The organism is Pseudarthrobacter sp. TE3704, assembly GCF_056279405.1.
The window spans coordinates 1-55,152 of the sequence record NZ_JBWCCJ010000001.1 but is presented as its reverse complement, the minus strand read 5'-3'; the positions used below and the strand labels follow the sequence as shown (position 1 = coordinate 55,152).

At 65.7% G+C, this 55,152-nt stretch carries 54 protein-coding genes, 1 rRNA gene and 1 pseudogene (1 of these 56 only partly in view); 33 read left to right on the top strand and 23 right to left on the bottom strand.

Translation table 11 applies throughout. From position 1 onward, the window contains the following. From ACZ9BC_RS00280 to ACZ9BC_RS00255, 6 genes are all read left to right on the top strand, one after another. Positions 1–542, top strand: partial view of a TetR/AcrR family transcriptional regulator gene (locus tag ACZ9BC_RS00280; protein WP_476244223.1) — the 3' portion only. 67 nt of this gene lie to the left of the window's left edge; 542 of the gene's 609 nt are visible here — the last part of the coding sequence; its start codon lies off the left edge, out of view; it ends in the stop codon at positions 540–542. A 288-nt stretch (positions 543–830) separates the two neighbouring features. After that, positions 831–2,030 (top strand): NAD(P)-dependent malic enzyme, encoded by a 1,200-nt coding sequence (locus ACZ9BC_RS00275; protein ID WP_476244222.1) that lies wholly within the window; start codon positions 831–833, stop codon positions 2,028–2,030. A gap of 97 nt (positions 2,031–2,127) precedes the next feature. Continuing rightward, positions 2,128–2,631 carry a DUF456 domain-containing protein gene (locus ACZ9BC_RS00270; RefSeq protein WP_079597996.1) on the top strand — a complete coding sequence of 168 codons (504 nt, stop codon included), beginning with the start codon at positions 2,128–2,130 and terminating at the stop codon, positions 2,629–2,631. A 39-nt stretch (positions 2,632–2,670) separates the two neighbouring features. Continuing rightward, positions 2,671–3,045, top strand: a complete 375-nt coding sequence (locus tag ACZ9BC_RS00265; protein WP_476244221.1) for a nuclear transport factor 2 family protein — start codon at positions 2,671–2,673, stop codon at positions 3,043–3,045. A 49-nt stretch (positions 3,046–3,094) separates the two neighbouring features. Continuing rightward, positions 3,095–4,177, top strand: a complete 1,083-nt coding sequence (locus ACZ9BC_RS00260) for a permease (RefSeq protein ID WP_476244220.1) — start codon at positions 3,095–3,097, stop codon at positions 4,175–4,177. Between the two features lie 25 nt (positions 4,178–4,202). Continuing rightward, the gene (locus tag ACZ9BC_RS00255; RefSeq protein WP_476244219.1) at positions 4,203–4,970 is read left to right on the top strand and encodes a TIGR03943 family putative permease subunit; all 768 of its coding nucleotides are present in this window, start codon (positions 4,203–4,205) and stop codon (positions 4,968–4,970) included. Positions 4,971–4,978: 8 nt separating this feature from the next. On the opposite strand, the gene ACZ9BC_RS00250 is transcribed toward ACZ9BC_RS00255, so the two are convergent. Further along, positions 4,979–5,185: a hypothetical protein gene (locus ACZ9BC_RS00250; protein ID WP_476244218.1), complete on the bottom strand. Its 207-nt coding sequence runs from the start codon at positions 5,183–5,185 to the stop codon at positions 4,979–4,981. Between the two features lie 155 nt (positions 5,186–5,340). Between ACZ9BC_RS00250 and ACZ9BC_RS00245 the strand changes: the two genes are divergently transcribed. Beyond that, on the top strand, positions 5,341–6,318 hold the full coding sequence (locus ACZ9BC_RS00245) for a hypothetical protein (protein WP_476244217.1): 978 nt from the start codon (positions 5,341–5,343) through the stop codon (positions 6,316–6,318). On the opposite strand, the gene ACZ9BC_RS00240 is transcribed toward ACZ9BC_RS00245, so the two are convergent. Further along, positions 6,305–6,961 (bottom strand): LysE family translocator, encoded by a 657-nt coding sequence (locus ACZ9BC_RS00240; protein ID WP_476244216.1) that lies wholly within the window; start codon positions 6,959–6,961, stop codon positions 6,305–6,307. The genes ACZ9BC_RS00245 and ACZ9BC_RS00240 overlap by 14 nt on opposite strands. Positions 6,962–7,068: 107 nt before the next feature. Here ACZ9BC_RS00240 and ACZ9BC_RS00235 point away from each other — a divergent pair, with 107 nt between their 5' ends. Continuing rightward, positions 7,069–7,524 (top strand): Lrp/AsnC family transcriptional regulator, encoded by a 456-nt coding sequence (locus ACZ9BC_RS00235; protein ID WP_079597989.1) that lies wholly within the window; start codon positions 7,069–7,071, stop codon positions 7,522–7,524. Positions 7,525–7,573: 49 nt separating this feature from the next. Here the strand turns inward: ACZ9BC_RS00235 and ACZ9BC_RS00230 are convergent, their stop codons facing one another. Further along, positions 7,574–8,044, bottom strand: coding sequence for an Lrp/AsnC family transcriptional regulator (locus ACZ9BC_RS00230; RefSeq protein ID WP_476244215.1), 471 nt, complete (start codon positions 8,042–8,044; stop codon positions 7,574–7,576). A 317-nt stretch (positions 8,045–8,361) separates the two neighbouring features. Between ACZ9BC_RS00230 and gluQRS the strand changes: the two genes are divergently transcribed. The 3 genes from gluQRS to ACZ9BC_RS00215 all read left to right on the top strand — a co-directional run bounded on the left by gluQRS (position 8,362) and on the right by ACZ9BC_RS00215 (position 10,249). Next, entirely contained in the window at positions 8,362–9,240 is an 879-nt protein-coding gene (gene gluQRS / locus ACZ9BC_RS00225; protein WP_476244214.1) for a tRNA glutamyl-Q(34) synthetase GluQRS, read from the top strand. A 77-nt stretch (positions 9,241–9,317) separates the two neighbouring features. Further along, positions 9,318–9,533 carry a transcriptional regulator gene (locus tag ACZ9BC_RS00220; RefSeq protein WP_079597986.1) on the top strand — a complete coding sequence of 72 codons (216 nt, stop codon included), beginning with the start codon at positions 9,318–9,320 and terminating at the stop codon, positions 9,531–9,533. 62 nt (positions 9,534–9,595) lie between these two features. After that, on the top strand, positions 9,596–10,249 hold the full coding sequence (locus ACZ9BC_RS00215) for an HD domain-containing protein (protein ID WP_476244213.1): 654 nt from the start codon (positions 9,596–9,598) through the stop codon (positions 10,247–10,249). On the opposite strand, the gene ACZ9BC_RS00210 is transcribed toward ACZ9BC_RS00215, so the two are convergent. Continuing rightward, positions 10,227–11,480, bottom strand: a complete 1,254-nt coding sequence (locus ACZ9BC_RS00210) for a low temperature requirement protein A (RefSeq protein WP_476244212.1) — start codon at positions 11,478–11,480, stop codon at positions 10,227–10,229. The genes ACZ9BC_RS00215 and ACZ9BC_RS00210 overlap by 23 nt on opposite strands. A gap of 18 nt (positions 11,481–11,498) precedes the next feature. Next, entirely contained in the window at positions 11,499–12,815 is a 1,317-nt protein-coding gene (locus ACZ9BC_RS00205) for an ATP-binding protein (protein ID WP_079597983.1), read from the bottom strand. Between the two features lie 215 nt (positions 12,816–13,030). Here ACZ9BC_RS00205 and ggt point away from each other — a divergent pair, with 215 nt between their 5' ends. Beyond that, complete coding sequence (gene ggt / locus ACZ9BC_RS00200) at positions 13,031–14,860, top strand: gamma-glutamyltransferase (RefSeq protein WP_476244211.1); 1,830 nt, start codon at positions 13,031–13,033, stop codon at positions 14,858–14,860. A gap of 107 nt (positions 14,861–14,967) precedes the next feature. Here ggt and ACZ9BC_RS00195 read toward each other — a convergent pair whose 3' ends face one another. Genes ACZ9BC_RS00195 through ACZ9BC_RS00180 form a run of 4 tightly spaced genes read right to left on the bottom strand, consistent with a single transcriptional unit; the run spans position 14,968 to position 19,743 of the window. Then, on the bottom strand, positions 14,968–16,479 hold the full coding sequence (locus tag ACZ9BC_RS00195) for an amino acid permease (protein ID WP_476244210.1): 1,512 nt from the start codon (positions 16,477–16,479) through the stop codon (positions 14,968–14,970). Positions 16,480–16,489: 10 nt separating this feature from the next. Further along, positions 16,490–17,905, bottom strand: coding sequence for an aspartate ammonia-lyase (locus ACZ9BC_RS00190; RefSeq protein WP_476244209.1), 1,416 nt, complete (start codon positions 17,903–17,905; stop codon positions 16,490–16,492). Between the two features lie 6 nt (positions 17,906–17,911). Next, entirely contained in the window at positions 17,912–18,970 is a 1,059-nt protein-coding gene (locus ACZ9BC_RS00185; protein ID WP_476244208.1) for an asparaginase, read from the bottom strand. A gap of 23 nt (positions 18,971–18,993) precedes the next feature. After that, on the bottom strand, positions 18,994–19,743 hold the full coding sequence (locus tag ACZ9BC_RS00180) for a FadR/GntR family transcriptional regulator (protein ID WP_476244207.1): 750 nt from the start codon (positions 19,741–19,743) through the stop codon (positions 18,994–18,996). 172 nt (positions 19,744–19,915) lie between these two features. Here ACZ9BC_RS00180 and ACZ9BC_RS00175 point away from each other — a divergent pair, with 172 nt between their 5' ends. Further along, the gene (locus ACZ9BC_RS00175) at positions 19,916–20,182 is read left to right on the top strand and encodes a helix-turn-helix transcriptional regulator (protein ID WP_476244206.1); all 267 of its coding nucleotides are present in this window, start codon (positions 19,916–19,918) and stop codon (positions 20,180–20,182) included. Beyond that, a complete protein-coding gene (locus ACZ9BC_RS00170; RefSeq protein ID WP_476244205.1) occupies positions 20,179–21,423 on the top strand; it encodes a type II toxin-antitoxin system HipA family toxin in 1,245 nt (414 codons plus the stop codon). The genes ACZ9BC_RS00175 and ACZ9BC_RS00170 overlap by 4 nt, the downstream gene beginning before the upstream one ends. A gap of 8 nt (positions 21,424–21,431) precedes the next feature. Here the strand turns inward: ACZ9BC_RS00170 and ACZ9BC_RS00165 are convergent, their stop codons facing one another. The 3 genes from ACZ9BC_RS00165 to ACZ9BC_RS00155 form a co-directional block, all read right to left on the bottom strand. Continuing rightward, positions 21,432–22,382 carry a hypothetical protein gene (locus ACZ9BC_RS00165; protein ID WP_476244204.1) on the bottom strand — a complete coding sequence of 317 codons (951 nt, stop codon included), beginning with the start codon at positions 22,380–22,382 and terminating at the stop codon, positions 21,432–21,434. A gap of 10 nt (positions 22,383–22,392) precedes the next feature. After that, the gene (locus tag ACZ9BC_RS00160; RefSeq protein WP_476244203.1) at positions 22,393–23,010 is read right to left on the bottom strand and encodes a uracil-DNA glycosylase family protein; all 618 of its coding nucleotides are present in this window, start codon (positions 23,008–23,010) and stop codon (positions 22,393–22,395) included. A 146-nt stretch (positions 23,011–23,156) separates the two neighbouring features. Then, complete coding sequence (locus ACZ9BC_RS00155) at positions 23,157–24,698, bottom strand: HNH endonuclease (RefSeq protein ID WP_476244202.1); 1,542 nt, start codon at positions 24,696–24,698, stop codon at positions 23,157–23,159. Between the two features lie 275 nt (positions 24,699–24,973). Here ACZ9BC_RS00155 and ACZ9BC_RS00150 point away from each other — a divergent pair, with 275 nt between their 5' ends. Beyond that, positions 24,974–25,486, top strand: a complete 513-nt coding sequence (locus tag ACZ9BC_RS00150) for a hypothetical protein (protein WP_476244201.1) — start codon at positions 24,974–24,976, stop codon at positions 25,484–25,486. Between the two features lie 41 nt (positions 25,487–25,527). On the opposite strand, the gene ACZ9BC_RS00145 is transcribed toward ACZ9BC_RS00150, so the two are convergent. From ACZ9BC_RS00145 to ACZ9BC_RS00120, 6 genes are all read right to left on the bottom strand, one after another. Beyond that, positions 25,528–27,012 carry an amidohydrolase gene (locus ACZ9BC_RS00145; RefSeq protein ID WP_476244200.1) on the bottom strand — a complete coding sequence of 495 codons (1,485 nt, stop codon included), beginning with the start codon at positions 27,010–27,012 and terminating at the stop codon, positions 25,528–25,530. After that, positions 27,009–27,392 carry an RNA-binding S4 domain-containing protein gene (locus ACZ9BC_RS00140; protein WP_079599096.1) on the bottom strand — a complete coding sequence of 128 codons (384 nt, stop codon included), beginning with the start codon at positions 27,390–27,392 and terminating at the stop codon, positions 27,009–27,011. Before ACZ9BC_RS00140 ends, ACZ9BC_RS00145 begins: the two co-directional genes overlap by 4 nt. Positions 27,393–27,440: 48 nt before the next feature. Then, the gene (locus tag ACZ9BC_RS00135) at positions 27,441–28,565 is read right to left on the bottom strand and encodes a sulfite oxidase (protein WP_476244199.1); all 1,125 of its coding nucleotides are present in this window, start codon (positions 28,563–28,565) and stop codon (positions 27,441–27,443) included. A gap of 121 nt (positions 28,566–28,686) precedes the next feature. Next, complete coding sequence (locus tag ACZ9BC_RS00130; RefSeq protein ID WP_476244198.1) at positions 28,687–29,547, bottom strand: SDR family oxidoreductase; 861 nt, start codon at positions 29,545–29,547, stop codon at positions 28,687–28,689. A 4-nt stretch (positions 29,548–29,551) separates the two neighbouring features. Continuing rightward, the gene (locus ACZ9BC_RS00125) at positions 29,552–30,556 is read right to left on the bottom strand and encodes an aldo/keto reductase family protein (RefSeq protein WP_476244197.1); all 1,005 of its coding nucleotides are present in this window, start codon (positions 30,554–30,556) and stop codon (positions 29,552–29,554) included. 27 nt (positions 30,557–30,583) lie between these two features. After that, positions 30,584–31,384 carry a hypothetical protein gene (locus ACZ9BC_RS00120; RefSeq protein ID WP_476244196.1) on the bottom strand — a complete coding sequence of 267 codons (801 nt, stop codon included), beginning with the start codon at positions 31,382–31,384 and terminating at the stop codon, positions 30,584–30,586. 160 nt (positions 31,385–31,544) lie between these two features. Between ACZ9BC_RS00120 and ACZ9BC_RS00115 the strand changes: the two genes are divergently transcribed. Further along, positions 31,545–31,913, top strand: a complete 369-nt coding sequence (locus ACZ9BC_RS00115; protein ID WP_476244195.1) for a YchJ family protein — start codon at positions 31,545–31,547, stop codon at positions 31,911–31,913. A 42-nt stretch (positions 31,914–31,955) separates the two neighbouring features. On the opposite strand, the gene ACZ9BC_RS00110 is transcribed toward ACZ9BC_RS00115, so the two are convergent. The 3 genes from ACZ9BC_RS00110 to ACZ9BC_RS00100 form a co-directional block, all read right to left on the bottom strand. Then, positions 31,956–32,780, bottom strand: a complete 825-nt coding sequence (locus ACZ9BC_RS00110; RefSeq protein ID WP_476244194.1) for a hypothetical protein — start codon at positions 32,778–32,780, stop codon at positions 31,956–31,958. A gap of 64 nt (positions 32,781–32,844) precedes the next feature. Beyond that, positions 32,845–34,845 carry an acyl-CoA dehydrogenase family protein gene (locus ACZ9BC_RS00105; RefSeq protein WP_476244193.1) on the bottom strand — a complete coding sequence of 667 codons (2,001 nt, stop codon included), beginning with the start codon at positions 34,843–34,845 and terminating at the stop codon, positions 32,845–32,847. Positions 34,846–34,907: 62 nt separating this feature from the next. Beyond that, positions 34,908–35,210 carry a hypothetical protein gene (locus ACZ9BC_RS00100; RefSeq protein WP_476244192.1) on the bottom strand — a complete coding sequence of 101 codons (303 nt, stop codon included), beginning with the start codon at positions 35,208–35,210 and terminating at the stop codon, positions 34,908–34,910. Between the two features lie 230 nt (positions 35,211–35,440). Here ACZ9BC_RS00100 and ACZ9BC_RS00095 point away from each other — a divergent pair, with 230 nt between their 5' ends. The 5 genes and pseudogenes from ACZ9BC_RS00095 to ACZ9BC_RS00075 all read left to right on the top strand — a co-directional run bounded on the left by ACZ9BC_RS00095 (position 35,441) and on the right by ACZ9BC_RS00075 (position 42,967). After that, positions 35,441–36,898, top strand: coding sequence for a DUF3375 family protein (locus tag ACZ9BC_RS00095; protein ID WP_476244191.1), 1,458 nt, complete (start codon positions 35,441–35,443; stop codon positions 36,896–36,898). Next, positions 36,891–37,670 (top strand): annotated as a pseudogene (locus ACZ9BC_RS00090) (DUF4194 domain-containing protein); the annotation flags it as partial. The gene ACZ9BC_RS00095 and the pseudogene ACZ9BC_RS00090, both read left to right, overlap by 8 nt. Before the next feature lie 179 nt (positions 37,671–37,849). After that, the gene (locus ACZ9BC_RS00085; protein ID WP_476244190.1) at positions 37,850–41,311 is read left to right on the top strand and encodes an ATP-binding protein; all 3,462 of its coding nucleotides are present in this window, start codon (positions 37,850–37,852) and stop codon (positions 41,309–41,311) included. 208 nt (positions 41,312–41,519) lie between these two features. Further along, positions 41,520–42,206, top strand: coding sequence for a hypothetical protein (locus ACZ9BC_RS00080; RefSeq protein WP_476244189.1), 687 nt, complete (start codon positions 41,520–41,522; stop codon positions 42,204–42,206). Positions 42,207–42,268: 62 nt separating this feature from the next. Continuing rightward, the gene (locus tag ACZ9BC_RS00075; protein ID WP_476244188.1) at positions 42,269–42,967 is read left to right on the top strand and encodes a hypothetical protein; all 699 of its coding nucleotides are present in this window, start codon (positions 42,269–42,271) and stop codon (positions 42,965–42,967) included. 75 nt (positions 42,968–43,042) lie between these two features. Here the strand turns inward: ACZ9BC_RS00075 and ACZ9BC_RS00070 are convergent, their stop codons facing one another. Next, entirely contained in the window at positions 43,043–43,537 is a 495-nt protein-coding gene (locus ACZ9BC_RS00070; RefSeq protein ID WP_476244187.1) for an FBP domain-containing protein, read from the bottom strand. 166 nt (positions 43,538–43,703) lie between these two features. On the opposite strand from ACZ9BC_RS00070, the gene ACZ9BC_RS00065 reads away from it, so the two are divergent. The 6 genes from ACZ9BC_RS00065 (at position 43,704) to ACZ9BC_RS00040 (ending at position 50,076) form a co-directional block, all read left to right on the top strand. After that, positions 43,704–44,795, top strand: coding sequence for an iron-siderophore ABC transporter substrate-binding protein (locus ACZ9BC_RS00065; protein WP_476244186.1), 1,092 nt, complete (start codon positions 43,704–43,706; stop codon positions 44,793–44,795). Positions 44,796–44,805: 10 nt separating this feature from the next. Further along, positions 44,806–45,885: a FecCD family ABC transporter permease gene (locus ACZ9BC_RS00060; protein ID WP_476244185.1), complete on the top strand. Its 1,080-nt coding sequence runs from the start codon at positions 44,806–44,808 to the stop codon at positions 45,883–45,885. A gap of 23 nt (positions 45,886–45,908) precedes the next feature. Further along, positions 45,909–46,982 (top strand): FecCD family ABC transporter permease, encoded by a 1,074-nt coding sequence (locus tag ACZ9BC_RS00055; RefSeq protein WP_476244819.1) that lies wholly within the window; start codon positions 45,909–45,911, stop codon positions 46,980–46,982. Between the two features lies 1 nt (position 46,983). Further along, on the top strand, positions 46,984–47,799 hold the full coding sequence (locus tag ACZ9BC_RS00050) for an ABC transporter ATP-binding protein (protein ID WP_079599112.1): 816 nt from the start codon (positions 46,984–46,986) through the stop codon (positions 47,797–47,799). After that, positions 47,796–48,836 (top strand): siderophore-interacting protein, encoded by a 1,041-nt coding sequence (locus tag ACZ9BC_RS00045; protein ID WP_476244184.1) that lies wholly within the window; start codon positions 47,796–47,798, stop codon positions 48,834–48,836. Before ACZ9BC_RS00050 ends, ACZ9BC_RS00045 begins: the two co-directional genes overlap by 4 nt. A gap of 391 nt (positions 48,837–49,227) precedes the next feature. After that, entirely contained in the window at positions 49,228–50,076 is an 849-nt protein-coding gene (locus tag ACZ9BC_RS00040) for an SGNH/GDSL hydrolase family protein (RefSeq protein ID WP_476244183.1), read from the top strand. On the opposite strand, the gene ACZ9BC_RS00035 is transcribed toward ACZ9BC_RS00040, so the two are convergent. Then, positions 50,073–50,360 carry a YciI family protein gene (locus ACZ9BC_RS00035; RefSeq protein WP_079599115.1) on the bottom strand — a complete coding sequence of 96 codons (288 nt, stop codon included), beginning with the start codon at positions 50,358–50,360 and terminating at the stop codon, positions 50,073–50,075. The two genes, ACZ9BC_RS00040 and ACZ9BC_RS00035, sit on opposite strands and share 4 nt — an antisense overlap. Before the next feature lie 59 nt (positions 50,361–50,419). Here ACZ9BC_RS00035 and ACZ9BC_RS00030 point away from each other — a divergent pair, with 59 nt between their 5' ends. The 6 genes from ACZ9BC_RS00030 to ACZ9BC_RS00005 all read left to right on the top strand — a co-directional run bounded on the left by ACZ9BC_RS00030 (position 50,420) and on the right by ACZ9BC_RS00005 (position 54,913). Next, positions 50,420–50,899 carry a MarR family winged helix-turn-helix transcriptional regulator gene (locus ACZ9BC_RS00030; protein WP_476244182.1) on the top strand — a complete coding sequence of 160 codons (480 nt, stop codon included), beginning with the start codon at positions 50,420–50,422 and terminating at the stop codon, positions 50,897–50,899. A 47-nt stretch (positions 50,900–50,946) separates the two neighbouring features. Further along, on the top strand, positions 50,947–51,735 hold the full coding sequence (locus tag ACZ9BC_RS00025; protein ID WP_476244181.1) for an SGNH/GDSL hydrolase family protein: 789 nt from the start codon (positions 50,947–50,949) through the stop codon (positions 51,733–51,735). Positions 51,736–52,000: 265 nt separating this feature from the next. After that, complete coding sequence (gene rpmB, locus ACZ9BC_RS00020) at positions 52,001–52,237, top strand: 50S ribosomal protein L28 (protein WP_015938871.1); 237 nt, start codon at positions 52,001–52,003, stop codon at positions 52,235–52,237. Beyond that, a complete protein-coding gene (gene rpmG, locus ACZ9BC_RS00015) occupies positions 52,237–52,404 on the top strand; it encodes a 50S ribosomal protein L33 (RefSeq protein WP_013602737.1) in 168 nt (55 codons plus the stop codon). Before rpmB ends, rpmG begins: the two co-directional genes overlap by 1 nt. A gap of 2 nt (positions 52,405–52,406) precedes the next feature. Beyond that, positions 52,407–52,712, top strand: a complete 306-nt coding sequence (gene rpsN / locus ACZ9BC_RS00010; RefSeq protein WP_009358853.1) for a 30S ribosomal protein S14 — start codon at positions 52,407–52,409, stop codon at positions 52,710–52,712. 675 nt (positions 52,713–53,387) lie between these two features. After that, positions 53,388–54,913 (top strand): 16S ribosomal RNA (locus ACZ9BC_RS00005). Positions 54,914–55,152 lie beyond the last annotated feature (239 nt).

Genomic DNA, 55,152 nt, shown 5'->3' with positions numbered 1-55,152 from the left:
GCTATACCCGCATCCTGGAATCCGCATCAGGGTTCGCCCGCAAGGGACTGGACTCGGTGGAGCTCTCGGAAGTGGCAGCCAAAGCTGATGTGCCGCTGGGTACCCTCTACCGGTATTTTCCTTCCCCCACCCACCTCATGCTTGCCCTCTACCGGCAGCAGCTCGACGAACTGCAGGCCGGTTCGCGGGGCGCCTCGGCCCGTTTCCGCGGCCGTGCCCTGGCGGGGTTGGTGATGGAGATTTTCCACATGCGCGTCATGCAGCCGGCAGTGGAACAGTGCCTGAGCCGCGGCGTCTACCTTCAGGACCGCGACACTACGTCGCTGCTGCGTGAGATCGACGCCCTTAGCGAGAAAGTAGTGGCAACCGCATGCGGGGACGCGGTTGCAGCGCGTGTTCTGTTGCTGACCGTCACTGGTCTGGTCCAGTCCGTCCGGAACCGCCGGCTTTCCCTCTTCGAAGCCGAAGAAGACCTCAAAAAGGCTTGTGCACGGCTTTCCCCCGGCACCCAAGCGGGGTTCACACTGCATCAGAGTGCGTAACCGGTCTAGTCCAATACGGCAATAAGTACGCCATAATCCCGTGGCGTAGGTCACAGTATGGCTTGGATAAACGTTTAGGCGCAGCTGCTAGCCGTCAAATCGGCCGATGACCTACCGCGCGCCTGCCTACCATGGGTCCACCGGAGCAACAGGGAGTGAACATCCCCGACGTTCCCACGGACCCGCCACCCCTGGGTTTCCTGTCGCACCATTTCCATTGCCTTGAGTCCGCCCGGGCTTGGGTCCCCATGTGCCGTGCGCGCACGGCGAGCACCAGGAGACAACGACGTGTCCATTGACGCAGCCACAGTTACTGACAATTCCGCAGCCACCGCCCTGACGGAAGCCGAAATTTTCGACGCCCACAAGGGCGGCAAGCTGTCCATCACCAGCACGGTCCCGCTGTCCAACAAGCGTGACCTGTCCATCGCCTACACCCCGGGTGTGGCCGAAGTCAGCCGCGCCATCCACAAGCAGCCCGAACTTGCCCGCACCCTGACCTGGGCCGAGCGCCTGGTGGTAGTGGTCAGCGACGGCACCGCCGTCCTGGGCCTGGGCAACATCGGCGCCAGCGCCTCCCTGCCCGTCATGGAGGGCAAGTCCGCCCTGTTCAAGACCTTCGGTGACCTCGACTCCATCCCCCTGGTCCTGAACACCAGCGACGTGGACGAGATCGTGGAAACCCTGGTCCGGCTGCGCCCCAGCTTCGGCGCCGTCAACCTCGAGGACATCGCCGCCCCGCGCTGCTTCGAGCTCGAGGAAAAGCTCATCGAAGCCCTGGACTGCCCCGTCATGCACGATGACCAGCACGGCACCGCCGTGGTGGCCCTGGCCGCCTTGACCAACGCCGCCAAGGTCACCGGACGCCCCCTCGAAGGCCTCCGCGTGGTGGTCTCCGGTGCGGGTGCCGCCGGCATCGCCGTCGCCGAAATCCTGCTGGCCGCCGGCATCACCGACGTTGTCCTGCTGGACTCCCGCGGCGTCATCAACAGCAGCCGCGCGGACCTTGCCGCGGACACCACCAGCAAAAAGGCCGACATCGCCCTGCGCAGCAACCCCCGCGGCATCACCGGCGGGCCGGCCGAGGCGCTCACGGGCGCCGACGTCTTCATCGGCGTTTCCTCGTCAAAGCTGGACGAGGCGCACCTGGCCCTGATGAACCAGGACTCGATCGTGTTCGCCCTCTCCAACCCGGACCCCGAAGTGCTGCCCGAGGTGGCCGTGAAGTACGCCGCCGTCGTGGCCACCGGCCGCAGCGACTTCCCCAACCAGATCAACAACGTCCTGGCGTTCCCCGGCATCTTCCGGGGTGCGCTGGATGCCGGTGCCCGCCGCATCACCCCGGCCATGAAGCTCGCGGCAGCGCGGGCAATCGCCGACCTTGCGGCGGAGGACCTGTCGGCGGACTATATTGTCCCCAGCCCGCTGGATCCGCGCGTCGCGCCCGCCGTCACCGCCGCTGTTGCAGCCGCGGTGACGGCGGAGTAAGCGCCCCTTCCAGCCTGGAAAATAACGACGGCGGCGCCTCCTCGCACAGGAGGCGCCGCCGTCGGGCGTTAAGAGGCTTCCCCCTAAACTGGGGACCATGAATTCCGAGACGGCGGTGACCATCCTGTGCGGCCTGGCCATCCTGGTGGGGGTGGCGGGGACAGTTATCCCGGTCCTGCCGGGCAGCATCCTGATCGGCGCCAGCTTGCTGGCCTGGGCCATCTGGGGCGGGGCAGGGACGGCCGGATGGGTTGTCTTCGCGGTCGCCATGCTGTTCGTGGCAGCAGGCATGGCCGCCAGCGCCGTGCTCACGGGCAGGAAGCTGAAGCAGCACGCCATTCCCAGCCGCAGCATCGTTGTTGCCCTGGTGGCCGGCGTGGCGGGCATGTTCATCATCCCCGTGGTGGGACTCTTCGTCGGCTTTGCCGCCGGCCTGCTGCTCAGCGAAGTCCTCCGCACCCGGAACATCGGCACCGCCGCCACATCCAGCTGGGCGGCCCTCAAGGCCACCGGGCTGGGGATGCTCGCCGAATTCGGTCTGGCCTGTCTGGCAGCCAGCACCTGGGTCATCGGGGTGTGGATCGCGGCCGTCAGCGGCTGAGCGCTTGCAGCCCGCCCGGCATCGGCGTAGAACGGGGAGATGACCGAGCCGGCTTCAGCCCTGGACCACGTTCCGGAGTGGATGAAAAGGTACCAGGCCGCCTGGACGAGCAACGAGCCTGACGATATCCGCGCCTTGTTCACGCCGGACGCGCGCTATGAGACCAGGCCCGGCGACCCGCACCCCTGGCTGGGGCACGACGGGATTGTTGAGGGCTGGCTGGCCGCCGGGGACCAGCCCGCGGACTGGACGTTCAGCTGGGAACTGCTGGGGGCCGACGGCCATACGGCCTTCATCCAGGGCGTCACCACTTATTCGGGGGACAGTCCCTCGTACGACAACCTCTGGGTGGTGCGGTTCGACCGCTCGGGCCGTGCCAGCTCCTTCACCGAATGGTTCATGGAACGGGCCTGACCCCGCCCTCGTCCTTGCACCATGTGGGCAGTGCCCCTAGCATTCCTGCATGAGCCAGCCCCGACGGGAGCCCCGCGCGGCAAAGCCGTCGCCGCCCGCCGTGGAAACGCGCCCGGCCCCGCCTTTGCCGCCTGCCGGGGCCAGGGAACTGGGCTGGCGCCGGCTCAACATCCTGCTGGCCCTGGCCATCGTGGCCTTACTGGGGTTCGCCGTCCGTGCCCTGGCCCCGGGGGCATTTGCCGGCCTCGAGGGCGCGGCGAGGGACTTCTTCACCCTCTCCATCAGCGTGGTGATCGAGTCCCTGCCGTTCGTCTTCCTGGGCATCCTGGTCTCGGTGCTGGTGCAGGTGTGGCTGCCGCCCAACGTCCTGTACCGCAGGCTTCCCGCGAATCCGGTGCTGCGCCGCCTGGTCCTGTCATTCCTGGGCATGCTGATGCCGGTGTGCGAATGCGGGAACGTTCCGATGGCCCGCGGGCTCATGCTGAAGGGCCTGAGCGTCGGCGAGTCGATGACGTTCCTGTTCGCGGCGCCCATCCTGAACCCCGTCACCATCATCACCACCCACCAGGCCTTCGGCTGGGATAACGGGATCCTCGCCGGGCGGCTTGCCGGCGGTTTGCTGATCGCCAACCTGGTGGGCTGGCTTTACAGCCGCCGCGGGACGGCCGGGGTCCTGAAGCCCAGCTTCGAGGAAGCGTGCGCCGTAGAGGTTAGCCGGCACGAGTCCGGGGGCAAGGTGCGGCGCAGCCTGCAGCTGTTCTCGCGGGAAAGCAACGCCATGATGCCGGCCCTGTTCGCCGGATCCGCGCTGGCGGGGCTGATCCAGGTGGCGGTGCCCAGGGAGGTCCTGGTCAAGCTCGGGAGTGATCCCCTTTGGTCCGTGCTGGCACTGATGGCACTGGCGTTCATCATCTCCATCTGCTCCACGGTGGACGCTTTCTTCATCCTGTCCTTTGGGGCCACGTTCCTGCCCGGGTCCATCGTGGCGTTCCTGGTCCTCGGACCCATGCTGGACGTCAAGATGCTGGCACTGCTGCGCACCACGTTCACGGCCGGAACCCTGCTGCGCCTGGTGCTGGTGATCTCTACCTGTTCGGCCGTCTTGGGGGTGGTGATGAATCTTGCTGGCTAAGGGCTTTGCGGGCCGGCAGGGCGTCATGCTGAGCCTGACCGGGATCGCCGCCACACTGGGGCTTGCGCTCACCGGAAAACTCGAGCTGTACATTCATCCCCGCTACGTTCCCTTCACCGTGGGCATGGCAGTGCTGGCTGCCGCGGCGTCGGTTGCCGCCTTCATCCTTGTCCCGCCGGAGGGCGCGGGCGGTGCCGCCGACGGCCACAGCCACGCCGAGGGCGGCAGCCACGGCCACCGCGATGGTCACCCTGGTGCGGGGACGGGAAGTCCCGGCCGCCTCCGTGCCGCGGGCAGCCTCCTGGCCGTCCTCGCCGCCGTGGTGGGGCTGCTGGTCCTGCCCCCGGCCACCCTGTCCTCCGAGGCCGCCCGGCAACGGGACCTCAACCTCTCCGGCACGTTGGGGCCGGCCATGACCAGCAGGCTCGTGGAGGAGGACCCGTCGTCGTTCGGTGTCAGGGAATGGGCATCCCTGCTCCGGCGCAGCCCCGGGGACGACTACTTCACCGGCAAGACCGCAACCGTCACCGGGTTCGTCACCGCGGCAAAGGACGATCCGCAGAACGTCTTCTACGTCACCCGGTTCGTGGTCACCTGCTGCACCGTGGATGCCCAGCCCGTGGGCGTCCCCGTGTACCGTCCCGGCTGGCAGGAACAGTACGCAGTGGACAGCTGGGTCACGGCAACCGGGGAGTTCACCTCCAACCCGGACGGTGACAGCAAGGTTGAGCTGCTGCTGTCACCGTCTTCCGTCACGGCCACGACCGAACCCGACCGGCCGTACGTCCACTGAGGCTCTTCCTAGAGTCCCAGGCCGCCGAGCTTGTCGCCCAACCCGCCGGGTAGCTTGCCGAGCAGGTCCGCAGGATTGATGCCCAACTTGGACAGCAGCCCCGCGTGCTGGTCGGTGTCCACCTGGTCCGGCAGTTCTGTCTCGGCCTGTGCGGCCTTATCGGTGTCGCCCTGGGACCTGAGGAGCTCGAGGATCTGGGCCTTATCGATCTGCATGGCATTCTCCTTGGATAGTCTGAAACTGCTAAGGGTGCTTACTACCTTCGCCGATACCGGGCTGTTGAACAAGGCCCAACGGAAGTTTCCGGCCGTTCTTCTACAGACAGCTGCAGCCGCCAACGCCCGGGCATTGTCCCGGTTAGCATGGAAAGATGACCGCCGGGGATACTGCACCGATCTACTGGGACAGGCGCGACCTCACCCCCTTTGGCCATGCCCAGCTGCGCACGCCGGTCCATGACCTTGCCGGGGGAGTGGGAGGCCTGCTCACGGGCGTGCTGGGAGGACGGAACCCCGCGCTGCTGTCCGTGGACGGGGACGTCCCGCGCCTGAAGATGCTCCTGCCCAAGCCGGCCAAAGCCGTCCACGAGGCCGTCTTCACCAGCCGGGAACCCGAGCGGCTCATTACGCTGGCCCGCGCCTATCCCGGATGGGCGGGCCTGTGCTACCTGATGGCCGGGCTGCTGGTCTACAAGCACGGCGGGTACCTGCGCGCCTCCGAGCTCCTGCAGCGCGGACTGACCACCAGGAACGAGGACGAGGCGAACCGCTATTCGTCCACGTACCTCACCAGGATCGTCACGCAGATCGAACTGGCCGAACGGGTGGAGATACCCGTCCTCTTCAGTGAGGAGTCGGTGTTCCTGGCACTGTCCCACTCGTTCCGGGAAACCGGCCGCACGGAGGCGGCGCTGGACGCCCTCACCGGCCTGCCGCCGTCGCTCCCCATGGCACTTGCCCGCTGCTCCATTGCCTTGACGCTGGGCCGCAGCCGCACGGTGATCGACTGGACCGAAGGTCTGCTGAACGCCGATGACCTTTCCGCCGCGCTGCTGCTGGTCCGGGCGCGCGCCCTCCGCAGGGAAGGCCGCTTTGAGGCAGCCCACCAGGCCATCGCCGAGGTCCTGCGGCGGCGCAAGACACACCTCGCGCTGCGTAACGACGCCTTGACTGACAGGGCGCTGCTGCTCCTGGACTCCAGCCGGCGCTCGCTGAACCCCCGTGACTGGGGCCGCCGCCGCCCGGACCCCGAGCCGCAGCGGGAGATCGCGGCCCCCGTTCCCATCCGCAAGGACGAAGAGATGCGCCGCATCTGGGAACAGGACTGGAAGAAGCTCAGCGAGGATTAATCGCTGAGGCGAGCAGTGGCAGGAGCTGCTCGCCGACCAGGACCACGCCCAGGACCACCATGATGATGCCGCTGGCCAGGGTCACAGCCCTGGCTGCTCCCGGCCGGCTCTGCAGCAGGGTGCGCGAAAGCAGTGCCACGGCCGTGTAGACGGCGCCTGCCAGGGCCACGAAGGTCATGCCTAAGAGGCCGGACTGGACAGGGACCGGCAGGGAGGCGTCCGCGCTGACGAACTGCGGGATCAGCGCCACGTAGAATAGCAGGCCCTTGGGGTTGATCCCGCTGGTGCCCATGCCCTGCAGGAACGTTCGAAGCTGGGTGGCGGCAGGGCGGCCGACGGCGTCTGCCGGGCTGAAGGAGGCGCCCCGCCAGGAGCGGAGTGTGCTGATCCCAAGCCACATCAGGTATCCGGCGCCGGCCAGGGTGATCCAGCCCAGGACGCCCGGCATGCCGGTCAGGACGGCGGCCAGCCCGGCCACGAGCAGGACGGTGTGCAGGACATAGCCGCCGCAGAGCCCTGCCACGGCGGGGACGAAACTGCGTTGCCGGAGGCCTGCGGTGATGGAGTACGCCCAGTCCACACCGGGCGTGCAGGCCAGGGCGGCGGCCACCAGCACAAAGGCCAGGAACAGCTCCGGATTCATGGGTTTCTCCTGTCAGCGGATGTCTCAGGAGAAACCTTAGGGACTTTCGGCGCAGAAGTGCTGTCCCTTTTTCGCCCGCCCCACTATTCAGGCAGTAGAATTCTTGCGTGCTGGACCATATCGACAGAAATATTTTGCGCCACCTCAAGGAGGATGGCCGGATGACGGCCACGGCGCTCGCCGCCAAGGTGGGCCTGACCGTGGCACCGTGCCACCGGCGGCTGCGGGATCTGGAGCAATCGGGCGTGATCCGCGGATACAAGGCGGACATCGACCCCGCAGCCGTCGGCCTGGGCTTCGAGGCGATCGTGTTCGTCACGCTGCGGCAGGTGGACCGTCCCACCATGGAGATCTTCGAGACCAGGGTGGCGGACAATCCCAACATCGTGGAGGCGCAGCGGCTGTTCGGGTCGCCGGACTACCTGCTGAAGGTCATCGCGGAGGACCTGCCGTCCTACCAGCGTTTCTACGACGCCGAGTTGACGTCCCTGCCGGGTGTGGAGCGCCTGACGTCCACGCTGGTGATGAAGAACCTGAAGTCCAACGCTGGGCCACCCGTGTAGGCGCCGCGGACCCGGGATCAGCAGCGGGTTCCGGGGCGTGTCCGTTCCGTCAGTCTGCCGCGAGCAGCCCCGTGGTGCGGTAGGGGATGACCTCCCGGAGGAACATGCTGGTGGACGTGCGCACGATGCCCGGGCACAGCCGGATCTCCTCGGATACCCGGTAAAGGTCGTCCGGGCTGGTGGCCACCACGCGGATCAGCAGGTCCGTGTCTCCGGCAGGTGCGTGGCACTCGAGGACTTCCGGGATTTCCCGAAGGGCTGCGATGGCCTCGTTGAGGTGGCTCTGGTCCAGTTCCGCACTGACCGCGGCCGCCACCCCGCGCCCCAGCGCCGAGGGGATCACCCTGCTGCTGTTGGGCCGCAGCGCACCCGATGCCGCCATCCGCTCCAGCCGCGTCTGCACGGTTCCGCGGGCCAGGCCCAGCCGCTGGGCCAGGACCATGATGGGAACGCGGGGATCCTCGTCGAGTGCCCGCAGGATCCGTTTATCGCTCGCGTCCAGTTGCTGCAATCTGATCATTTCCCGTCTGATTAGCGCCGAGGGGTTAGTCAAAGTGATCAACGAAATCCCGGGCAGTTGCACCAACTGTAGGTCTGCTGCTCAAATGATGGCAACAGGGCAAAGGCTACCGCCGGACCCCGCAGGCTACAGGCTTTCCGGCACACCAACCGGGCGCTGCACCCCGCTTCCCGCAAGGAAGCCGCCGCTGATTGACTCTTGTTCACGCATCGTCATTCCGCACCCCACGGCAAGAGCCCCTGAGCCACCGATCGTCGGATTTTCCGAAGGCATCGGTAGCTGAGGGGCTCTTGTGCTGTTCCCCTTAGGCTGGATCCATGACCTCCGCCGGCCGATTCGCCCCCAGTCCGTCCGGCGAGCTGCATGTGGGCAACCTGCGGACGGCCATCCTGGCATGGCTCTTCGCCCGTTCCACAGGCCGCACCTTCCTGCTGCGGGTTGAGGACCTGGACCGGGCCCGGGCGGGGGCGGAAGCGGAACAGCTGCGGGACCTGGAAGCCATCGGCGTCACATGGGACGGCGGAGTGGTCCGGCAAACAGGCCGCGGCCAGCTCTACGCCGACGCCATCACACGCCTGCACGACGCCGGCCTCACATACGAGTGTTTTTGCACCCGCCGGGAGATCCAGGAGGCGCCGTCCGCTCCGCATGCACCCCAGGGGGCGTATCCGGGGACCTGCCGGAACCTCGATCCTGCGGAGCTGGAGATCAAGCGTGCCACCCGGCCGGCCGCCGTCCGGCTGCGGTCGGACGTGCAGGAGTACACGGTGCAGGACCGCCTTCATGGCCTGTTCACCGGGCTTGTGGATGACTTCGTGCTGCGGCGCAATGACGGTGTCACCGCCTACAACCTGGCGGTGGTGGTGGACGATGCCGAGCAGGGCGTCGACCAGGTGGTCCGCGGCGACGACCTTCTCCCGTCCTCGCCGCGGCAGGCATACCTCGCATCGCTGCTGAATATTCCAGTTCCGGAATATGCGCATGTTCCCCTTGTGGTGAATGCCGACGGCGTCCGACTGGCCAAGCGCGATGGCGCGGTGACGCTGGGCGACCTTTCCCGTGCAGGCACCCCTGTTACCGCCGTCCGGGATCGCCTGCTCACATCGCTCGGACTCCCGGCCGGAACGCTCGAACATGCCCTGGATTCCTTCGATCCTTATGCGCTCCCCCGGCAGCCGTGGATCTGGTCCGCATAAAGCAGGCCGCACATAATCCCGGACCAGGCGTCAACGTTTGTTGACGCCCGCCGGGCTCGTCAACTAATGTTGACGGCATGGAGGTGGACCGGATGAAGACACTGGTCGGATCGATGGATGGAATGGGGCCCGCGGAAGCGCTGCAGGCAATCGCCGAGTTGCAGAAGGAAGTCCACCGGACGGAATCCTCGCTGGTACGGAGCGCCCGGCAGGCCGGCCTCTCCTGGGAGGCCATCGCACTGTGCCTGGGAGTCAGCAAGCAGGCCGTCCACCGGAAGTACGGCAAGAAGTAGCAACGCCCGGAGCCGTTGGTGCTGTGTGAGCCTACGCTGCCGGTTCGGCCTAGGCTTAGGACATGTCAGACCAGCATGCCGCGGAGCAGAGCCCGGAGCCCAGATTCACCGTTGAGACCGCGAAGGTCCTTGCCGAGGTGGCCCACAACCGGCAAAAGGACAAGCTCAAGCGCCCGTACAAGGACCACGTCCTCGCCGTCGGTGACGCCCTTGCCGATTTCGACGACGACATCCGGATTGCCGGGTACCTGCACGACATCGCCGAGGACACACCGATCACACGGCAGGCCCTCCTGGACATGGGCGTGTCCGAGCGGGCCGTGGAGATTATCGAACGCGTCACCAACCGGCTTCACGAGAACCCGGACGACTACCAGGCCGGGATCCGCGAGATCGCGGAGCACCACGACGCAGCCCTGGTCAAGATCGCGGACAACGCCCACAACTCGCTGCCCGAACGGGTCCAGGCCCTGGCCGAGAAATGGCCCGATAAGCCGCCGGTCACGAAGTACCGGGATGCCCGTCCCGTGCTGTACGCAGCCGTGGAAGTGGAAGAGGTCCGGAAGATCCTGGCGCGCGTGAACCCGTGGCTGCTCGAGGAACTGGACGACCAGTTGGATGAGGAAGACACTACGGACTACGAGAACCTGTCCTACGGGGAGTCGGACGCCGCCGGTGGGGCGGCGCTGGATGCTAGGACGGGCGGGGAGCAGTAGTCTCCAGCTTTTCCAGCGCGTGATGCAGCCGGTCTGAACCGCGGCGCTCATCGATGACGATCGACATGCCGAGCGCCACCACAATCACCAGCAGGCAGACCGGGACCGAAACTCCTGCCGCCGCCATGCCAACTGAGGCGGCCAGCGCCGCCAGCACACCTGCCGCCACGGTGATGACGGTGCGGTCCGGGCCCACCATCACGCTGTACAGCCAGGTCAGTGAGCCCTTGAACAACGCCACGGGAACCGCGATGCTGGCCACCGCCACGGCGCCGCTGATGTGCGCCTCGTGGTCGATGAAGTACGCCGCCACGTGCAGCCCGGCGCCGGTGGCGGCAATCGCAGCGAAGATCGGCATGTGGCCATAGCCGAACAGGAATGACCGGTGGCGCCGCAGGTGCAGCGCGCGTCCGGCGGGAAGCATGAAGTAGATCCACCACATGCCGAAAGCCAGGGCGGTGCCGCCAAAGCCAACCAGCGCGGCGTCCACGCTCCAGCCGTGGTTGGCCACGATTGCGCGGAGCGTCTCGATCGCACCAATGAGGCATTCACCCAAAGCGATGATGGCCAGCAGCCCGTACCGCTCGGCAATGTGGTGGGCGTGCCATGGGGTCCGGGCTTTTCGCTCCGCGGCATACGGGGTGGACATCTCCAGGATGATCAAGGGCACAATCATGAAGAACGTGGTGGGAACGTCCGCCTCGATGATCAGCACCGCGATCCAGCCGAGCTGCACCAGCGCAAGGTACTTCGCGTAGCGCAGGCATGTCTCGCGTCGCGCCGGGTCCTGCCTGGCTGCCCGCAGCCACTGGGCAACCAGTGCCAGCCGCATGATCACGTAGCCGCCCACGATCACCGCGTTGTCCACATGCCTGCCTTCCACCAGGGAATGGAACATGGGCTCGATTCCCATGGCAAGGATCAGGACGCCAACGATCTGGATCATGGTGACCACGCGGAAGATCCAGTCATCGGTGTCATAGGCGCTGGCGAACCACGTGAAGTTGATCCACGCCCAGATGACGGCGAACATCGCGAAGGAGAACCCCATCAGGCCGGTAACGAAATGCGCCTCGGCGATTTCATGGGCGAACTGGCTGCCGGCAACACCGAAGGCGATGACGAAGGTCAGGTCGAAAAAGAGCTCAAGTGGTGTGGCCGCGCGGTGCTTTTCATGCGGATCGCGGCCGCCCATGCGCGCCATGGCATGCCGGAGGGGGTTGGAGGACATGCTTCAAACGTTACTGCCTTACACGCGGCCCAGTGCATCGATGTCTTCGAGGAAGTCCTGGTGGACTTCCTCGCTGACGGTGGTGCGGGTTTCGGCGATGGCGTCGAGGTAATCCTGGGTGGCGGGGCCTTTCCGGACGGCCTCCCGGACGGAAAGCTGCCCTCCGGAGGCCAGCCCGCCGTCGTCGTACACTGCTTTTTCCAGCGCACGCTGGGAGGCGCTGCGGGCGGCGTACTCGATGTCGGCGGGGGAGAAGCCCTGGGTCCGCTCCACCAGAAGGTCAACATCAACGGCGTCCACCACGGGGGCGGGGATGAAGCGCTGCCACATCGCTTCACGCGCCTGCCGGTCCGGCAGGCCGATGGGGATGACGTAGTCAAACCGGCCGTGGCGCAGGAAGGCTGTGTCCAGGGCGCGGATGAAGTTGGTGGCGCAGACCAGCAGGCGGCCCGGCTGTTCGCGGAAGGCCGGGATGATCTTGAGCAGTTCGTTGGTGACGCCCTGCAGCGGTGACGGCGGCTCACCCGAGCGCTGTGAGGCGATTTCCTCCACCTCGTCGATGAACACCACGGCGTGTTCCAGCTCCGCGATCTCCAGGAAGGTCTCGCGGAGGGCACCGGCCAGGCCTTGCGGATCGGCCGCGAGCCGGGAGGGGAAGACTTCCACGAAGGGCCACTCAAGGCGGGAGGCGATGGCCTTGGCGAAGGTGGTCTTGCCGGTGCCGGGCGGGCCGAAAAGTACGACGGCGCGGGGCGGAACCACCCCGAATTCGTCGGCGAGGTCGGCCTCGGCCAGGGGGAGCACCAGGCGGCGTTCGAGTAGTTCCTTCTCCTTGCGCATGCCGGCCACGTTTTCCCAGAGGTCGCGGGCCAGGACGCGGCCGCCCAGCTGGCCCAGGGCGCCAAGTTCCTGGCGCTGGACGGGAATGGTCCGTTCGAAGTAGCGCAGGTTCTTCTTCAGCGCGAAGCCGCGGCCCAGGAATGCCTCCACCCGGGTTTCCGATTCCGGCATCAGCGCGGAGAGCTTGTTGAGGCCGTGTGGGGCCATGCGGTTTTCGACGGCGGCCAACAGCGAGGTGCCGATCCCCCGGCCGCGGTATTCAGGCAGGGTGGCGAGGAAAACGATCCAGCCCTGGTCGTGCGCGGCGCGTCCGACGGCGGCCCCCACCACCTGGTCGCCCTGCACTGCCACCACGGCGTGGTCCTTTTCGCAGGATGCCAGGACCTCGGAGAGGGCGTAGACGGGTTCCACGTTGCTCGCCTTCAAGGTCTCCCAGAGGTGCAGGATCCCGTCCAGGTCCGAGGAGTGGAAATCCCTGATCCGCCAGTTGGTCATGCTGTTTCTCCCGAGTGGTTCGACGTTGAACTGCGTGGTGGAGTCCCTGTGATGACCCGCACAGGAAGCATAAGCGATCTACGCCCGATCGCAGGTTGCCGGCCCGTTGCATGACGCTTGCCCGGGCGGGTTTTGGGGTAGGCAAAGCCGTTGAGAGGCCCATGCCCGAGGAGTAGTGTGATGCGCACCTCACACGAACCCAATCAGGAGCAACCATGCCACATCTGGGACGCCGGCTCGGTGCCGTTACGGCGGCGCTGGCGATGAGCGTGACCACTGGAGCACTGGCGAGCCCGGCCTCAGCCCATCCGCGGCAGGCCGACAACGTCGAAAAAACGCCCACAGCAACCGGCTACGGAGGCGCCGTCAGCACCGTTGACCCGGACGCCTCCGCCGCGGCCATCGAAATCCTCCGCAAGGGTGGCAACGCCGTCGACGCCGCCGTCGCCGCAGCCGCCACCTTGGGCGTCACCGAACCGTACAGTGCCGGCATCGGCGGTGGCGGCTACTTTGTGTTCTACGACGCGAGGAGGGGCAAGGTCCGCACCATCGACGGCCGCGAGACCGCGCCTGCCGCCATGCCTCCAGATGCTTTCCTGAAACCTGGCACGACCGAGCCGTACCCATTCACCAAGCAGGCAACCAGCGGAATTTCCGTGGGGGTACCCGGTACCCCGGCAACATGGGAGCGGGCCTTGGACCGCTGGGGAAGCCTCAGCCTCGCCGAAACCCTGCGTCCGGCCATTGAAGTAGCAACGGACGGCTTTGTGGTGGATGAGACATTCCGCCAGCAAACTGATGAAAACGATGAGCGTTTCAGGCCGTTCGCCGCGACTGTGGAGCTGTTCCTCCCCGAAGGCAAGCTTCCCGTAGTCGGTTCCATCCTGAAGAACCCTGACCTGGCGGAGACATATCGTGTTCTGGGTCAGGAGGGGACGGACGCCTTTTATGAAGGCCCGATTGCGGAGGAGATTGTTTCCACCGTCCGGAACGCGCCGACAAACCCGGATCCGAATACCCTGCCCGGACCTGCAGGCGTCATGACAACTGAAGACCTGGATGACTACGAGGCCCTGGACCAGGACCCCACCCATGTTGAGTACCGCGGATACGACGTCTACGGCATGGCCCCTTCCAGCAGTGGCGGCACCACCGTGGGCGAGGCCCTGAACATCCTGGAGGTGTTCGACCTTCCCGCTCTTGCCAACGACAAGCCAAAGGTCCTGCACCACTACCTTGAAGCCAGCGCCCTCGCCTTCGCCGACCGCGGCAAGTATGTTGGCGATCCGGCCTTCGTGGACGTTCCTACGGAAGAACTCCTCGACCCGGTGTTCGGCAAGGAACGGGCCTGCGACGTTGATCCGTTGAAGGCGGCGCCGAAGCCGGTGCCAGCCGGAGACGTATCTTCCTACGATGGTGTGTGCGATCTGCCCGCCGCTGCGCAGACCAACCAAACGGATACCGAGAGGCTATCAACCACCAACCTCACCGTTTCCGACAAGTGGGGCAACGTGGTGGAGTACACCCTCACCATCGAGCAGACCGGCGGGTCCGGCATCGTAGTCCCCGGTCGCGGCTTCATCCTGAACAATGAACTGACGGACTTCAATGTCCCCGCCAACCCCACAGATGCCAACCGCATCGAACCGGGTAAACGTCCCCGCTCCTCCATGTCGCCAACCATCGTGCTGAAGGACGGCAAGCCGTTCGTCGCGCTCGGGTCGCCGGGCGGTGCAACGATCATCACCACGGTGCTGCAGACACTCATCAACCGGATCGACCTCGGAATGAGTATCTCTGACGCACTTGCAGCGCCCCGCGCCTCACAGCGCAACTCGGCAACCCCCCAGGCGGAGCCGGCATTCATTGCCGCCTATGGTGATCAGCTCAAACAGTACGGGCACCCGCCGTTCAGCTCCGTTGCGGAGCTCGGCGCTGCCACGGCCATTGAGTTCCTGCCGGACGGACGTACTGTCGCTGCAGCCGAACCAACAAGGCGCGGCGGCGGTTCTGCGATGGTGGTAGAGCCCTCATGGCATAAGTAGCGATAACCGCGATTCCCGTTAAAACCCCGACGGCGGCACCTGAGGTTCTGTAGCTCCAGAACCAAAGGTGCCGCCGTCGGGCGTTGCGGCGTGTTAGCCGGCGAGCACTACTTCTTGAACGTCTCCGCCGGCGGGTTGGCGACCACCGGGGAGATGCCGGTGAAGCCTTCGCGGGTTTCGGCGATGTCGCGGATGCGTTTGCGGCAGGCGTACCAGCCGAAGACCATCAGGATCGAGGCGATGGCGGTGACGAGCATGGTCAGGGGCGATTCGATGAAGACCATGACCAGCACGCCTACCAGGAAGAGCAGGGAGAGGTAGCCGGTGTAGGGGGCGCCGAACATGCGGAAGGAGGGGCGTTTGAGCCAGCCCTTGTTTGACCAGCGGTGGAGTTGGATCTGGCACAGGACGATGGTGGCCCAGGTCATGATGATGCCCACGGAGGCGACGTTGAGGACGATTTCGAAGGCATCGGCGGGAACGAGGTAGTTCAGCGGGACGCCCAGGAGGGAGACGCCTGCGGTGATGGCGATGCCGCCGTAGGGGACGCCTGCTTTGTTCATCCGGGACGCGAACTTGGGGGCGGAGCCGTTGACGGACATGGAGCGCAGGATCCGGCCGGTGGAGTAGAGCCCGGCGTTCAGGGAGGACAGGGCGGCGGTGAGAACCACGAGGTTCATGATGACGTCCACGCCCTGGATGCCGATGGAGCCGAAGAAGGTCACGAAGGGGCTGACGCCTTTTTCGTAGGAGGTGTACGGGAGCAGCAGGGCCAGGAGGATGACGGAGCCGACGTAGAACACGGCGATGCGGAAGACCACGGAGTTGATGGCCTTGGGCATGATTTTTTCGGGGTTTTCGGTTTCGCCGGCGGCGGTGCCGACCAGTTCGATGGAGGCGTAGGCGAACAGGACGCCCTGCATGAGGATGATCATGGGCAGCAGGCCGTTGGGGAAGATCCCGCCGTTATCGGAGATGAGGCTGAAGCCGACCTGTTGGCCGTCCACGGGGGTACCGAAGATGACGAAGTAGGTGCCCACGATGAGGAAGATGACCAGGGCGGCGACCTTGATCAGGGCGAACCAGAATTCCATTTCGCCAAAGACCTTGACCGAGACCAGGTTCAGGGCCAGGACCACGACCAGGGCGATCAGGGCCCAGGCCCATTGCGGGACCGCTGCCATCCAGGGGATGTAGTTGCCGAAGAAGTTCATGTACAGGGCCGCGGCGGTGATGTCCACGATGGTGGTGGTGGCCCAGTTGATCCAGTAGAACCAGCCGGAGACGAACGCGGCTTTTTCGCCGAAGAACTCCCGGGCGTAGGAGACGAACGAGCCCGAGGAGGGCCGGTGCAGGACCAGTTCGCCCAGGGCCCGGAGGATCAGGAACGCGAAGAACCCGCAGACCGCGTACGCGATGACCAGCGACGGGCCCGCGGCGTTCAGCCGCCCGCCGGCGCCCAGGAACAGGCCGGTACCGATCGCACCGCCGATCGCGATCATCTGGATCTGCCGGGGTTTGAGGTTCTTGTGGTAACCCTTGTCCTCGGCATGCAACGCCGACTCAGAAGCATGGGCCTGCGGCGGGACTGTGTGGTCCGTGATGGGGGGATTTGTCATGGGGGATGTCCTATTTGCTGAGGTTGGCAAGGCGTTCGGGGCTAAGGAGTTCCTGGAGCTGGGTGTTGGTGAGGAGCCCGTGTTCGAGGACGAGCTCGGCCACGCCCTTGCCGGTGGCAAGTGCTTCCTGGGCGATGGCGGTTGCGGTGGCGTAGCCCAGGTGGGGATTCAGGGCGGTGACCAGGCCGATGGACTGTTCCACTGTGAGGCGGAGGTGTTCGGTGTTTGCGGTGATGCCCCGGATGCAGCGGGCCGTGAGGGTGCGGCAGGCTGCTTCCAGGTGGGAGATGCTCTTGTGGAGGCTGTGGACAATCACCGGTTCAAAGGCGTTGAGCTGGAGCTGCCCGGCTTCGGCCGCCATGGTGATGGTGACGTCGTTGCCGATGACTTCGTAGGCCACCTGGGAGACCACTTCCGGGATCACCGGATTGATCTTGCCGGGCATGATGGAGGAGCCGGACTGCACTGCCGGCAGGTTGATTTCGCCGAAGCCGGCGCGGGGGCCGGAGGAAAGCAGGCGGAGGTCGTTGCAGATCTTGGAGAGCTTGACGGCAACACGCTTAAGCACGCCGGACAGGTGCACAAACGCCCCTACGTCCTGGGTTGCCTCGATCAGGTCCGGCGCGGTGACCAGGGGCAGGCCGGTGATCTCAGCAAGGTGCCTGCAGGCTGCCGCGGCGTAGCCGGCGGGGGCGTTCAGTCCGGTTCCGATGGCGGTGGCCCCGAGGTTGATCTCGTGGATCAGCAGTTCGGCTTCGGCCAGGCGGAGCCGGTCTTCGCCGATGGTGATGGCGTAGGTGCCAAATTCCTGTCCCAGGGTCATGGGCACGGCGTCCTGCAACTGGGTGCGTCCCATCTTCACCACGGTGCGGAACTCGAGGGCCTTGGAGGCGCAGGCTTCCTCGAGTTCGGCCAGGGCGTCCAGCAGTTCCCGTGCGGCGAAGATCGTTCCGAGCTTCACGGCGGTGGGGTAGACGTCGTTGGTTGACTGGCTGAGGTTGACGTGGTCGTTGGGGTGCAGCTTGGCGTAGTCGCCCTTGGGGTGGCCAAGGATTTCCAGCGCACGGTTGGCAATGACCTCGTTGGCGTTCATGTTCGACGACGTCCCGGCACCGCCCTGGATGACGTCGACGACGAACTGGTCGGCGAGGCGGCCGTCCAGGATGTCCTGGCATGCCTGTTCGATGGCCGCGGAACGTTCGGCGTCCAGCAGTCCAAGCTCCCGGTTGGTGCGGGCGGCGGCGAGTTTCACCGCCGCGAGGCCGCGGACCAGGTGCATGTTGGAGGAGAGCTTCTGGCCGGTGATGGGGAAGTTCTCCACAGCGCGGAGGGTGTGCACGCCCCAGTAGGCGGCGGCGGGGACGTCGCGGTCGCCGAGCAGGTCATGCTCGGAGCGGATGTCCGCGGCGGTTTCGATGATAGTCATGGGTCCTTACGGGGCTTCGTTGACGGGTTTGGACAGGAAATCAGTGGCTTGAAGCTGGCCGACCTGGTGGCCGCCGCCCAGCACGGGCGCCGTTGCAATGGCGGCGAGCGGCGCGGTGTCCACACCGACGGCTTCCAGCAGTTTGACGGTGGCGGGCATCCGGGCGCGGTCGCCGCCGTCGGAAATCTTGACGGCCACTGCGCTGCCGTCGGGCAGGCCCACCAGCTGGACGCCTTCGAAGCCGTCCTTTGCGACAGCGCCCGGGAGCAGCCGCATGAGCCCGGTGACGTCGCGCCCTTCGCCGGCCACCATCTGCGGGTGCTGCTGCATGGCGAGTCCGACGGCGGCTTCCGCGCTAGGTGCATCAGGCGAGGCGCCGTCGTCGGACGCGTTCCCAAGGGGACCGGCCGCCCGGGCGAGGCGGCCGAAGGCGCGGGCCATGCCGCGGAGGGTCAGTGCGAACAGTGGGGTGCCGCAGCCGTCCGTGCTGATGGCAAGGGGCTGCTCGCCGGCCAGGTCGGTGACGGTACGGGCAACGAGTTGCTGCAGCGGGTGGGCGGGGTCAAGGTAACCGCGGACCGGCCAGCCGTTGATCACGCAGGTGGCGGCCATGGCGGCGTGCTTGCCGGAGCAATTCTGGGTGAGCTGGGTGGCGTGGCCGCCGGTGCGGAGCCATTCCTCGCGCTCGGCCACGCCGTAGGGCAGGTCCGTGCTGTTCTCGAGGTCGGTGATGGCCAGGCCGTGCAGTTCGAGGATGCGCAGCGCGCCGTCCCGGTGTTCGGCTGCGCCGGAGTGGCTTGCCGCGGCGAGCGCCAGGAGGTCCGCGGGGAGTTCGAGTCCCGCCCGGATCATGGCGACGGCCTGGAGCGGCTTCAGGGAGGACCGGGGGTAGAACGCAGCCAACGGATCGCCTGCTGTTGCCTGGATAGAGCCGTCGGCGGCGAGGGCGATGGCCGAGCCGTAGTGCACGCTTTCCACGAGGCCGTCACGTATGGCGGCGACCAGGGGCTGGTGCTGCGGCAGGGCGGCAGCAGTGTGGGCAGCAGAAAGCGCAGGGGAGAGCATGAATTCCTTGAAGGTTGCTGGAGTTACTTGTTCAGGATGGAGTCGAGGGCAACGCCTACGGCGTGCAGGTGGTGGGCCATGGCGGCGCGGGCGTCTTCCGCGGAGCCGGCCTCGATGGCGGCAAGGATCTGCTGGTGTTCGACGTCGGAGGCGTGCTGCCGGTCTGCCACCATGTTCAGGGTTTCCGACTGGTGTGCCAGGGCGTCACGGATATCGGCCACTACGCTGGCGAACACCTTGTTGCCGCTGGCGCGTGCAATGGCAGCGTGGAAGCTGGAGTCCAGGGCAACCCAGGATTCCGGATCTGTTTCGGTGGCCATGGCGGCCACGATGTGGCGGAGGGTTTCCAGTTCCTCGTCGGTACGGCGCTCGGCCGCCAGTCCCGCTGCCGGAACTTCGATGTGCGGTCTGGCCTCCGTGAGGTCCCGGGCTGAGTACTGGCCGAGGGTGAGGTCATTGGCCACCTTGTTGGCCACAACGAAGGTGCCTTTGCCCGTCTTGGTGACCGTGAGGCCCAACGCGGTGCAGGACCTCAGGGCTTCCCGGATCACCGAGCGGCTGACCCCGTACTGCTGCGAAAGCGTGGCCTCTGAGCTGAGCTTGCTGCCCACGGCTACCAGCCCGGACTCAATATCCTCGCGGAGGGCGTTGAATACTGCCTCGGCAGCACTCAACCGCGCCAAGGGGCGCGCCGCGGCGTGGCTGGCGGCCATTCCGCGGGCGGCTGCTCCGGCTGCAGGCTGTCCTGCTGTCCGGCTGTCTGACAGGTTCACGCTTTAAATATGGCACCGGTCACACGAGGTGTCAATGCGGGGCTCCGCGTGAGGGTATTCTGCCGCAGCGGAAAGGTACGTTCGTGCCGTTTTCCCCTTTTCTTCCAGGATGCCCGGGCGTATCCTCTCAGTTAAGTAGAAAGATCGGCACGATCGTACCTATCGGAGGGTCATGATTCAGGAGCTTCCCCGGATCCTGGCCGCGGAAGTAAGGTCGCGGCGAAGCTCGCTCGGCCTCACACAGCGGGACCTGGCCGACATGGCCGGCGTTTCCGAGCGGTTTGTCCGGTTTGTGGAGCAGGGTAAGCCGAGCGTCCAGCTGGATTCGCTTCTTGCGGTCCTCACCACGCTCGGGCTTGAGCTTCAGGTCGCAACGAAAACCAGCCAGGCCCGCGGTGCCGATCCCGCTCTCGGAGCCCGGGAAGCGGCCGTGCCATGAGGCACCGCATCGCTGACATCTACAAGGCCGGTGTGCTGGCGGCCCGGCTGGAAAGGCACGACGGCGGAACCCGCTTCAGCTACCTCCCTGCGTATCTCGCATCGGGGGGACCCGCCGTCGCAACATCCCTGCCGCCCACCAGCGAGCCGGTCCTGTCTGCTGCGGGCGCCGCTCCACCTTATTTCACCGGCCTCCTCCCGGAGGGCCGCCGGCTCAATGCCCTGCGGCGGTCCATCAAAACCAGTGCCGACGACGACCTGTCCCTCCTCATCGCGGCGGGTGGAAACCCTGTGGGCGACGTCCAGATCGTGGGTCACGGGGAGCCGCTGGACCCCGATGAGCATGCGGTCCAGCTGGATCCGAAGCTTCCCGTGGACTTCGACCAACTGCTCGGTGACCCGGATCTGATTGACCCCGTTGCGCTGGCCGGCGTCCAGGACAAGCTGTCTGCCGGGATGATTTCCCTGCCCGTGGCAAGCGCCGGGAAGCGGTTCATCCTGAAGCTCAACGCTCCCGAGTTCCCGCACGTGGTGGAGAACGAACTGGTGATGTTCCGCTACGCCGCCAAGCTCCGGATCCCGCTGAGCCGGGTCCAGCTGATCAGGGATGTTGCCGGCAGGCCTGGGCTGCTGGTGGAACGATTCGACCGGGTGCCCGTGCCCAATGGACGACCGGACGACGTGTTGCGCCTCGCTGTGGAGGACGGCGCGCAGGTGCTGAAGCTGTATCCGGCGGACAAGTACAACGTTGGCTACGGGCAGGTCTGCCACGCGCTGGCGGACCATTGCTCCGCGCCCCTCCCGGCGCTTCGGAACCTTGCCATCCAGGCAGCGTTTGCCTGGCTGACCGGCAACGGGGATCTCCACGCCAAGAACGTGTCCATGGTCCAGCATCCTTCCGGGGAATGGGCCATCGCACCGGTGTACGACATCCCCTCCACCGTTGTTTACGGCGACAAAACCCTGGCTCTGACCATCAACGGCAAACGGACGGGCATCTCGCGCCGCCATTTCCTGGGATGGGCCGCGGAGCTTGGACTTCCCGAGCGCGCTGCCGTCCAGGTGCTTGAGCTAGCACTGAAAGCGTCGGGACCGCTGGTGGCCGACCTGGAAGCAGGGACCGCCTTCGCCGCCGTCAACACCCAGAAGGACAACGACGACGGCGCCTCACCCTTCCCCGATATGGTCACCAGGGCGTGGGTCAAGGAGCTCAAGCACCGCCGTCGCCTGCTGGAAGGGTAGGGGTCGCTTCACTCGTCCTCTTGTCGGGACCCCTCATACCAGCGCAGGACCCGGAGTGCGCGCAGCGTGTTCCAGCGGCTGGGCAGTCCGTCTCCCTCTTCCAGAGTGAAGTGGACCTTGCCGGGGTGGGTGTTCGCCAGAAGCCATGTGCCGTCAGGCTGCTGCTTGGAGCGGACTGCTTCCACCGCTTCGGCGAGGCGTTGGTCCGGCCTGGCTCCAGCTGCCCGGAAGTAGTCCAGGCCGCGGAGGACGTCGTAGAACCAGCGCGTGGGATAGGAAAAGAGCAGCCAGTCCCTGCTGATGAGTTCACCGCTGGATTTCCGCCTCAGCAGCCGGCGCTCCAGCAGGTACTCCTCGGCGGTTCTCCGGGCGGCGCTGGACTCCGGCGTCCCACCGGTGGCGAGCTCGAACTCCAACAGCCCTTCCAGCACGCAGATCGTGCTGTGGAACGAGGAACGCGTGGAGCCGCGTTCGGCCTCGCAGTTCCAGCCGCCGTCGGCCAGCTGATCGCTTGTGAGGCGGGCAACGACGGCCTCCACGTTCTCCCCGAAGTATGCCCCCAGCGCCACCGTCATGCCGTTGATGCAGGGTTCTACCTCGCCCTCGAAAAAGGGCTGGTTGCCTTCCTCCCAACGGCTGTTCGCCCGCACCAGCGCGATGGCATGGCGGGCCTCCGGGCTGTCAGGAAGCAGGCCAAAGTCGCGCAGGAGCAGGAGGCTGTAGGTCGTGGCGGTCCAGGGCTGGCCGTCTGGGTTGTCGTCCTGGACCGGCCAGTAGGTGCCGCCCGCCCATTGGCCGTCCGCTCCCTGCAGGGTGAGCAGCTGGGCGCCCCAGCCCTGGGTCGCGACGCGTTTCCGCTCGGCCAGGACTTCATGTTCCGAAGCATCGGTAAGGTCGCGAAGAACCTGCCATCGGATGGCAGGGTCGGAGTCGAGCAGCCAGTCCAGCACCATCTGCATGACGGGCGCTTTAGAGGTGTTGGATGCCTGCCCGCTGCATGGCGTCCTTGTACGTTTCCACGTTTTTGGCCAGGAGTTCCTCCTGCTTGGCCTCGGAGACGGCAAATGCCCGCCCGCCGAGCGCGGTGGCCTTGTAGATCTTGATGCCGCTGTTCTTCAGTGACGAGTGGTACGTCTTTTCGAAGAGGGTGAGGAAGGTGGAGGCGTCGGTGCCGTGGGCGATGATCGCCGAAACGCGTGAGTTGATTTTGAGGAACTGCCGGAAGGGGCGGAGGCCGTCGGTCTTTTCCTGCACACTAAGCGCTGATGGGCTGCCGGGGTCGCGGACCCACGGGTAGGCGTTCCATGGCATCACGTAGCGGGGATCGAGCTCGGCGAGTTCGTAGATTTGGGTTGCACGGCGGGCGGCTTCATCGTCGTTGTAGTGGGAGACAAATCCGGACTCGGTGCCCTTTCCCGGGCTGACCTGCAGGCTGACTATCCGGCATTCGTCCTCGTCGTGCACCGGGTCAATATAGGGGACGGTGGAACCCGGCTTCTTTTCCATCAGTTCGTCGCAAAGCTGGGTTACCTTCGCGATGTTCGGTTCCTGTAGCAGGGCCTTTTTTTCGTCCCAATCAATCGTCACGATTTCTCCCTCAGCAGCAAGGCGTCCAGAATCAGGCGTCTTAGGCCACTCTACGCTTCCCCGGATGAGGGTGGGCAGGGGAAATTCAGCGGCGACCTCTGTCGCGGCACAAGTGGGAGCCGAGTGGCGGTTGCTGGTTGCCCAAGCTACTGCCCCTTCGAACCTGCTGGCCCTGCCCTGCCCAGCACGTGGACAGCGTGCTTCATCGCTTCCTGGCGCCGAACCGGTTCCCGGAGTGGGTCGTGGCCGGTACGACGGCGGATGGCCGGTTCAGTTCCAGTCCTCCCTTGGGTGCCGGGCACCGCTTTTCTGTCTCGCGGCGCTGGGGGCAGCGGCGGCTGATGTTGAGGAGCCTCGGGCAGAGGGGCCACATCCCGTGAAGTCCCTGGCAGTGGGGGCGCGGTGGAGTGGTAAGTGTGGCCTGTAGGGGTTCGGGTTTCGACTGTGTGGCGACCCCCGGCGATGGGTGTGGCGGTCCAGCCGGGGTTTTCCTTGGTGTGGTTGCAGGCTTCGCAAAGCCCCTGACCGTTGGTGCCGCTGGTTGGGCCATCGTTGTGCCAGGGGATGATGTGGTCATCATGCCGGATGGGCGCGTCGCAGTACGGGGTCCGGCAGGTGTCGTCCCGGATCTGGAGGAAGCGGCGGAGCCCGGGCGGGAAGAACCTGGCTTTTGAGTCCATCGCGACCAGCTCGCCGGTGCCGGGCGCTGTGTAGAGCCTGCGGAGCCAAACGGACAATTCATGCTGGTCAGGAGAACCCGAACCAGAACCGGCGGCAGCCTCAGCACCAACAGCAGTGTCAGCGCCAGAGTCCCCGCCGGCGACAGAACCAGCAACGGCATCGGAGCCAGAAGCAAGGCCAGAGCCGGCATCAGCATCAAAGCCGGGGCTGGTTGTCCTGTTCAGGATGGTTTCGCGTGCCCATTGTGCGGGGACGGTGCCGTAGCCGGTGAGCCGGGCGGGTTCGCTGTCACCTTGGAAAAGGGTTCGGTCGGTCATCACGAGCTGGAGGTCGATCCCGGTGATCCCGCCCGGGGTACCGGTGACGCGTTCGACCAGGGAATCGGCCATGATCTGGCCCCTGGACCGCTCATCCCCTGCAGATCGGGCGGCATCAGCGTCCCGGGTCAGGGACGCGTACGCGGCCACACCCTCAGCAACGGGCAGCAGGGCGGTCAGGTAAGTCATGGTGTCCGGCGCCGGACGCAACGACACGGTCCGCTCGGTCACCGCGTGCGATGCCCGGCGCGCAACTGAGCGTGGATCGCGCCGGTACGCCGCCGCCCGGACCGCGGAAACGATGGCCCGGTCCCCGAACCCATCAAGGGCGCCGGTGTCCGCGGCGAGCTCCTCGTCCACCGCGCACCGGTCGTCCACTGACAAGCACACGGTTTCCTTCACCAGCAGCGTGGTCCGCCACTCATTCAGCTGCCCGGACCGGAACGCAGTGAAAGTGCGGGGCATCTCCCTCAGAGCTTTGGCCAGGCCCAGCAGCCTCCCTCCGCGGGACGGTGACTCCCGCCGCGCCAACGCCACCTGGGCGCCAACCCCGGCACCTTGCTCATCGGCAGGGACCCCGGCCGCGGCCTGCTCCCGCCGCTGCTGCAGGTCAAAAGCAACAGCGATATCAGCCTGCTTCGCCGCCGCAGCAGACTTCAAATCCTCCAGCTCCCGCAGCTGATCAATCATGCCCGCACCATCAGCACAAACCCGCACCGCATCCAGGGCCTCCCGAACAGCGGTAACCGACGGCACAGCCGCCAGGGCGTTTCGGACTTCAGCGACCGACGGCACAGCAGAAGCAGCCGGCACACCGAGAATGCCAGCCCCGATTACCCCTGCCAAAGCCCCAACCGCTTCCATAAACCAAGTCTTCCAGCAGGCACTGACAATCGCCGGCAGCCAAAGTTTCTATGTGGATAGCGTGGTCCGGATACCCAGAAGGGATCCTGTTCAATGGGACTATGCAATTCACCAGGAAGGGCCTGAAAGCCGAGGGCTTCGCAGGGTTCCGGCCCATCCAGGACCTTGAGATCATGAGGATCCCGCAAACCACCGGACTGTTCGCCGTCCTACGCCCGGAAAACTTCCAGCCGCGCTACCTCAAGAAGAGCACTGCCGGCGTTTTCAAGAAAAAGGACCCCACCCTGCCGGAGTCAATGATCACCGCGGAATGGGTAGATGACGCAGCCGTCCTCTACATCGGCAAGGCGGGCCCGGGCAGCAAAGGCAACCGCGGCCTCCGTCGCCAAATCCAGGAGTACGTGGACTTCGGCCAGGGAAAGCCGCCGGGGCACTGGGACGGCCGCCTGATCTGGCAGCTTGCGGGCGCTGACAGCCTGCTGATTGCCTGGAAGGAACTGCCCGCAGGGCAACTCAGTACCGCAGAAGCCGCTTACCACGCAGCCTTTGTCGGGGAATTTGGGAAACTCCCGTTCGCCAACCTGGTCCAGGCGCGGACCCAAGCCGGAAGCTGACGCGCGGACGAACCCGACAACCACGAAGGGTGCGCGTTGACTCAGAACCCAGCCAAGCCGCCGTCGTACGTAAAACGCCCGCCAAGCAGTGTGGCGGCCACAGGCATCGACGCGAGGCCAGGGTCCGCAACCGACAGCGGGTCGGCGTCGAGCAGCACCAGGTCAGCCGGGTCGCCCATCCTGACCACGCCGCGCCCTCGTGTGGAGGCAAGGAGCGCCTGCTTCCGCGTCACGGCCTCCTGCGGCTGCCAGGGTTCCCGGCCGTCGAAGGCCGAGCGTGTGGTGGCGGCGGACATGGCGGCCCACGGATCAAGCGGAGCCACCGGAGCGTCGGAGCCAAGAACCAGCGAAGCGCCGGCGCGCAGCAGCGAACCCAGCGGAAACGCCCGGTCAGTCAGGCCCGGCCAGTTGGACTCCGCGGCGTCCCGGTCATCCAATGCGTGGACGGGCTGGACACTTGCCACCACTCCCAGGGCTCCGAACCGCGGGAAGTCCTCCCGGCGGATGAACTGGGCATGCTCGATCCGGCCGCCCACTCCGGCCTGCTCAAAGGCGTCGAGAGCCACCCTGTTGGCGGCATCGCCGATTGCATGGACGGCAGGAACGAACCCGGTGTCCCGCGCCCGCTCCAGCAAAGCCTGCAATTCCGACTCGCCAACCGTCAGCAACCCGTGGCCGCCGAAGGGGTAAGGGTCCACGCAGAAGGCAGTCCGCGTGTTGAGCGAGCCGTCGATCAGCACCTTGAGAGGGCCGGCATGGAGCAGCCCGTTGCCGCCGTCCAGCTCCTTGCCCGTCTTCATGCCCGCTGAAACGGCCCGCTCAAGATCCGCCGGATAGACGCCGGCCTCAACCCGCAAGGAATCGAAGCCGGCAGAAATTCGGCGCAGCCACGGGTCCCGGTTCCACGTCATTTCAAAATCGACCACGCCCACCACGCCCCTTGCGGCCGCAGCATGCGCGGCCTTGCTGACCCACTCGTCCACCACGGAATCGGGCATCCGGCCCAGCTCGCGCGTCAGCAGAAACGCGGGTTCCTCGCGCAGCAGCCCGGAAGCGTCCACTTCGAGCGCATACAGCCGGGCGGCAGCCGTGTTCACCCACACGCAGTGCAGGTCATGGCTGATGAGGGCGGCAGGCCGTTCGCCGGTGGCGGCGTCAAGCATGTCCCGGGTAGGGGCGTCCGGCCACAAGGCATCGCGGAATCCCACCCCTACTGTGACCGCCGCCCCGCCGGGCTTTTCTGCCACAAGACAGCGGCCGACGGCGGCAGCAGCCTCGCCTGCCGACGTCGCCTTGGAGAGGTCAAGCCTGTTGGCGTGCATGGCCCATTGCGTGAAGTGGACGTGCTCGTCCCAAAGCCCGGGAATGACGTACCGTCCACCGCAGTCCACCATTGGAACATTGCGGGGCAGGCCCAGCGGTACGCCTGCGGGACCGATAGCTGCTACAACCCCGTCCCGAAGGTGAATGTCGGCAACCGTATCCGAACCCGGTCGACGCACGGACGCGAGGACCAGGTCCATCATGCAGGCCCGCGGAGGCGTTCCATCTCGCGGCGGTCCTTCTTCGTGGGCCGGCCGGTACCCCTGTCCCGCTGCGGCAGGCCGAGCGCCGGCGCGATGGGCCGCGGCGGGGTGTGGTCGGTAAAACAGTGTGAGGCCGCTTCCGCGCCAACACGCTTGGCGATCAGCCTGCGCACTTCAAGGATCCGCTCGTAGCCCGGCATCCGAACGGTCACGGTATCGCCGGTCACCAGGGTGGCAGACGCCTTGGACGGGCTGCCGTTCAGCCGGACATGCCCCGCACGGCAGGCCGCCGTCGCGGCGGAGCGGGTCTTGTAGGCGCGGATCGCCCACAGCCACGCATCAATACGGACGCTGGCGGGGGAGGAAGGAAGGCTGGTCATGGCTGGCACCGAGTATAGCCCGGCACCTTTTGATATTCAGCAAGCTCATTAGACCGTCACGCTGACCCGCTGGACCATGTTGTTGCCCAGCCCCTGGTAGTTCCAGTTCTGTTCCAGGGGCTGGGAGGCGCCGGTGGCGTCAGTCGCCCTGCAGGAGAGCTCATGCACGCCCGGATCCGCCACCCACGGCAGCGTCCACTTGCGCCACGCGAATCCGCCGGCCGGCTTGTCCAGCTGTGCGGGCAGCCATGTGCCGTCGATGCCCACTTCGACGCCGGTCACCGCACCCTCGCCGGACCAGGCCCTGCCCTGCAGCAGCACCGGTCCCGGTGTCAGGATCCGCTTCCGCGTGAAGAAGTCCGGGACGCCCGGCGGGACCATCAGCGACCGCACCCTGATCCGCGAAACCGGTGTGCCGGCGTCGTCCGCGGAGTCCTGGAAACGGTAGGCAACCCGCTGCTGGTAGCCGGCAAACGGGGCCGTGACCACTTCGATGGACTGCAACCACTTCACACTGGCCATGCCGTACCAGCCGGGAACCACCAGGCGCAGCGGATAGCCGTGCTGGGGCGGCAGTTCGGTGCCGTTCATTTTGTAGGCAAGGACGACGTCGGCACGCAGCGCTTCGCGGATCGGCAGGCTCCGCGCGTAATGGTGGGGGACGCCGCCCTGGACCCCGGCATCGGCCCCGGTGAAGACCACCTCCACAGCGTTCTCCAGCACTCCCGCCTTTCCCAGGAGGTAGGCGAGGGGAACGCCCGTCCAATGCGCGGTGCCCACTCCTTCCATAACCCAGGGCTGGCTCATCGGCCGGGGCGTGAGGAGGGATCGGCCGTTGCCGGCGCATTCGAGGGTGACAGGCACGGTGATGGAGGGGTCCTTGCGGAGCGCGGCCATGCTCAGTTCCAGGGCCCGCTCCACGGCTCCGCTGATCCGGAGGTGCCAGGAGGCGGGATCGAGGTCCGGAATGTCGAAGTGGGTGAGGACGTAGTGCAGTCCCGGGGGAGTGACGTCCCTCCGCAGCGCCTCCAGCGGCATGGAGTGGTTCCGCGCTGAAAGCTGCAACTCCTCGGGTGTCAAGGGACCGGTGGTGGGACCGGCCGGAAGCGCGGCCGGTTCCCCCTGACTTTCAGTTGGAGACGCGGACTGCAGGTTGTCGTGGATCTGCTTCATGGCGGCTGCGATTCTGCTCGGCGGGACGCTGCTGGGGCTCGATGATGCCTTGCCACAGGTTTACGCCCGCCCCCGCCGGCCCGTCAACGCCTTCCTGAGGCTTCCCCGGCGGTGGCGCCAGCTACAGAACCGGGCGGGTCAGGAACTCGGCCAGGCTGATGGGGTCCTGGCCGGTGAGCCCGTGGACATCCGGGGAGACGCCGGCCATTTCGCCTGCAGCCATGGCCGTGTAGGTGCTGACCCAGGCGTCCAGTTGCCACTGCGGTACGCCGTACGGTGCCCGTGATGCATAAGCCTCGTCCACCGTTTCCGGCTGGAAGCTGACGGTCCGCCCGGTCCCTTCCGTGATAACTTCGGCAGCCCGCGCCAGGGTCAGTTCCTCTGGACCGGTCAGGTTGTACGTCTTGCCCTGGTGGATGGCGGGATCGCGCAGGACGGCCAGGGCGCAGCGCGCAATATCTTCGCGGGCAACGCCGGCAAAGGCGCCCTCGCCCGCAGGGCCTCGGATCACGCCGTCCTCCCCGGCCAGGCGCGGGAGGAAGTCGAGGTAGAAGTTGTCCCGCAGGAACGTGTACTTCATGCGTGACGTCCGGATGTGCTCCTCCGTGGCGTAGTGGTCGCGGGCCAGCGTGAAAGTGGCATCCGGCGCCGCCCCGTACAGCGAGGTGTAGACGACGTGCTCCACCCCTGCTGCGGCGGCTGCATCCACGAAGGCGGCATGCTGCTGAACCCGGTCCTCAGTCTCCGCAGCGGACACCATGAACAGCACCTTGGCGCCGTCCAGGGCCCGGCGGGCTGCGTCGGAATCCGAGTATGAGCACACCACGGGTGTTGCGTTCTCCAGTTGCGGCGCGCGGCCGGCGTCCCGCACCAGCAGGCGCTGGGCAGAACCGGCCGCGGCAAGCTGCCGGGCCACCATCCCGCCCAGCCCGCCAGTGGAGCCGGTAACGGCGAGCCCGGGCAGATCCGAAGCGGACGCCACGGGTTTACGCCTCCCGCTTGGCCGGCGACTTGGTCTGCGCCGGGTCACGCTCGGCCAGCGACCCGATGGCATCGTCGATCTTCTTCAGGACCTCGGGCTCCAGCTTCACCCCGGCGGCCGCCACGCTGTCCGCGATCTGCTCCGGTCGTGACGCACCCACAATGGCCGAGGCCACGTTGGGGTTCTGCAGCACCCAGGCCACCGCCAACTGCGGCATGGAGAGGCCGGCTTCCTCAGCGATGGGCTTGAGTTCCTGCACACCGGACAGGACGTCGTCACGCATCCAGCGCTCGATCATCCTGGCCCCGCCCTTCTCGTCCGTGGCCCGGCTGCCCTCCGGGGCGGGCTGGCCGGGAAGGTACTTGCCGCTGAGGACGCCCTGGGCCATGGGCGACCAGACGATCTGGGACACACCCAGCTCCTCCGACGCCGGCACCACCTCAGCCTCGATGACCCGCCACAGCATCGAGTACTGGGGCTGGTTGGAGATGAGCTGGAAGCCCAGCTCCTTGGACAGTGCGTGGCCGTCCCGGAGCTGCTTGGCAGTCCACTCGCTGACACCGATGTAGAGCGCCTTGCCCTGCCGGACGATGTCCGCGAACGCCTGCATGGTTTCTTCGAGCGGCGTCTCGTAGTCGTAGCGGTGGGCCTGGTAGAGGTCCACGTAGTCGGTCTGCAGCCGCCGCAGCGAGCCGTTGATGGACTCCATGATGTGCTTGCGGGACAGGCCAAGATCGTTCTTGCCCTTAGGGCCCGTGGGCCCGTAGACCTTGGTGAAGATTTCCAGGGATTCGCGGCGCTCGCTCTTCAACGCTTCGCCCAGGACTGTTTCCGCTGCGGTGTTGGCGTAGACGTCAGCGGTGTCAAAGGTGCTGATGCCTGCGTCGAGGGCTGCCCGGACGCACTGGGTGGCGACGTCGTTTTCCACCTGGGAGCCGTGCGTGAGCCAGTTGCCGAACGTGATTTCCGAGACTTTGAAACCGCTGTTTCCGAGGTATCTGAATTCCATGGGTTTCACGCTAGCCCAGATGGTTGCTCAGGGTAAGGGCTGTTTGCCCTTCTCGGGAGTACCCGCGGGGGCTGACCTTTTCTGGGCGGGCGCCGAACCCTTCAGCACCTGCGGGCCGGTGAGCGACACGAGCGATCCGGTGTCCAGCGGTGCCGGCGGCTCGGGGTGCTGGGGTTTCTTGAAGGAACGCGGCACCTCCCGGAGGGGGCGGTGGTTATGCAGGGACGACTCCACGAGCGGGGCCACCTCCACCACCTTCTCGGCCGGCACCTGTGGATCCGGCAGGTCGCGGACCGACAGTTTGATCTCGGGCGCCGCTGCGCGCGCCCTGGCCATGGCCCGGGCATCCGCCTCCGCAACGGCCGACGCCCAGTCCTCCGCCAGGAGCGGCGGTTCGCGGCGTGCGGCCGTCAGGGCGGGATGATGGACGACGGCGGTGCGCAGCGCCGACTTCAGATGTGCCGGCTTCAGCGCGGCGCGCCAGTCGCGGGGCTTCCTGCCGGCAGTCCTGCCGAAGGCCCGTGAAAGCAGCCCTGCCCGTGCCGGGCCGGACGGGGACGCTGCGGCAGCATCGCCGTCGGCCGCGTCCTTGGGGTCTGCGTCTCTTTGGTCCGCGAGCCGGGTCCCGTACAACTGCACGAGGGGGATGGAGTCCTTCCGGACGCGCCTGCCGAACAGGCCCATCAGAACGGACGCGGCGAGGCGGCCGACGCCGGCGAGTACCAGGGTGATGACCCCCAGCAGGAAGAGGACAAAAAACATCAGGAATGCGACGCCCACCGTGCCCAGGAAGGTCAGGTTGAGGATGAGCGTATCCGGATTGTCCACGTCATCTCTCCTCTCCGCCAGGGCACCAGTCCTTCTCCACCATACGGATTTTTGCCGGGGCATGTCGCCGCCGGCAGCGGCGGGTCCGAGGTTGTATCGAAGCTGTTACCGGATATGACAACATCGGGATATGGCGGAAAATCGGGGACAGGAACGCTGCATGTGCCTGTCCGGAGAGCAATACGGCCAGTGCTGCGGGCGGTTTCATTCGGGTGCCGCGGAGGCCGCCACTGCCGAGCAGCTCATGCGGTCCCGTTACAGCGCATTCTTCCTGCTGGATGCCGGCTATCTGCTGCGCACCTGGCATCCGGAAACCGCTCCGGCCGAGCTTACGCTGGACCCGGCCGTGGAGTGGCGGCGCCTGGATATTCTGTCCGCCAGCCGCGGCGGTCCGTTCGATACCGAGGGAACGGTCGAGTTTAAGGCCCACTACCGGGACGGGAACGGGCGCGGCGTCCTGCACGAGGTGAGCAGGTTTGCCAGGGAAAACGGCCGCTGGTACTACCTGGACGGAGAGGTCCTCGCCTGACGAGCGGGACAGGACTGGAATAGCCATGGCTCGCCCACCGGGTTACTCGTCGTTGTAATCGTTGTCCGGTGTGAATCCGGCCCGGTCCACTTTGCGGTGGAACCTCATTCCCGCGAGCCCGCCAAGCACCGCACCCACCAGGGCGACAGCCGCAACCACGACGGCGGCGATGATGCTGGTGGTGGTCAGCTGCCCCTCGTTGATGGGGATGCGGGGGAAGCTGTTCAGGTTGGCCAGCACATTGAACTGCTGGCCTGCCACCATTCCTAGGATGGCGATGACGATGGCGGCGATCAGCGCCCAGATCCACACCATCAGGCCCTGCTTGGCGCCGTTGAAGCGCGCCATGCGCCCGGCGACGTAACCGCCGCAGTAGTAGGAGAGGAAGAGGATCACGAGCAGGATGATGATGCCCACCAGGCCTACCGTGCCCTGGTTCTGGGCAGCCTGGTTCACGGCTTCATTGACGTCCGTGTTGCTGGCAAGGCCCACGGCGGTCCCGGCCGCAGCCACCAGGGCGGTCAGCAGGACTGCCATACCGGTGGCCGTCAGCCAGCCAAAGAAGGCCGAGCCCACCTTGATGCCGCCGAACTGCTCCTTTTCCCGCGCGACGGCGGTTCGCTGGTCCGTGAGGCCCGGGTCCACATCGGGTGCCGGGGCAGTCGCTGCAGGAGTGTAATCCCGCTCGGCGTACGTCGCGGACCGCTCCGTATGTGTGGAGGCCGGTTCCGCATCTGCTGCCGGCACCTGCTCATAGGAGCGGGTGCTCTGGCTGTCCGAATCTGCGGCACGGTAGCTTCCGCTACGGTTGTCATCCTCCCGGGCTCGCCGCGGGGGCAGGTTCTCTGGGTCGCTTGAGCTGCTCATGATTCAACTCAACCATCCAGTTACAGAGATAGCAAGCGTGCTTACTATTTTGTGACCTGCGGTTTTACCTGTAATTACGGTGCAGATTGTCCTTTTGGGAGGGGCCGGGGGAAGCATCGGCGATCCATGGGCCGGTCCCTTCGGACTGGTCCAGGACGCCTTCCTCCAGCCAGGTGTAATCACCCGCGAGGACTTTGCGCGTAAGCCCGCGGTCGCCGTCGTCCGTGTTCCGCCAGAGCTGGTCGAAGTATTCGTCCACGCGCACGCGGGCCTGCTCGCAGTAGGCCTCGGCGAGCTCGTAAGCGCTCGCCGCCCGCTCCGGCGCGGTATGCAGGAGCATTTCCGCGCGGGAGCAGCAGGCCGTCATGGCGAACAGTTCGGCCCCGATGTCCACCACCCGCCCCAAAAATGCCTGCTTCCGCTCAAGCTTCGCCTGCCAGCGGCCCATGCCGTAGAACGTCTGCCGGGCCAGGCGCCGCGACGAACGCTCCACGAAGCGCAGCTGCTTGGCCAGCCGGCCGAACTCGCTGTAGGAGCGGGGATCCATCCCGGCGCCTGCCACGAGTTTGGGGAGCCATTTCGCATAGAAGCCGGAGGCCCCGACGGCGGCCCTGGCTTTGTCGGACAGGCTTGCATCCATGGACGCGAGGTCCCCCGCGGCGGCCAGGTGGGCGTCCACGGCTTCCCGGGCGATCAGCAGCCGCATGATCTCGGAGGAGCCCTCAAAGATCCTGTTGATGCGCAAGTCCCGCAGCTGCTGCTCCGCCGGGACTGCCCGTTCGCCGCGCGCCGCGAGCGATTCTGCTGTTTCGAATCCGCGCCCGCCCCGGATCTGGACGAGTTCGTCAGCGATCCGGCAGCTGATCTCCGTGGCCCAAAGCTTCGCCAGGGCCGCCTCGATGCGGACATCCTTTTGCCCGGCGTCGGCAAGCTCGGCGGAGAGTTCGAAAACTGCGTCCAGGGCAAAGGCGGAGGCGGCGATGAAGGCGATCTTCTTGCCTACGGCCTCGTGTTCGCCTACCGGCCGGCCCCACTGCGTCCGGGCGTTGGACCATTCGCGGGCGATCTTCAGGCTCCAGCGGCCGGACGCCACGCACAGGGCCGGGATGGAAAGCCTGCCACTATTCAGGGTTGTCAGGGCGATCTTCAGGCCCTGGCCTTCGCGTCCCAGCCGGTTCGCCGCGGGCACCCGTACCTGGTGGAACCGCGTGACGCCATTCTCGATGCCGCGCAGGCCCATAAAGGCGTTCCGGTTCTCCACCGTGATGCCCGGCGAATCCATCTCCACCACAAAGGCGCTGATTCCACCCTTGTGCCTGGTTCCGTCCCGGCCGGTGTAAGCCGGGACCACTGCCATGACCACCACCAGTTCGGCGATCACGCCGTTGGTGGTCCACAGCTTCACCCCGTCCAGGAGGTACGCCTCGCCGTCGTCGGTTGGCGTTGCGGTGCTGCCCATGCGGGCGGGATCGCTGCCCACGTCCGGTTCCGTGAGGAGGAACGCGGTGACGGCCCCGGCTGCGCACCGCGGCAAGTACTCGAGTTTCTGTTCCGGGGTCCCGAACACCTTGACCGGCTCCGGCACGCCAATGGACTGGTGCGCCGAAAGCAGCGCGCCGAGGCTGGGGTGGACGCTGCCCAGCAGTGCCAGGGCACGGCCGTAGTACACCAGGGACAATCCCAGTCCGCCGTATTCCTCGGGAATCTTCATCCCGAACACGCCCAGGAGGGCAAGGCCCTGGATGTACTCGTCCGGAATCTTCGCGTCGCGCTCGATGATCCGCCCGTCCATGGTGCGGGCGTATTCGGTGAGGCGGGCCATGAACTCTTCACCGCGTTTCACCGAAGCAGGCTCGGGAGTGGGCCACGGATGGACCAGGCTGAGGTCAAAGCTGCCCAGGTAAAGGCCTTTGGCGAAGCTGGGGCGTTCCCAGCCGGCTTCGCGGGCGGCTTCTGCGACGGCGCGGGCGTCGTCAGCGGTGGCGCCTGAGCCTAGTTTGCCTGCGGGGACAGGGGTTTCCTCGGCCGGAGCGTTTGTGGACGGGGTGTCAGTTGCGGAGGTCATGGGTTATCTCCTTGGCCGGATTGGGCCGCCGTAGCCATGGATCCGCCGGGTTGGAGAACCCTTCAGCTGTCTCTCAATATTACCCGCGGGTAAGTTCCGGTGCTAGGGGAGGACTGGGCCTGGAACTCCCCGGAAGCTTCGGCGGCGGAGGCGCTGTGCACCAGCCGGTCCCATCCTGCGTTGATGCCGTGGACGACGGCCAGGAGCGTGTTGACCACCACCATCCACGTCAGCTTTCCCGCGCCAAGCAGCACCAGGGCAATCAGCCCTGCTGCCACCACGAATGCTGCCAGGATGAAGGCGAACACCAGCGTTCCGAAAAAGACCAGAGTGCCGGTTTCCACTGCGCTTAGATCGAACTGCATGAGTCCCCCTGCTGCCACGTTGCTTTTGGTGAAGATCAGTAGCAGAAGCGTAGGGGTACGCCCGCGTGGCCAGCCAGAGCCGCGGCAGCCTGGGGCGGCTGTTGATATGGGATCGAAACACTACGGCGAATTAGGTCACGGAGCGGTCGCGGCGCCTGCGTTAACCTTGTAGTTGGCAGTTTTCCGTTCCTGCCGCCGCCCCCGCCCCGCGAACAGCCCAAGGAGAGTGTGTGCCCCGCTCCGCCAGGTCATCCGCTGACGCCATCAGCGCCCGGCTTCGGGACCTCGAACTCCTCACCAAGGGACCAGCCTGGGCGCTGACGCGTTCGGCCCCCTGGGTGATCGCGGTGCTGCAGGCTTCCTTTACCCGCACCCGTCCGCAACTGCCGCTCGAGGAGTTCCACGCCGACGTCGACTCCTTCCTTGAGGAACTGCGGCGGCAGGATCCAGGGCTGGGCGGCGGAGCCAACGGGAAGTCCTTCGGTGATGAATGGACGCGCCGGCAGTTTTTGACCCGCCGGAACCAGTCCGGCCAGATTGTCTACGAAGTCACCGAACCCGCCGCCCGCGTGCTCGCCTTCCTGGACAGCCTTTCCAGCGAACGCTCCACATTGAACGGGTCGCGGCTGGGCACATTGCTGGGGGACGTGGAAAAACTCGCCAACGAGACCAACCCGGACCAAAGCGCACGCCTTGAGTCCTTGGAAGAGGAGATCGAAGAGCGCCAGCAGCTGATCCAGGACATCGCCAGCGGCGAGTTCGACGGTTTGCTGGACGACGACGAAGCGGTGGAAGCCGCAGGAAACATCCTCGACCTAGCCGCCAGCCTCCCCGCCGACTACAAGAAGATGCGTGACCGGATCGAGGAACTGGTGGGAGAACTCCGCAACCAGATCATCGAGGAATCGCTCAGCAAGGGTGCCACCATGGCCCAGGTGCTGGAGGCGGACAAGCGGCTCCGGCAAAGCCCAGAAGGCAGGACCTTCCGATCCTTCACGGCCTTCCTGGAGGACCCGCAGCAGCAACTGAGGTTCCGGTCCGCCATCGGAGAGGTCCTCAGCCGGCAGTTCGCGGACGACCTCAGCCCCGAGGACCGTGAAACCTTGAAGAACCTGGTGGCTGAACTGCGCCAGCAGCACAGCCAGATCCAGCGCATCTACGGCAAGCTCAGCGAAAGCCTCAACACCTACGTCCAAAGCGACGACTTCCGCCAGTCCGTCCGGCTCCGCCAGGTCCTGCGCGAAGCCGAGCAGGCCATCCGCTCCCTCCCGTACGAGCGCGACCGGCCCGGCCTGGTGCCCGGCCCGGTCCTCTACAACGCCGGCTTCGAGTCGCTGTCCATGGTGAAGCTCTTCGATCCCGACGAGTTCGCCGCCCCGCCAAAACTCGCGGACCCCATCGCCTTCAGTGACTCCGACCGGGTGCGCTCGCCGAGAACCGGCAAGGCCAAACCCGACGTCATCCGCTCCGCCATGGCCGGAGCCGCGACGCTGGCGGACGCGTGGCAGCAGCTTCCGCCCGAGGAGCAGCACATCAACACCATCCGCGCCCTCCTCTCGCAGGCCCTGCACGCCGGGGCGGACTTCAACCGCGGCGCCTGGGACGGCCTGGACTTCGACCAGATAGACGGCACCACGCGCAGGGCGTACCTGCCCATGGTCACGCTCGCAAAGGATTCTGATGACTGACCTGACAAACGAGACTGAAGCGCCACAGGCTGAGGCCACCCATGAGGCAAGTGCGGAGCGTCCCTTCACTGTCACGCCCCGCGACACCTTCATCGACGGCGCTGCCCTCTTCCCCGGGGACACCGGGGTGCTGTCCATGAAGGTCCGGCAGGCGCTGGTGAGGCTCCTCAAAGGTCCGTACATTGACGGCGGCCGCGACGAGAAGCTGTGGACGGTGCTGCTGGACAACCAGGTGATCCTGCGCAGCCGCCTGTCCGAGCTCTTCCTTGCCATGCAGTTGGACCACGAACGGAAGATCGCCGTCCTGCGCCCCGTGGACCCCGACGCCATCGGCGGCAGCACCCGCTCCAGCATCCTCAGGCAGCAGCGCGCCCTGAGCCGCGTGGAGACCATCGTGCTCCTCCGGCTGCGCCTGCTCCTCGACCGGCACGTCACCGCCCAGACCGACCCCACCATCACCCGCGAGGAAATCGCGGACCTGGTCACCCATTACCAGCCCGCCGGCCAACAGGACGCCCTCCGCGACTCGGACGTGGTCACCCGGGCCATCACCAAGCTCCTGGCACGCCAGCTCCTCCTGCCCACGGGCCTGGACGACGTCTACACCATCTCCAACGCCCTGCCCCTGGCCCTGCCGTTCGAAAACATCGGCGACATCCCGGCCCACATAGAGGCCCTGGTTGCAGCCTCCACCGACCAGTCAGGAACAGAACCCCTCCTGGACCTCGACGGCGACAACGACCCGCAGGAAGTGGACGACGACGCCGATGCCGAAGGTGAGCTACCTCAAGGCGCAGCAGCCGATGCCGCCCAGGGAGTGGCATCGGGCCTATCGGAGCCGGACGCATCGTCCGCAGGACGAATGCTGCCCGGCGAAGGGGCGGGGGCGGCATCGGCTGTGGAGCCGAACCCAGCAACGGCTAACGCAACCATCGCGAAGGAAGCAGCAGAATGAGTATCGCGAGCATGCTCCCGATCGGAGAAGTTACGAACCCCGGCCAGATGCGGCTTGCGTTGGTGCAGGTGGTCAACTGGGGGACATTCCACGGGGCGCACACAATGCACGTGGACCGGAACGGAACGCTGCTGACGGGTAACTCGGGCGTTGGTAAATCCACGTTGTTCGACGCGATGCTGCGGGTCTTCGATGCCCGCCCGCGGTCCAACGAGGCTGCTGCGCAGCGGCAGGGCGGGGCTGTGGAGGACAAGCGGACCACGTTTACGTACATGCGCGGCAAGGTGGGCGACAAGGCCGTGGGCGAGGGGTCGGCGAGTGCCTTCCAGCGGCCGGGTGCCACCTGGTCCGCCGTCGCCCTGACGTTCGACAACGCCGCCGGCACCAAGGTGACGGTTTCGGCCCTGTTCGACCTGCCGAAGAACGGTACGGAGTCGAGCGTTGGCCGGTTCTACCTGATCGACAGCGTGCCCCTGGACCTGGAAGCGGTCGAGGGCATCGCGGACAAGAGGTTCACGAAGGCTGCCCTGGAAACGGTGTTCCCGCACGCCCAGGTTTTCGACGTCCACAAGGCCTTCGCCGAGCGGTTCCGCCGCCTGCTGGGAATCAACTCGGACCAGGCGCTTCCGCTCCTGCGCGTGATCCAGGCAGGCAAGGGCCTGGGCGGCAGCGTCAACACATTCTTCCGCGACCAGGTCCTGGACGCCCCGGCCACCCTCGCCGCCGCGGATGACGTGGTGGAAGAATTCAGCAACCTGATGTCCATCCGGCAGCGGCTGGAGGATGTCCGGCAGCAGCGGGACCAGCTTGCTCCCGTCCCGGGCCTGAACCGGGAGTACGCGCAGTCGCTCCTGGACGCCAACCGGCTCCGCGAGCTGGCGGGCGGCGAGTTTGAGGCCTACAGGCAGCGTCTGGCGGTCACCGTCCACCAGAAAACATTGGCCCGGTTCAAGGAGCTGGCCCAGGCGAAGGCCAAGGAGCTCGGCGCCGAGCGTTCCGTCCGCGATGGCCTGGCCAAAGAGCTGCGCGAGCTGGAGACCGACTACAACAGCCAGGGCGGCAACGCTATTTCCGCCATCGAGCAGTCGCTGGAGAACGCGCGGGTGGGGCTGAAGCTCCGCCGGCAGGTGGAGGATGCGGCGCAGCAGGCCCTGGCCGACGCCGGATTGCAGCTTGAGTGGACGGCGGAGGGCTGGGAGCAGGCGCACGAGCAGGCGGCGGCCCGTTCCGCCGAACTGAAGGACGATTCGCAGGCGCTGCAGGAGCTGCGGTTCGAGGCCTTTGACGCCCACGCGACGAAGAAGCGCGAGCTGGCAGCGGCTGAGCAGGAGCTCGTGTCCCTGAAGACGCGCAAGTCCCTGCTGCCGCCGTCGAGCATTGAAAACCGTGCCGCAATCGCTGCCGCCACGGGAATCCCCGAGGACCGGATGCCGTTCGCGGGTGAGCTGATGGACCTGGCCGAGGGCGAGGAACGCTGGCGGCCCGCCGCCGAACGCGCCCTCCGCAGCCTCGCCACCACCCTCCTGGTTCCCGGCGAGCATTTCGGAGCCTTAACCCGCTACCTGAACGGCCACAACGTCCGCGGTGCGCTGCGGGCGGTGGACGTGTCCAAGCCCCTGGCCGGCGGCGCGCTTGCCGTGGAGGACGTGCGCGACGGCGACCTGCTGACCAAGCTGGACATCCTCGCCACAGGAACGGCTGCTGAGCCGGGAGCATGGATCCGGGAGCGGATCGCCCTCGACTTCGCCTTCCCGTGCGTGGAGGATCCGGACGAACTGGCTGCGCTGGACAAGGGCCTGAGCCTGGGCGGGGTGGTCAAGCGCAACCGCCACACGGTGGAGAAGGATGACCGCTTCACCAGCCGCCAGGACTACGTCCTGGGGTTCGACAACGCTGCCAAGCTGGAACTCGTGGCCGGCCAGGTGGAGGACCTCCGGCAGGAAGTTGCCAAGGCAGCCGAATTGGCCCAAAGCCGCGAGGATTCGCACCAGGGCATGAGCCGGCAGCTGGACGCCCTGCGGCGGATCGCCGAGGACCACCGGCCTTGGGAGCAGGTGTCCGCGGAGGTTGCAGCGGACGAACTGGCCAGGATTGAGCAGCGGCTGAAGGACGCTTTGGCCGCACAGGCTGACCTGGAACCCCTGCGTGCAAGCATCGAGGAGGTGCGGCAGAAGCACCAGTCCAGCACCGAGGCCGCCGCGGTCCTGCAAAGCGAGTACAAGGCGCTGGACAGGCAGCTCACCACCGCCGATTCGCTGTTGGAAGGTGCCCGGGAACGCCTCGCCCAGGCACCGCCGTCGGACGCCACCGTCACCGCTTTGGAACCGTACTTCGCCGACTTCGGCGACGTGGCGGAGATGCACGAGCTGGACAACCTGGCCAACCGGGTGCGGACTGCCCTCCTGGGCGAACTGCACGCGGCGGAGTCCCGCGGGCAGGCCACCGCGGAACGGCTTACCCGCATTTTCGAGAGTTTCGTGCGGGAATGGGGCAGCGCCATTTCCGCAGACCACGGCACCACCATCGGTGCTGCCAGCGACTTCGAGAGCCGCTACCATGCAATCGTCAGCGACGGCCTGCCCGCCCAGGAGTCCGAGTTCCGGCAGTTCTTCAACCAGCGCACCCACGAGTCCTTCAGCACCCTGCTGCACCTGCTCGATGAGGAACGGCGCTCCATCACCAGCCGCATCCTCCCGCTGAACGGCATCCTCTCCCAGGTGAACTTCCATGAAGGCAGCTTCCTGGAGCTGGACATCAAGCAGACCCTGCCTCCTACCGCCAAGCAGTTCAAGGACGCCATTCAGAACGCCCTCAAGGCCCGGCACTCCAGGCCAGCCAGGACCGAGGCCGGCAAGGACAACCCGGCCCCGGAGCGGGACGACGACGCCGAGCTCACCGCACGGTACAAGTCGCTGGAAACCCTGGTGAAACGGCTGGGTTCGCAGGCTCCCGAGGACCGCCGCTGGCGGGCTGAGGTGCTGGACGTCCGCGGGCACCTGTTCATCCAGTGCAAGGAGCACCGTGAGGTGACCGGGCCACAGGGCGGCAAGAAGACCGAGGTCTTTATGCATGCCGATACCGGGTCAATGTCCGGCGGTGAGCGGCAGCGCTTCACGGCGTTCATCATGGCCGCGGCGCTGAGCTACCAGCTGGGCATTGCCGAGCAAGGCTTCACCACCTACGGCACCGTGATTATGGATGAAGCGTTTGTGCTGGCCTCTGAAGAGTTCGCCGGCGCCGGCATCAAGGCGTTGCACGAATTCGGCTTCCAGCTGCTGCTCGCCGCGCCGGAGAACGTGATCGACCTGTCCCGGCACCTCGGTTCCGTGACCGAGATCCTCCGGGACAGGCGTACCAACCGGTCCGGCGTCCTCACCGCTCCCGTTATCCGGCCCCGCCCCGGCGAAGAGGGAGCGTGGCGATCGGAGGCTAATCCGGTGGACATTGTGCTGCGCTGACAGGCTGCTTTGGGTTAAGTGGGGTTAACCGGGGGCGTATATAACAAATTGATGGATTTATTGTGAATGCTCTGGTGTGTGGTGATTTTGCTGTGCCACTCTTGGTCCATCACATCACCCCGCCTGAATGATCCCCCTGGGCGATGCGGAACGCTGGGTCCCGCACAAACCCCAAGAGACCAAAGGCGCTCTCTTGAAAGGCACTCCAATGCGCCCAGCCCACCGCGCAAACGTCTTCCTCGCAGCCACCGCTGCTGCCGCTCTTTCCCTCGCAGGCTGCGCCGCAGGCACCCCTGCCGGCAGCGGGGGCCCCTCCACGGCGCCTGCCGCCCAGCCGGCTGCGCAGAGTCCAGCTCCAACCATCGTGCCCGCCGCTACCTCTTCTCCCGTTCCCGAAGGGCCGGTCACCTTCACGTTCGCAGACGACCGTCTGTCCTTCACCCACCCGGAGGGCTGGAGCGTGAAGCATGAACAGGTTTCGGCCTCCCCCGCAGTGGAGACGGCCACCGTCGTGGATACCAGCGGCAAGGAGCAGATCAACATCTACTACAGCCAGGTTGGCGATGGTGTGGCCGGCAATGTCTCGAGATTTGTGCTTGAAACGGACCCGGTACTGGGCCTGCGGGGGCACTCTGTTCCCACGCCACATTCGTCGTTCTACGTCGATCACGCCTTTGGCACAGCTACCTACCGGATGGGGCTCACTCCAGGGCTGCCCATCTCGCCGGATGGGCAGGTGCAGTACGGGCTGGTTAAGATCGGCGACCGTATCTTGACTGCGGACGTGCTGTTCGCCGGGGCACCGTTTGCGGATGACGTAGCCGCGAAGGCGTGGTACTGGGGCGACGAGGGCCGGGCCCTGAAGTCGGTGCTCATGAGCTTCTCCTACCGCTGAACGGCAGCTAAAGTCACCACATCACTCTCCTGAAAGGCACTTCCATTCGTTCGGCACGACGTGTGATTTTTTCCCTCTCGGTTACAGCATCAGCCGCGCTCCTCCTGAGCGGCTGCATGCTTAACGCGTCGGCCGAAAACCGGGACGCGGGAACCGCCCCGGCCAGTCAGCTGCCCTCAGCCAGCGCGCTGCCTGCGCCGGCGGACCCGCTCCCGTCGGCCGCTCCGCCGTCGTCGTCCGATCCGGCGCCCGCCCCCGGGCCCGTAACTTTTACCTTTCCAGACGGCCGGCTGTCCTTTACCCACCCGGCCGGCTGGCGGGTGGAGCACGGCCAGGGTGTGGATTCGCCCGCTGCTGAAAACGCGACAGTCTATGACGCCGGCGGAAACGAGCAGATCACCATCTTCTACAGCGAAGTGGGGGGCGCTGTTGCCGGCCCCCACACCAGGACAGCGTTCTTCTCAGAGCCAGTACCGGGGTTGCAGGGGCATTCAGGTCCTGAAACCGCACACGCCTCCTTCTATGTCGACCGTATCGACGGCGAACCCCATTACCGGCTGTCGCTAACGCACAGGGCAGCCGTCTCGCCAGATGGCACGGAGGGCGCTGACGTTGTTATCGTCGGCGGCAACCGCGTCCCGGCCGCAAACGTCGTCTTCACCGGCGGGCCGTTCGCCAGTGACGAGGCGGCCAAGGCCTGGTTCGCCGGGACTGAAGGCCAGTCGCTGACGGCGATTCTGATGAGCTTTTCCTACCGCTGACCCGCAGTTAAGGAAGCCCGCCCCCGCATCCGTGAGGGCGGGCTTCCTTATGCCCGGCCGGCCGGCTGGCGCCGGTTACTTGGCCTGGACACGGCCCAGGAACTGGGCGGTCCGGTCCTTGAGGCCTTCGATTTGGCGGAGGACGACGGCGGCGGGTTCCGGGTTAATCTCGTTGGCGGGCGGTTCCTTGCGGACGTTGCCGCAGCACAGGAAGTCCGCGCAGATAAGGGTGCCCACTGTGTTGCCGTCGCGGCCGGACTGGCCGGCGCGCCTGGCTACCCAGAGAAGCACGTCCTCCTTGGAGAAGACGTCCCGGCACAGTTCGCAGAGCACGGAGCGGTTTTTCCGGGTGCCGCCTTCGGGGGCGCGGAGCATGATGCCGGTTAAGCCTTGAGGGCAGGGGACTACAAGATAGCCGCGCAGGGGCATCTTCTCGTCCCGCCAGCCCAGGAAGTCGAGGTTATCCCAATCAAGGGAGTCGAAATCCTTGGGCAGGCTGAGCTTGGCGGCCTCGGAACGGCTGGCATTGATGAACGAGGATCGGATTTGCTGGGGCGTGACTGATTGCATGGCGGGGCCATCCTGCCAAAAGGGGGCATGGCCTGTCCAAGGCAGCGACACGCAGCCGGTCCTGTGTCCTTCGTCACCTTGAGGAATAAGTTACGAAAACCTTGCCTAATGGAGCGGAGGCTAGGCTAGCCTTACTTAGGTTCGCTTCATTCACCTAAGGAGTTCCGTGACTTCCCCCCTCTTCACCGGCCTCAGTGCCACCCGCCGCACGCTGTTCTCATCAGCCGGCAAGGCGACGGCCGTTCTGGCCGCAGCGGCGCTCTCCCTCTCGGCATGCGCCACCGGCCCCGCGTCCTCCACCACGGACGCCAGCGCTTCCAGCTCCAGCAGCGCGCAGTTCCCGGTCACCATCGAGCACGTCTTTGGCGAAACCACAATCGAAAAGCAGCCCACCCGGGTAGCCACCGTTTCCTGGGTCAATGACGACGTCGCCATTGCCCTGGGTGTAGTGCCCGTGGGTGTCCCCAAGAACGAGTGGGGCGGCAACGACCAGGGCTCCACCCCCTGGAAGGACGCAGCCCTTGAGGAGCTCGGCGCCGGCTTCGGCTCCGACAAGGCTCCGGTTCAGTACTCAGAGGCTGACGGCATCAACTTCACCGAGATCGCCAAGCTCACGCCGGACGTCATCCTGGCCGCCTACTCAGGACTGACCGAAGAGGACTACAAGAAGCTCAGCGAGATCGCCCCCGTGGTGGCCCACCCTGAACTTGCTTACGGCACTTCCTGGCAGGACTCCACGTCCATCATCGGCAAGGCCCTCGGCAAGGATGCCGAAGCGACCAAGCTCATCTCCGACACCGAGGCCACCATCAAGGAGGAAGCTGCCAAGTACCCGCAGATCACCGGCAAGACCTTCATCTACGGCTACGCCCTTCCCTCAGACCCCACCCAGACGGGTATTTACACGGCCAATGACAACCGGCCAAAATTCCTTTCCGCCATCGGGATGAAGCTCGCCCCGGTCGCCGAGCAGGCGTCCGAAGGCTCCAAGGAATTCTTCGTGCCATGGTCTGCCGAGAAGGTCAACGAGCTGGAGTCGGACATCTTCCTCAGCTCCGTCGAGGACGCCAGCGAGGCAGACGCCATCAAGAACGATCCCCTGTTCGGCCAGATTCCGGCCGTCAAGAACGGGGCCTTCGTCGCAGATGAGAACAAGAGCCTGGTTCTGGCAATCTCCGCATCCTCCCCGCTGAGTCTGCCTTGGGCACTGGACACCTTCCTGCCGCAGCTGGCCACCGCAGCGGACGCAGTGAAGTAAGCACCGTTCCATGACGCACAGTGCAATGACGGCGGCCTCCAGGGAGGGGGACGCCGGCACCCTGGTGCCGGCGAAAGGATTCCGCCACCCCGTTTCCGGGGGAAAGCGGGCTGCCTGGCTGCTGGCCGCCGTCGTTGTACTTGCGCTCCTGGCCGCGGCCTCGCTGGCCGTCGGCGCCCGCGGTCTTCCCCTCGGCACTGTCTGGGAGGCGCTCGCGCAGTTCGATCCCGCCAACGGTGACCATGCGGTGGTCCACGCCCGCATCCCGCGCACCGTCCTCGGCCTGCTGGCCGGCGGAGCCCTGGGCCTTGCAGGCGCGGCCATGCAGGGCGTGGCCCGCAATCCGCTCGCTGACCCCGGCATCATGGGCGTCAATGCCGGTGCCGCGCTGGCCGTCGTCACCGGCATCTACGTTTTCGGTGTGGCCACTTTCTCCGGCTACATCTGGTTCGCCTTCATCGGGGCGGCAATCGCCGCCGTCGTGGTCTACCTCATCGCTTCGCTCGGCAGGGAAGGCGCCACCCCCGTGAAGCTGGCCCTCGCCGGCGCCGCGCTGAGCGCCGGGCTCTACTCCCTGATGAACGTCATCCTGGTCTCCAGCCAGGACACCCTGGACCGCTTCCGCTTCTGGCAGGTGGGCGGCGTGGCCGGCCGGGACTGGTCCGTGGTCCTGCCCGGGGTTCCCTTCCTGGCCGTCGGCGCCGTCATCGTGCTCCTGACCGGCCGTATCCTTAACAGCCTGGCCCTCGGCGACGACATCGCCCGCGGCCTCGGCCAGCGGGTGGGCCTGGTCCGCGCCGTGACCGCCCTGGGAATCGTGCTGCTGTGCGGGACAGCCACCGCGCTGGCCGGTCCCATCGGGTTCGTGGGTCTTGTTATTCCGCACGCTGTGCGCTTCCTCACCGGTCCCGACTACCGGTGGATCCTGCCGTTCTCCCTGGTGGCGGCTCCCGTGCTGCTCCTGGGTGCGGACATCATCGGCCGCGTGGTGCTCCTCCCCGGTGAAGTTCCCGCCGGCATCATGACCGCCCTCGTCGGAGCGCCCGTGTTCGTCTGGCTGATTCGCCGCGGCAAGGGGGCCGGACTGTGAGCATCACCCAGACTCCCCGCGAAATGGCACTTGACGGCAGTCCGCGAGGGAAACACCCCCGTTATCTGCCATCTCGGGTACTGAACCGGACCGCGGTCCTGGCCGCCGCCGTCGTCGTCCTGTTCGCCGTGTCCGTCCTGCTGGGCAGCTACACCGTGACCATCCCGGACTTCTTCAAGATCGTGATCGCCCACCTCACCGGCGGCGACAAGATCCCGGGCGCCAGCTTCATCGTGATGGAAAACAAGCTGCCGCGGGCGGTCATCGGCATCATGATCGGCGTCGCCTTCGGCTTGGCCGGCGCGCTGTTCCAGACCATGCTCCGCAACCCGCTGGCCAGCCCCGACGTCATCGGCATCAGCTACGGCGCCAGTGCCGCCGCCGTCATCGCCATCGTCATCTTCGGCGCGTCCGGCGCCGTGGTTTCCGGGGCAGCCCTGGCCGGCGCCCTCGCCGTGGCCGCCCTGATCTACGCCATCGCGACAGGCGGCGCGATCCGGGGGACCAGCCGCGGGAACGCGGCCGGCAACCGCCTGGTCCTGGCCGGCGTCGGCATCGCCGCGGCCCTGCACGCGGTGGTCAACTTCCTGATGACCCGCGCAGACATCCGCACCGCCGCCGACGCCCTGGTCTGGCTCAACGGATCCCTGAACTCCGCCAACTGGGACCGCGCCGGCGTCCTGTTCCTCGCCCTCGTGGTCCTGGTCCCGGCCGTGGCCGTCATTGCCGGCCCGCTGCGGATCCTGGAGCTGGGCGACGACGCTGCTGCCGGCCTGGGCATTCGGGTCAACGCGGCCCGCCTTTCGCTGGTGATCATCGCCGTGACGCTTGCGGCAGTGGCGACGGCGGCGGCAGGCCCGGTCTCGTTCGTCGCCTTCCTGGCCGGGCCCATCGCCCGCCGCTTCACCGGCAAAGCCAGCTTCCCGGCGTCGGCACTGGTAGGCGCCCTGATTGTCCTCGCGGCAGACTACTTCGCCGCCAACCTTGCCCCACTGCTGCTGGACGGCACGGTCCTGCCGGTGGGCGTCATCACCGGTGCGCTTGGTGCCCCGTTCCTGCTGTGGCTCCTGGTCACGGCCAACCGAAAGGATGCCTGACGTGGCTGTTCTCAACGCCAAGGACCTGACGCTGAAATACGACCAGCGCTGCGTGGTGGACGGCCTCAGCGCCGAGATCCCCGAAGGCAAGGTGACCATGATCGTGGGCGCCAACGCGTGCGGCAAATCCACCCTGCTCCGGGGCCTTTCCCGGCTCCTCAAGCCTGCGGCCGGCACCGTGACGCTGGACGGCAAGGACATCCACGCCCGCCCGGCGCGGGAACTTGCACGTACCCTGGGCCTCCTGCCGCAGCACCCCACCGCCCCCGACGGCATCACCGTCCGCGACCTGGTGGGCCGCGGACGCTACCCGCACCAGGGCTTCTTCCGCAGCTGGAGCGACAAGGACGACGCCGCGGTGCAGCGTGCGCTGGAAGCCACCGAGACGCTGGCCCTCGCGGGGCGCGACGTGGACGAACTGTCCGGCGGCCAGCGGCAACGGGTCTGGATCGCGATGGCCCTCGCCCAGGAAACCGACGTCTTGCTCCTCGACGAACCCACCACCTACCTGGACCTCGCGCACCAGGTGGAGGTCTTGGACCTGGTGACGGACCTGAACCGTAAACGCGGCACCACGGTGGCCATCGTCCTGCACGACCTCAACCTTGCCGCCCGGTACGCGGACAACGTCATCGCCATGAAAGGCGGCGCCGTAGTGGCCGTGGGCAACCCCCTCGAGGTGGTCACCGAAGACCTGGTGCGCAACGTCTTCAACCTTGAATCCCGTGTCATTCCGGATCCTGTATCCGGAACCCCCCTGATCATTCCCATCGGCCGCCACCACGTCCCCGCCACTGAACTGGAGCTTGTTTCATGAAGACCCGAGAAGTTGCCTCCACCGAGCCGATGACCCTGGCGTTCGAGGTCACCGTATCCTCCGTCCAGGAACTCAGCCCCAACTTCCGCCGGATCACGTTCGGCGGCTACTCGCTCCGTGATTTCGGCGTCCACGGGGAAACCCTTGACCTGCGGGTCAAGCTCATGATCCCGTCGCTCGCCGCCGACGGCACCGCGCTGCCGCTTCCGGCCTTCGAAATGAGCAAGGCCGGCTGGTACCGCGAATGGCTGGAGATGGACCCGGCCGTGCGCGGGTCAATGCGCACCTACACTGTCCGGCAGGCGCGGCTGGACGCCGTCTACCCCGAAATCGACGTCGACTTTGTGATGCACTTCGATGACCACGGCAACGGCGGCCCCGCGGCCAACTGGGCCCTCAATGCCAAGCCCGGCGACGCCATCACCATCGTCGGCCCCAACAACCGTGCCGCTCACTGCGTCACTGCCGAGATCTACTCCGGCATCGAGTGGCGGCCGGGCCTGGCCCAGCGGGTCCTCCTCGCGGGCGACGAAACAGCCATTCCGGCCATCTCCGCCATCCTGGAAAGCCTGCCGGAGTATATGACCGGACACGCGTTCCTCGAAGTTCCGGAGGCCGGCGATTTCCTGGAGCTCAGCTCACCTGCCAACGTCGAAATCACCTGGCTGGCGCGCGGCGCCTCGATCGGCCGGTCCCGCCCGCACGGCCAGTTGCTCCAGGACGCTGTCCGCAAAGCCGTTCCCGTGCCCGGCTGGGTGGGGCTCAAGGAAGCGGACGGCGGCGCCGGCCCCGAACCCGAAGACGTCAACGTGGACGAGGACATCCTCTGGGAAACCCCCACCCGGATGGAAACCGCCGAGATCCAGGCAACCAAAAACCCGGACATGCCCGCCGGTGCCATGCCCTTCTACGCCTGGATCGCCGGCGAAGCGGCAGTCATCAAGGACATGCGCCGCTACCTGGTCCGCGATGTGGGCATCGACCGGAAGCAGGTTGCGTTCATGGGGTACTGGCGGCAGGGCAAAGCCGAGGGGTAGCGCTCAACTCCGTCCTGGCTGGTTGGGCCGGTTGCGTCATTTTGCCGTCGCTTAGCGGTTGGACCCTTCCCAAACTTCGCAAGCTCAGTTCGGGGCCCTCGGGTCCGCCCTTCCTCCCTTCGCTTCCTTCGGCCGCGGGCGGCCTCACTCCGCTCCAGTCGGCGATGCGCTCCTACGCAAAACCGCCCCGCCGGCTCGCGAAACCCGTCACCTTTGTTGGGACCTCCGACGCGTCATCACCTCCTGCGGCTTAATCCCCAACGCTCTATCAGATCCTGCTGCCTAAACCCGGACGCTCCATCAGATCCTGCCGGTTTTCGTCGGACGCTCTCGCACTGACTGTTCATCCCGGCGTCGTTCTTCCTTTTCCTTTGGTGGCTAGGTTGGGCTGGTGTCTGCTCAACCTTTGCTTCCTGAGTCCGGGCGGCGGGTGTTTGTTGCTCTTGGGGACTCTTTTACCGAGGGTGTGGGGGACCGGGATGAGCGGTTGCCCAATGGGGTGCGGGGGTGGGCCGACCGGGTGGCTGAGAAGCTGGCCAAGGCGCAGCCGGGGTGGAAATACGCGAACCTGGCGATCCGCAGCAAGCGGCTCCGGCACATCATCGACGAGCAGCTGGAACCTGCGCTGCGGATGAAGCCCACGTTGGTCACGCTGTACGCCGGCGGCAACGACATTTTGGACCTGAAAACGGATATGACAGCCCTGATGGCCAGCTACGAGCAACTTGTGGCGCAACTGGCCGGAACAGGAGCCACGGTGGTCCTGTTCACCGGTTTCGACGTGAAGGTCTCCGCGCTGCTTGAGCCGCTCAAGAAACGCAACGCGTTCTACAACCAGCAAGTGCGGGCCATCGCCGCGAAGTACGGTGCCGTGCTGGTGGACTATTGGTGCCTGGACGCGTTCCATGACCGGCGGATGTGGGACTCGGACCGGCTGCACATGTCAAAGGCCGGGCACAAGTACTTGGCCGGTCAGGTGCTGGACCAATTGGGAGTCCCGCACAAAATCACACTCAAGGACTGGGAACCGCCAACACGGCTCACCATGCGGGAGTGGGAACAGCGGCAACGGCGCTGGATCCATGACTGGGTCCTGCCACTCTTCGGCCGGAAGCTGCGGGGTGTCACCCTGGGTGACGAACTTACGGCGCGATGGCCGAAACCGGTCAAGGTGCCCCGGAAGGGCGGGCTGAAGAAACTGGTGGCAGAAGAAGACCCTGCCCGCGTGGCTGAACGCTAGCTGTCCAGGAGGATTTCGTAGCCCGGCGCCACCCGTGCGGCATGGAACTCCACCACCTCGAAGTCCGCTACCCCATTCGTATAGAAAGGGTCCAGCTTCAGGGAGGCGTCCAACGTGGCCCGGTCCGCCTGCGAGAGCAGCAGGCCACCCGTGCGGGGGACCTTCCGGCCGGCAGCGATAAAAACTCCATCGTCGAAAGCCTTCTGCAGCCAGCTGATGTGGGCGTCATTGTGGAAATCGACGATGTCCTGCGGAACCCGGTAAGTCAGGGAGACAACATACATCCGCCCAGCCTACCGGCACGGTCATCGTCGGTTGAAGGATCAATCGTAGAATAGGGGACATGACCGAACCGCGCTGGCTGAACGCCGACGAACGACGTGCCTGGCTGGCCCTGGTGAGCATCAACACCCTGCTGCCGGCAGCCCTCGACACCAAGCTTCATGCCGAAGGCAAGTTGTCGCTCTTCGACTACACGGTCCTGGCCATGCTCTCCGAGGCGGACGAGCGGTTCCTGCCCATGAGCGAACTAGCCGCCCGCAGCAGCGCGTCCCTTTCCCGGCTTTCGCACGTGGTGACGAAGCTGCAGAAACGGGGCTGGGTGGAGCGCCAGCCCCATCCCCACGATGCCCGTGTCACTATCGCCCACCTGACGGAGGAGGGCATGGCGACCATCGTTGGTTTGGCGCCCAACCACGTCGAAGCGGTACGAAACCTCTTCCTGGACGCTTTGTCAGAGCAGGACGTCCTCGATCTGGCGCGGATCGGTGAAAAAGTGGTGGGACGCCTGGACTCCGACCATTGGATCCTGCGCGAAGGCTAAGCGCCTGCCGGTTGGTTGCTTCCAGCAACGGGTGGCAAACTAGCCGGATGGACTTCACTTCCCGGTTCGTGGCACTCGGCGATTCCTTCACTGAAGGCGTGGGCGACGACGACCCCACCCGCCCCAACGGTGTCCGTGGCTGGGCCGACCGTGTTGCCGAGCAGCTTGGCGAAGCCGACCCCGGCTTCGGCTACGCCAACCTCGCCATCCGCGGAAGGAAGCTCCGGCAGATCCTCGCTGAGCAGGTGGACGCCGCCGTCGACCTTAAACCCACCTTGGTGACCATTTACGCAGGTGCCAACGACATCCTCCGCCCGCGGATCGACATCGATGACCTCCTTGCGGAGTACGACGACGGCATCCGCAAGTTGGCTGCCACGGGCGCAACCGTGGTGATGTTCACCGGATTCGACGCCAGGGGCTCCAAAGTGTTCGGCACCATGCGCGGCCGCACCGCGATCTACAACGAACTGGTCCGCGGCATTGCCGGGGACCACGGCGCCCTGCTCGTGGATTACTGGCGCTTCAGCGAGTACTACGACTGGGGCATGTGGGCGCGGGACCGGATGCACATGTCCGCAGCCGGGCACGCGAACATGGCCAAGCGCGTCATGGAGGTGCTGAAGTATGACCACTCCATCGACATCCCGCCCATGACTCCGGTGCCGGAACTGCGTGGTGCCGAGGCCTTACGCGCCAACGCCCAGTGGTTCCGGGAGTACGCCGGTCCCTGGGTTGTCCGCCGCGTTACCGGCAAGTCCTCCGGCGACGACCTGTCGGCCAAGTACCCGCAGCTCACACGCCTCGAGCCGGACCCGATCAGCGGAAGCCGCTGACTCGGCTGTTTCCGGTGCCGTGCTTATACACCCATTCGCCCCGGATTGGTCTTTAATTGCGTGAACTCGTAGACTTGGTAGGCGCTAAGTGCGCGGAGCGTGCGCAATTGCTCCGGTTGCCCGGTAATTTCTCCAGGGTGGCCGGTAGTTAGGGGCTCAAGTTGCGTGACTAACCGTTCGCCCTTCTTTATTTTTGGGTCGCCCTTAGCAGCATGGTCCAGCAGCAGATATGCGGATCATTACTTTCAATTCTTGAGGAGAAGTCATGGCAGCACACTGCCAAGTGACCGGGGCCGAGCCGGGCTTTGGGCACAGCATTTCGCACTCGCACCGCCGCAACAAGCGTCGGTTCGATCCGAACATTCAGAAGAAGCGCTACTGGGTTCCGTCCCTGCGCCGTAACGTCACGCTGCAGGTCTCTGCACGTGGCATCAAGACCATCGACGTACGCGGCATCGACGCAGTCGTCGCCTCTATCCTGGCTCGTGGGGTGAAGCTCTAGTGGCTAAGGACAAGGACGTACGTCCGATCATCAAGCTCAAGTCGACCGCGGGCACGGGTTACACCTACGTAACCCGCAAGAACCGTCGTAACGACCCGGACCGTATGGTTCTGAAGAAGTACGACCCCAAGATCCGCCAGCACGTCGAATTCCGAGAGGAGCGCTAAACATGGCTAAGAAGTCCAAGATTGCTCGCAACGAGCAGCGCAAGGTCATCGTTGAGCGTTACGCCGCAAAGCGCCTCGAGCTGAAGAAGACCCTGGTTGACGAAAACGCAACCGACGAAGCACGCGAAGCAGCCCGCCTGGGCCTGCAGAAGCTGCCCCGCAACGCGTCCCCGATCCGTCTGCGTAACCGCGACATCATCGACGGCCGTCCCCGCGGTACCTTCCAGAAGTTCGGCATCTCCCGTGTCCGCTTCCGCGACATGGCCCACAAGGGCGAACTTCCGGGCATCACCAAGTCTTCCTGGTAATCCCGCGCAGCTGACTCCAGCTGTTTGAGAAGGGCCGGCAACCATCATGGTTGCCGGCCCTTCTTTGCTTTAACTCCGCATGGCTCCCGGTGATTGCACCCGACGTGCCAACCTGTGCTGCAGCACACATAGACCTATTACGACGACGAGTGCTCGTCCAGGTGCCTCCGAGGCCTGTTCTGCCGCGGAAACACGCAGATTTTCGGCCTTTGGAAGGGGGGTTTGCGGTGGGGCCGGAGTGCGTGTATTGTTTTCTAAGTCGCCGCGAGGGAGACAGCGAAGAGCTGATCACCGCGGGCGGCCAAACTCCCAAAACAAAGACCAAAACTGGTGGCTCGTCAGGGCGCCGGAAACTGGTCGGGGGCGGTTGAGAGGGACGCGGATCGCGGAAACGCTGATTTGCAAAGTTCTTTGAAAGCCGGTAAGTTTGAAAAGTTGCTCCGGAGCGAGCCGCGGCCTTGAATGGGGTTGTGGTGGTGCCGGGTGTGTCTGTTGTTTGAGAACTCAATAGTGTGCCAAGTTTGTTGATACCGATTTGTTTTTATGAATTGGTTGAAATGTGCCGGGCTGTCCGCCCCTGTGGATGGTCTGGTGTTTTTAGCTGGTTTCAAATTTTGTGCAGCCTTTTGGTCCCGTTTTCCCGGGGCTGGGGGTTGTGTCTGTTTTTGTTTTACTTCAACGGAGAGTTTGATCCTGGCTCAGGATGAACGCTGGCGGCGTGCTTAACACATGCAAGTCGAACGATGATCCGGTGCTTGCACCGGGGATTAGTGGCGAACGGGTGAGTAACACGTGAGTAACCTGCCCTTAACTCTGGGATAAGCCTGGGAAACTGGGTCTAATACCGGATATGACTGACTATCGCATGGTGGTTGGTGGAAAGCTTTATTGTGGTTTTGGATGGACTCGCGGCCTATCAGCTTGTTGGTGAGGTAATGGCTTACCAAGGCGACGACGGGTAGCCGGCCTGAGAGGGTGACCGGCCACACTGGGACTGAGACACGGCCCAGACTCCTACGGGAGGCAGCAGTGGGGAATATTGCACAATGGGCGCAAGCCTGATGCAGCGACGCCGCGTGAGGGATGACGGCCTTCGGGTTGTAAACCTCTTTCAGTAGGGAAGAAGCGAAAGTGACGGTACCTGCAGAAGAAGCGCCGGCTAACTACGTGCCAGCAGCCGCGGTAATACGTAGGGCGCAAGCGTTATCCGGAATTATTGGGCGTAAAGAGCTCGTAGGCGGTTTGTCGCGTCTGCCGTGAAAGTCCGGGGCTCAACTCCGGATCTGCGGTGGGTACGGGCAGACTAGAGTGATGTAGGGGAGACTGGAATTCCTGGTGTAGCGGTGAAATGCGCAGATATCAGGAGGAACACCGATGGCGAAGGCAGGTCTCTGGGCATTAACTGACGCTGAGGAGCGAAAGCATGGGGAGCGAACAGGATTAGATACCCTGGTAGTCCATGCCGTAAACGTTGGGCACTAGGTGTGGGGGACATTCCACGTTTTCCGCGCCGTAGCTAACGCATTAAGTGCCCCGCCTGGGGAGTACGGCCGCAAGGCTAAAACTCAAAGGAATTGACGGGGGCCCGCACAAGCGGCGGAGCATGCGGATTAATTCGATGCAACGCGAAGAACCTTACCAAGGCTTGACATGAACCGGTAACGCCTGGAAACAGGTGCCCCGCTTGCGGTCGGTTTACAGGTGGTGCATGGTTGTCGTCAGCTCGTGTCGTGAGATGTTGGGTTAAGTCCCGCAACGAGCGCAACCCTCGTTCTATGTTGCCAGCACGTGATGGTGGGGACTCATAGGAGACTGCCGGGGTCAACTCGGAGGAAGGTGGGGACGACGTCAAATCATCATGCCCCTTATGTCTTGGGCTTCACGCATGCTACAATGGCCGGTACAAAGGGTTGCGATACTGTGAGGTGGAGCTAATCCCAAAAAGCCGGTCTCAGTTCGGATTGGGGTCTGCAACTCGACCCCATGAAGTCGGAGTCGCTAGTAATCGCAGATCAGCAACGCTGCGGTGAATACGTTCCCGGGCCTTGTACACACCGCCCGTCAAGTCACGAAAGTTGGTAACACCCGAAGCCGGTGGCCTAACCCCTTGTGGGAGGGAGCTGTCGAAGGTGGGACTGGCGATTGGGACTAAGTCGTAACAAGGTAGCCGTACCGGAAGGTGCGGCTGGATCACCTCCTTTCTAAGGAGCACCTACAAACCAGCATGGCCGCGTATGTGGTGGTGGGGGTTTGTCAGGAGTACAGCCCGTTGCGCAGACGATTGTTCTGCGGCGGGTGCTCATGGGTGGAATATCAACAAATAGGTGCCTGGCGGCACGGACCGGCTTGTTAGTACGGACGCTCTTGAGCGTCCTGGAACACGGGTGGTGCGTTGTTGGTGGGTAGTGTTTGGCACACTGTTGGGTCCTGAGACAACAGG

Coding starts and splice junctions, on each gene's coding strand:
- ACZ9BC_RS00270 (WP_079597996.1), top strand. CDS start 2,128: ATGAATTCCGAGACGGCGGTGACCATCCTGTGCGGCCTGGCCATCCTG.
- ACZ9BC_RS00265 (WP_476244221.1), top strand. CDS start 2,671: ATGACCGAGCCGGCTTCAGCCCTGGACCACGTTCCGGAGTGGATGAAA.
- ACZ9BC_RS00260 (WP_476244220.1), top strand. CDS start 3,095: ATGAGCCAGCCCCGACGGGAGCCCCGCGCGGCAAAGCCGTCGCCGCCC.
- ACZ9BC_RS00255 (WP_476244219.1), top strand. CDS start 4,203: ATGCTGAGCCTGACCGGGATCGCCGCCACACTGGGGCTTGCGCTCACC.
- ACZ9BC_RS00250 (WP_476244218.1), bottom strand. CDS start 5,185: ATGCAGATCGATAAGGCCCAGATCCTCGAGCTCCTCAGGTCCCAGGGC.
- ACZ9BC_RS00245 (WP_476244217.1), top strand. CDS start 5,341: ATGACCGCCGGGGATACTGCACCGATCTACTGGGACAGGCGCGACCTC.
- ACZ9BC_RS00240 (WP_476244216.1), bottom strand. CDS start 6,961: ATGAATCCGGAGCTGTTCCTGGCCTTTGTGCTGGTGGCCGCCGCCCTG.
- ACZ9BC_RS00230 (WP_476244215.1), bottom strand. CDS start 8,044: ATGATCAGATTGCAGCAACTGGACGCGAGCGATAAACGGATCCTGCGG.
- gluQRS (WP_476244214.1), top strand. CDS start 8,362: ATGACCTCCGCCGGCCGATTCGCCCCCAGTCCGTCCGGCGAGCTGCAT.
- ACZ9BC_RS00220 (WP_079597986.1), top strand. CDS start 9,318: ATGGAGGTGGACCGGATGAAGACACTGGTCGGATCGATGGATGGAATG.
- ACZ9BC_RS00215 (WP_476244213.1), top strand. CDS start 9,596: ATGTCAGACCAGCATGCCGCGGAGCAGAGCCCGGAGCCCAGATTCACC.
- ACZ9BC_RS00210 (WP_476244212.1), bottom strand. CDS start 11,480: ATGTCCTCCAACCCCCTCCGGCATGCCATGGCGCGCATGGGCGGCCGC.
- ACZ9BC_RS00205 (WP_079597983.1), bottom strand. CDS start 12,815: ATGACCAACTGGCGGATCAGGGATTTCCACTCCTCGGACCTGGACGGG.
- ggt (WP_476244211.1), top strand. CDS start 13,031: ATGCCACATCTGGGACGCCGGCTCGGTGCCGTTACGGCGGCGCTGGCG.
- ACZ9BC_RS00195 (WP_476244210.1), bottom strand. CDS start 16,479: ATGACAAATCCCCCCATCACGGACCACACAGTCCCGCCGCAGGCCCAT.
- ACZ9BC_RS00190 (WP_476244209.1), bottom strand. CDS start 17,905: ATGACTATCATCGAAACCGCCGCGGACATCCGCTCCGAGCATGACCTG.
- ACZ9BC_RS00185 (WP_476244208.1), bottom strand. CDS start 18,970: ATGCTCTCCCCTGCGCTTTCTGCTGCCCACACTGCTGCCGCCCTGCCG.
- ACZ9BC_RS00175 (WP_476244206.1), top strand. CDS start 19,916: ATGATTCAGGAGCTTCCCCGGATCCTGGCCGCGGAAGTAAGGTCGCGG.
- ACZ9BC_RS00170 (WP_476244205.1), top strand. CDS start 20,179: ATGAGGCACCGCATCGCTGACATCTACAAGGCCGGTGTGCTGGCGGCC.
- ACZ9BC_RS00165 (WP_476244204.1), bottom strand. CDS start 22,382: ATGCAGATGGTGCTGGACTGGCTGCTCGACTCCGACCCTGCCATCCGA.
- ACZ9BC_RS00155 (WP_476244202.1), bottom strand. CDS start 24,698: ATGATTGATCAGCTGCGGGAGCTGGAGGATTTGAAGTCTGCTGCGGCG.
- ACZ9BC_RS00150 (WP_476244201.1), top strand. CDS start 24,974: ATGCAATTCACCAGGAAGGGCCTGAAAGCCGAGGGCTTCGCAGGGTTC.
- ACZ9BC_RS00145 (WP_476244200.1), bottom strand. CDS start 27,012: ATGATGGACCTGGTCCTCGCGTCCGTGCGTCGACCGGGTTCGGATACG.
- ACZ9BC_RS00140 (WP_079599096.1), bottom strand. CDS start 27,392: ATGACCAGCCTTCCTTCCTCCCCCGCCAGCGTCCGTATTGATGCGTGG.
- ACZ9BC_RS00135 (WP_476244199.1), bottom strand. CDS start 28,565: ATGAAGCAGATCCACGACAACCTGCAGTCCGCGTCTCCAACTGAAAGT.
- ACZ9BC_RS00125 (WP_476244197.1), bottom strand. CDS start 30,556: ATGGAATTCAGATACCTCGGAAACAGCGGTTTCAAAGTCTCGGAAATC.
- ACZ9BC_RS00115 (WP_476244195.1), top strand. CDS start 31,545: ATGTGCCTGTCCGGAGAGCAATACGGCCAGTGCTGCGGGCGGTTTCAT.
- ACZ9BC_RS00110 (WP_476244194.1), bottom strand. CDS start 32,780: ATGAGCAGCTCAAGCGACCCAGAGAACCTGCCCCCGCGGCGAGCCCGG.
- ACZ9BC_RS00105 (WP_476244193.1), bottom strand. CDS start 34,845: ATGACCTCCGCAACTGACACCCCGTCCACAAACGCTCCGGCCGAGGAA.
- ACZ9BC_RS00100 (WP_476244192.1), bottom strand. CDS start 35,210: ATGCAGTTCGATCTAAGCGCAGTGGAAACCGGCACTCTGGTCTTTTTC.
- ACZ9BC_RS00085 (WP_476244190.1), top strand. CDS start 37,850: ATGAGTATCGCGAGCATGCTCCCGATCGGAGAAGTTACGAACCCCGGC.
- ACZ9BC_RS00080 (WP_476244189.1), top strand. CDS start 41,520: ATGCGCCCAGCCCACCGCGCAAACGTCTTCCTCGCAGCCACCGCTGCT.
- ACZ9BC_RS00070 (WP_476244187.1), bottom strand. CDS start 43,537: ATGCAATCAGTCACGCCCCAGCAAATCCGATCCTCGTTCATCAATGCC.
- ACZ9BC_RS00060 (WP_476244185.1), top strand. CDS start 44,806: ATGACGCACAGTGCAATGACGGCGGCCTCCAGGGAGGGGGACGCCGGC.
- ACZ9BC_RS00055 (WP_476244819.1), top strand. CDS start 45,909: ATGGCACTTGACGGCAGTCCGCGAGGGAAACACCCCCGTTATCTGCCA.
- ACZ9BC_RS00045 (WP_476244184.1), top strand. CDS start 47,796: ATGAAGACCCGAGAAGTTGCCTCCACCGAGCCGATGACCCTGGCGTTC.
- ACZ9BC_RS00035 (WP_079599115.1), bottom strand. CDS start 50,360: ATGTATGTTGTCTCCCTGACTTACCGGGTTCCGCAGGACATCGTCGAT.
- ACZ9BC_RS00030 (WP_476244182.1), top strand. CDS start 50,420: ATGACCGAACCGCGCTGGCTGAACGCCGACGAACGACGTGCCTGGCTG.
- ACZ9BC_RS00025 (WP_476244181.1), top strand. CDS start 50,947: ATGGACTTCACTTCCCGGTTCGTGGCACTCGGCGATTCCTTCACTGAA.
- rpmB (WP_015938871.1), top strand. CDS start 52,001: ATGGCAGCACACTGCCAAGTGACCGGGGCCGAGCCGGGCTTTGGGCAC.
- rpsN (WP_009358853.1), top strand. CDS start 52,407: ATGGCTAAGAAGTCCAAGATTGCTCGCAACGAGCAGCGCAAGGTCATC.